The organism is Stenotrophomonas acidaminiphila, from assembly GCA_002951995.1.
GTDB lineage: Bacteria > Pseudomonadota > Gammaproteobacteria > Xanthomonadales > Xanthomonadaceae > Stenotrophomonas > Stenotrophomonas acidaminiphila_A.
Map to the genome: position 1 here is coordinate 2,493,986 of CP019797.1, position 56,770 is coordinate 2,550,755.

The following is a 56,770-nucleotide window of genomic DNA, read 5'->3' on the forward strand; positions in this document are numbered from 1 at the left end:
ATCCGCCGCGAGAAGGCCACCTCCAACATCTGCACCGCGCAGGTGCTGCTGGCGGTGATGGCCTCGATGTACGCCGTCTACCACGGCCCGGAAGGCCTGACCCGCATCGCCCGCCGCACCCACCGCCTGGCCACCCTCCTGGCCGCGGCGCTGCGCGGCAACGGCGTGGACGTGGGCGAACACTTCTTCGACACCCTGCACGTGCGCAACGTCGACGCCGCCGCGCTGCAGGCCAAGGCCGTGGCCGCCGGCTACAACCTGCGCGTGATCGACAGCGCGGCGGTGGGCATCAGCCTGGACGAAACCGCCACCCGCGAGGACATCGTCGCGCTGGGCGCGCTGTTCGGCGCCCGCGTCGACGTGGACGCGCTGGACGCGGCCACCGCCGACGCGCTGCCGGCCGGCATGGTGCGCCAGTCCGCGTTCCTGACCCACCCGGTGTTCAACACCCACCACAGCGAGCACGAACTGCTGCGCTACCTGCGTTCGCTGGCCGACAAGGACCTGGCGATGGACCGCACGATGATCCCGCTGGGCTCGTGCACCATGAAGCTCAACGCCACCGCCGAGATGATCCCGGTGACCTGGCCGGAGTTCGCCAACATCCACCCGCTGGCCCCGGCCGACCAGGCCCAGGGCTACAAGGAACTGATCGACGGGTTGGAAGCGATGCTGGTGGAATGCACCGGCTACGACGCGGTGAGCCTGCAGCCGAACTCCGGCGCGCAGGGCGAATACGCCGGCCTGCTGGCGATCCGCGCCTACCACGCCTCGCGCGGCGAGGGCCACCGCGACATCTGCCTGATCCCGGATTCGGCGCACGGCACCAACCCGGCCTCGGCGCAGATGTGCGGCATGAAGGTGGTGGTCACCAAGACCGACGCCAACGGCAACGTCGACGTCGAGGACATCCGCGCCAACGCCGAGAAGTACAGCGACCGCCTGGCCGCGATCATGATGACCTACCCGTCCACGCACGGCGTGTTCGAGGAAGAGGTGGTGGAGATCTGCCAGATCATCCACCAGCACGGCGGCCAGGTGTACACCGACGGCGCCAACATGAACGCCCTGGTCGGCGTGGCCAAGCCCGGCAAGTGGGGCTCGGACGTATCGCACCTGAACCTGCACAAGACCTTCTGCATCCCGCACGGCGGCGGCGGCCCGGGCGTGGGCCCGTGCGCGGTCAAGTCGCACCTGGCGCCGTTCCTGCCGGGCGCGCTGGTCGCCGACGGCCTGCGCACCCAGGGCGTGGGCAACGGCGCCATGGTCTCGGCCGCCACCTTCGGCAGCGCCTCGATCCTGCCGATCAGCTGGATGTACATCGCAATGATGGGCGCGGCCGGCCTGCGCAAGGCCACCCAGGTCGCGCTGCTCAACGCCAACTACATCGCCAGGCGCCTGGCCCCGCACTACAAGACCCTGTACACCGGCCGCAACGGGCTGGTGGCGCACGAGTGCATCCTCGACGTGCGGCCGCTGGAGAAGACCTCCGGCATCGGCGCCGAGGACGTGGCCAAGCGCCTGATCGACTTCGGCTTCCACGCCCCGACCCTGAGCTTCCCGGTGGCCGGCACGCTGATGGTCGAGCCGACCGAAAGCGAATCGCAGTACGAACTGGACCGCTTCATCGACGCGATGATCCAGATCCGCGAGGAAATCCGCGCGATCGAGGACGGCCGCCTGGACCGCGAGGACAACCCGCTCAAGCACGCCCCGCACACCGCCACCGCGGTGTCGGCCAGCCAGTGGACCCACGCCTACCCGCGCGAGCTGGCGGCGTTCCCGCTGCCGTCGCTCAAGCAGTCCAAGTACTGGCCGCCGGTGGCGCGCGTGGACAACGTCTACGGCGACAAGAACATCATGTGCGCCTGCATCCCGGTGGATGCTTACAAGGAAGACGTCGAGGCCTGACCGGGCCGCGACACCAGGTAAAGGCAACGGCCCGCGCAAGCGGGCCGTTCGCTTTGCGTGCGTACTTCCGACGGGCACATGCGGCGCGCGCCTACGGCCGGCGCACCCGGTAGTCCGCTTGTCCACCCCGCCACCAAGTGATAACGTTCGTTATAACAAGCGGCGGAGTCCCACCATGAAGCTCAAGATCACCAGCATCGGCAACTCGTCCGGCATCATCCTGCCCAAGGAACTGCTTGCACGCCTGCGCCTGGAAAAAGGCGACGAGCTGCATGCGCTGGAAACGCCCGACGGCATCCGCCTGACCGTATTCGACCCGGAGCTTGCCGCACAGATGGAGGTGGCCGAGGCGATCATGCGCGAAGACCGCCAGGTGCTGCACAAGCTGGCGCAGTGAGGCGGCCATGATCCGCTGGATCAGCAAGCCACTGGCACTGGCCATCCACGACCGCCAGCTCGCCGAACATGGCGGCGGCAGCGGCGTGCGCGACGACGCCCTGCTCGACTCCGCGCTCGCGCGCGCGCAGCAGCTGCACGCCTATGGCGAGCCACCGCCGGACCTGGCCGATCTTGCCGCCAGCCTGGCCTACGGCCTGGCGCGCAACCATCCGTTCGTCGATGGCAACAAGCGCACCGCGCATGTCTGCTACCGCGTGTTCATCGCCCTCAACGACGGCCAGCTGACCGCGACCGATGAAGAGAAGTACATCGCCATGCTGGGCCTGGCCGAAGGCGCCACCAGCGAAGCCGAGTTCGCCGCCTGGCTGCGCCCGCGCATCCGCATCGACGCCGGCGGCCACGTGCAGGAACCGCGCGCGGGCTGCGCCGGCTGAAGCGCGGCACCGCCGCCGCGCACCGGCCCATCACCGGCCCCAGCAACCGCTCTTCTTCAACCCGGCATCGGCTTGTGGCGTGCGCCCCACGCGCAGCCCGCCTCTTTGCCCGCATAGCCGCAGGCTGGATTCCCGCACCGCAGCGCCGCGCCGGACGTCACTCCGGCGCGGCGGTTTCCTGCTGCCGCGCCGCGATCATCGCCCGGTACTGGCGCGGGGCCATGCCCACCTCGGCCTTGAACTTGCGGGTGAACGCGCTCTGGTCGGTAAAGCCGCAGGCCTGGCCGATGCTGGCCACGCTGTCCTGCCCGTGCAGCAGGTGCAGGGCAATCTGGATGCGCAGGCGCGTGAGCACCTGCTGCGGCGTCATCTGGAACACCTTGCGGAAACTGCGCTCCAGCTTGCTCAGCGAGAACCCGGTGATGTCCAGCAGGGTCTGCATGCGCACGTTTTCGGCGTAGTGCGTGTTGAGGTAATCCAGCGCCAGCCGCAGCGGCTCGTACTGCGATTCCAGCCCGCCGCGCTGGCCCAGGTCGCGCGAAATGCCAATCAGCCCCACCACCCTGCCGTTCTCCACGATGGGCCGCTTGCAGGTCAGGCACCAGCCCGGCTGGCGGTTGGCGAACAGCTGCAGCTCCATCACGTTCTCGATCACCTCGCCGCCCAGCACGCGCGCGTCCTGGGCCACGTAGGCCTCGCTCATGCCCGCCGGGTACAGCTCGTCGGCGCGCTTGCCGATGACCTCGCCGCGCGACTTCACCCCCAGCCGCTGCATCATCGTCTTGTTGACGTGCGTATAGCGGCCCTGCACGTCCTTGGCGAAGAACAGCACGCTGGGAATGGCGTCGAACAGGGCTTCGATCTCGGCGGGGTCGATACGCATCAAGCATGGGTCCGGCAGCGGAGCAGTCCCCGCATTCTAGCCAAGCCCCCGCCAGCGCCGGGCACGGGCCGGCATAACACACCGGCAACGGCCGCTTCACCTTCTCCCCGCACCGCCCGGCCTATACCTGCAGGCCCACACCCACGGGAGTACCGCCATGACCCAGGGCGACAAATCCAGCTACACCGACAAGCAGAAGCGCCAGGCCGCGCACATCGAAAAGAGCGAAAAAGCCCGCGGCGCCAGCACCCGAACCGCCGAACGCATCGCCTGGGCCACGGTCAACAAGCACGATGGCGGTGGCAAGAAATCCGGCAGCGGGCGCAAGCACCACACCAGCCACTGAACGCGCCACTGCGGGCCGGCCCTGTGCAGCCATGCGGCAGCGGGCACGTAGTGGCCCTGCCCCGCGGGCCGTGGCCGGGCAGCCCGGCTCAGCGCGTCGCTGGCGTCGCCGCTGGTGCCGCAGGCGGTGCCGCCACCGCGGCGCCGCGCGCTCCCCTGGGCGCGGCCTGCACCTGCCGCACCGAGGTAATGGGCACCGCTTCGGCGCGGCGCTGCGCCGGCCACCACAAATAGACAAAGGCGCTGCTGGTACCCAGCAACCGCGCCTGGCCCGGCCGCGGCGCGGCGTCGCCGATCATATGCACCTGTACCGGCGTGCCGCGGCCCTTCTCGCGCACCAGTTCGCCCTTGGTCTGCATGTACACCGCCGAGCCCATCAGCATGAACGACGCCACCACCAGGCTCACCCCGGTGATGGGGTGGATGCCAATGCCGTCCCAGGTCATGATCCGCGCCTGCGGAAACGCCATGCGCGCCCACCAGCGCCGCCGGCGCAGGTCGGCCACGTAGTCCGGGTAACGGCGGCGCAGCGCCTCCGGCCAGCTCACCAATACCGCCAGCAGCACGCCGATGGCGAAGATCAGCACACTGCCCGGGTCGCGCAGGCCCGCCACCAGGTAATCGCTGGCCTGCAGGTAATCGGCAATGGTGATGCCGAAGCCGTGGTAGAACCACGCGCTCGACCACAGCCCCAGGAACCCCACCAGCACATACGCCGCTGAAAACATCAGCGCCGGCTCGCGGCACCCGCGCCGCCACAGGTTCAGCACCCACGATTCATCGCCCGTGCCCACATCGGGAATCGGCGACCAGTTCATCGGCGTGGCGGGCGGCGCGCCGCCTGGCGCCGCCTGTTTGTCGTCGTGCTCTGCGTGCGTCATGCGCTCCCCCTTGTGCTGCGGCAGCATCGCCTATTTGCCCCGCCCGAGGGAAGCGACGCCGGTCCCCGACACGCAGGCGCGCGCGACGCCCTGCTCGCCGGCATCCACGCCAGCGGCTGGTACACCTACTTCGACCACATCAACGCCGCCAGCGACGAAGGCGGCTTCGCAACGCACCTGCAGCAACTGGCCGCGGCCTGAGCCCACGCCGGCGCATGGCCGTTGGCCGTGCGCCCCGCGTGCTGCGCCCCCTCAGTGCAGGGAATCGCCGTATGCCAGCTCCGCCTCCGCCCGCACCGGGTCCCGCGACACCCTTGCCGGCAGCGCACGCGGCACCGCATACACCGCCCGCGCCTCCTCCACCCGCAAGCGCGCATCCGCGCCCGCCACCAGCCGCTGCGTTTCCACCGCATCCAGCACACCGCGCACGGCCGCCGCCGCATCGAACACCGCACGCCCCATCGACGGCAGCGTGCCGCGCGCCCACCCGGCGGCATCGCCGGTGGCCAGCACATCGCCCTGCGCGGCCAGCGTGCGTACCCAGCCATCCAGCGCATCCACCTGCGCCAGCGTGACGCCGAAGGCGTAGCCCTGCGCCTGATCCGCGGCATCGCGCGCGGGCGCGTCCACCTGCGTCGCCGGCCACGACACCTCATCCAGCACCAGGTCCACCTGGTCGCCCAGCAGCTCCAGGCAAAACGCCACCTCGGCCAGGCGCACCTCGCCCGCCGGCTCGCCCACCGCACCCGCCAGCGGCTGCATCAACCGCAGCAGGAACTTGATGTGGTCGCTCAGCCGCACCAGCCGCTGCTGGCTGTCTTCGGGCAGGTAGTAGCCCGGCCGCTCATCGTCCAACGTGTGCTTTGCCATCGTTGCCGCCTCCTTCCATGAAGTGGCCGCCCGCCACGAACGGCGGACGGGAAGTCGGGAGGCTCGAAACCGCAGACAGCCGGCGGGCTTATTTCCCCGAAGGGTGTTGTATTCACCGCCCTCCCGACGCAAGCATCGCGTCGGTTGCGCCTGCAAAGCATGCAGGCACAAAAAACCCACCGGTTTGTCGGAGGTGGGTACCGCTGTCTGCGGAGTTTCGAGGCTCCGTGCAGCAAGACTGCTACTGAAACTCCGGCGAGTCAAGGCGAAGCACGGACAGAATCGCTTAGCCGATAAACGGTCGCAAGCGTCGGAGTGCCGCGCCGTTCAGTACCAAATTGCCGCATCCAATCCAGTGGCGTCAGGTATCACCTCGGCCGGCAGTGAACAGGCCACGCCATCCCGAATCCGCTCCGCAGTCCACAACGCCGCCAGCGCATCGAGAACATCGTCTGCTTTGGCCTCACGCCGCGGAACAGCGCTCAGCAAATCCGCAATCGCCGCTTCACCAAATGCAGCAGCAAGCAGCGCGCTTCTGGCCGCGATGCCTGTAGACGTGCGCTTACTGGCAACAAGACCCTGCCCCGCACCACCAGCCAGCGCCGCGAACGAAACCTCTGGATGCACCTCGCGCACCATGCGGCGCACCTGTGGGTTGCTGTGCAGCAACTCGTCCCACTCGCGGATCTTGGACAGGATCGCAAAGGACTGCGCACCGAAACCTCGACCATCAATTTCCCGATGACGCTGAGAGGCCTCTGGTTGGTTCTTCGCATCCAAGATGCCCCGCACCGGCGTCGAAAAAATGCTACAGGCGCGTCGACCGCCGACGAAAGACCGGGCAAGAGCATCCGCCAAGCGCCCGCCGCTGTCAGACAGGCCTATGGGAATATCCACCGCGATTACTCCGGCCTGTTGATGCGCATGAACCAGCGCACGCGCATCACCATGGACTTGCCACGCCAACTCGCGCTGCATTCTCCAGACAGCGATCCAGCCAGAACTAGCGCCATCCACCCCGACGCATTCCCCCATTCGCTGTTCCATACCCCTCCCGATTCGCCCACATGCTCTTCTATACTGCGATGACGGTCACAGGCAAGGAGCCAAAGTGGATGGGGGAACTCCAACAACTGCAGGCCCACTTGCGTAGCTTTGCGAAGGAGAGGGACTGGACGCTCCGATATATGCAAAGCTACTCCTACGAACAACTACAACTAAGCTGACTTAGAATGTTTGAAACACGCACCTACGATGATCCACTCGTTCTCCCGCCTGCAATTCGGGCACGCTGGGAATTCCTTGAAACCAGCTCTGCTGCCGCGGTTTTGCGCTCCGTCTGCCCTGGCGAATGGACTGACATCCTCGATGTACTAGAGAACTTCCATCTTGATCCAGCGCAGTGGCTAAAAAGGGGTGGAAATCGAGGAGACATTGCAAAAATTATCGACGACATGTTCGCCCAGCGAGGCTGGCGCGAGATCAGAGTCGATTTGCACACTCAGGGCATCCTCTACACCAAAGACGGGAAAGAAGCAGGACGGCTACCTACCGTAGAGCAAGAAGGCTACCTAGTAGATAACTTCAAGGGACGCGTAGCCCTTGATGTAGAGTGGAATGCAAAAGACGGCAACCTAGACCGCGACTTATCCGCGTATAGGGCGTGGCATGAAGCCGGCGTTATCTCTGCAGCCGTTCTTATCACCCAAGATCGATTGAGCCTCAAAAACCTCGCAACCGCGTTGTGGAATGAGCATCAAGAAACTCTTCCTGAAGCAGAGCGCAACCCCAAATTGCCAATCGATCTGAACACCTCGACCACAACCAACTTAGAAAAAGCAGCACTGCGTGTCCGCCGCGGAGTGATGGGCACATGCCCTCTCTTAGTTGTCGCGGCCACCCAAGCTACTTGGAACGGACAACCTTACGCATAGGCGGGACATCTAATTGCCCTCCACGGTATGTCGTCCACGTGGACGCATTGGAGTCTCCACGGCAGCCAGAAGCGCACGGACGCGCTGAATGGAATAGCCCGTTGCCGCGGCCAACTCCCTCACACTTTCGCCTTTTAGATAGCGATCGCGGAGTTTACGACCTATCGCCTCTGCACGATCATGTTCGATATGTTCATTCGGCTTCAGCTGAGGAAGAATCGGACCTCCCGCATAACCCTTGTGCACTACGCCGCGCGGAGTGATGTCATCGGCGGCTTCGTTCCCCCAGAGAGTCCATCCTGGTCGGCCATGGCGAGCAAACATTTCTAAGCGAGGGCCTGGCGAGCACGATTCAATAAGCTCGTATTGTTCATCAGGCTTGCGGGAATGCTCTCTCTTACGAGTCTCAATCATATTGACCTGAGAGCGTCCAGGCGGAAGAGTTCGCATAGAACCACGCACGCCGAACAGCAACAACTCGGTCACATTTCGAAAATAGAAGCCTACGCCTCGGCCGTCCGGGCCGCCATCCATACGACGCTTCGCCCACACGATATTACTTACATATCGGAACCCCCATGCTTCCATGACTGCTAAGCCGTCGACCAGCAACGCATTGGGCACCCAAAGATACAGATGCGCGTCACGCGCCACCACGTCTCTTACTGGCAGTCCCTTGATTGCGTCCAGCGACATCGTTGAATAGCGGTCAAGCCGTCGATGCTCGGGCGCAACCTTCCCAGTGCGATTGGCAAATCGCCAAGGCGGATCGGCGAGAACAGTGGCAAAACCGCCAACCACTTTGGGCAGCGGCGCGGGAGCTTCTTCGGGGCGTAGAGGGGTACTAGACATTGGAACATCTTACACTGATATAGATCTTTTAAAAGATCTTTATTGATGAGAGACAGCCGATCAGGAGCCTTCAGGCCTGACCCCTAAACGGGCTTCAACGCTAAACGAAAAGAGTCGCATTGAATGAGATCGCGCGCGCTCCTTTTTAGGAGAGAACGAAAGTAAGCAGTTCATGAAGAAGCCCCGCTTTCGCGGGGCTTCTCATCGAGCGGGCCGCACCGACCTAAGTCAGCAAACCGCCTCAACCCCACGGATCCTGCAACACCATGGTGTGGTCGCGGTCCGGGCCGGTGGAGACGATGCTGATCGGGCAGCCGGCCAGTTCTTCCAGCGCGCGCAGGTAGGCGCGGGCGGCGGGCGGCAGCTGGTCCCACTCGGTGATGCCGTGGGTGTTCTCGCTCCAGCCCGGGAATTCCAAGTACACCGGGGTGCACTCTTCCCAGCCCTGCGCGTCCAGCGGGGCGTATTCGGTGCGCTTGCCGCGGTACTCGTACGCAATGCACACCTTGAGCTTTTCCATGCCGTCCAGCACGTCCAGCTTGGTGATGCACAGGCCGGTGATGCCGTTGATGGCCACGGCGCGCTTGAGCGCGACGATGTCCATCCAGCCGCAGCGGCGCGGGCGGCCGGTGGAGGCACCGTATTCGGCGCCGCGGTCGCGGATGCCCTGGCCGATTTCGTCGTCCAGTTCGGTCGGGAACGGGCCGCCGCCCACGCGGGTGGCGTAGGCCTTGGCGATGCCCAGCACGTAGTCGATGGCGTCGGCGCCCACGCCGGCGCCCGCCAGCGCGCCGCCCACGGTGGTGTTGGAGCTGGTGACGTACGGGTAGGTGCCGTGGTCGATGTCCAGCAGCGCGCCCTGCGCGCCTTCGAACAGCACGCGCTTGCCCTGCTTGCGCAGGTCATGGCAGATGCCGGCCACGTCAGACTTCATCGGCTCGACGTATTCGCCGAACGCCAGCGCTTCGGCGTAGACGCTGTCGAAGTCCACCGGCTCCACGCCCAGGTACTGGGTGAGCACGAAGTTGTGGTAATCCAGCGCGGTGCGCAGCTTTTCGGCCAGCTGTTCCGGGTAGTGCAGGTCGGCGATGCGGATGCCGCGGCGCGCCACCTTGTCTTCATAGGCCGGGCCAATGCCGCGGCCGGTGGTGCCGATGGCCTTGCCACCGGCGGCCTTTTCGCGCGCCTGGTCCAGGGCAATGTGATACGGCATGATCAGCGGCGCGGCCGGGGAAATCTTCAGGCGCGAGCGCACTTCCACGCCGGCCGTTTCCAGTTCTTCGATTTCCTTGCGCAGCGCGGCCGGGGAAATCACCACGCCATTGCCGATCAGGCACAGCGCGTCGTCGCGCAGGATGCCGGACGGAATCAGGTGCAGGACGGTCTTCTTGCCGTTGATGACCAGGGTGTGGCCGGCGTTGTGGCCGCCCTGGAAACGCACGACGGCACCGATTTCCTCGGTGAGCAGATCGACGATCTTGCCCTTGCCTTCATCGCCCCACTGGGCGCCGAGAACAACAACTGATTGACCCATGGCGGGTGAACTCCTGAGTTGGCTGCGGCCATCGGGGCCGCGGACGGGACCGCGCGGGGCCGGCGGGCCTGCCGGGGTGGCGCTCCATCGGGGAGTGCCGGGCAAACGCCAGGGCCTTACACGGAAAAAGCCGAACGGGAGTGCCCCGGCCGGCTTTTCTGGATTATCCGGGTTTTGCCTGACGGCTACCACCCCCGCCGGCCCCGGCCGGGGCGGGCGGCCGGCCGCGGTTCAGTGGCGCAGCCACCACAGCGCGGCCAGGCCGATGGCCAGCAGCACCGCGCCGGACTGGCGCAGGGCCGCGGCGGGCAGTTCCAGCAGGCGCGCGGCCATGCGCTTCCACGCCAGCGGCGCGGCGAACAGGAACAGGCCTTCGAGGACGGCGACCAGGCAGAGCGCGGAGAAGAGGTCTTGCATGGGGATGGCGAGGCGGGGGAACACCGCGGCCGGGGGCGCATTGCAGTGCAGCGCCGCGGCCGCGGCTTCCTGTTTCCTGTAAGGGCCCGGCCCCTGCCCTCCCCCGGCGGGAGAGGGGCGGGGCGGCGCGGGCCCGGGCTCAGCGGTCGTTCTTGAGGTACTGCAGGAACGGGTCGTTCTTGTCCAGCACGATCACGCCGTTGCCGTCGGTCATGGAGGCGCGGTAGGCCTCCAGGCTGCGGTAGAAGGCGTAGAACGCCGGGTCGGCCGAGCCGGCCTTGCCGTAGATGGCCGCGGCCTGGGCGTCACCCTCGCCGCGCAGCTGCTGGGCGTCGCGCTCGGCCTCGGCCACCAGCACGGTGCTTTCGCGGTCGGCCTGGGCGCGGATGGTGAGCGACTGCTCTTCGCCTTCGGCGCGCAGCTTGGCCGCTTCCTGCTTGCGCTGGGCGCGCATGCGCTCATAGACGTCGGTGATCACCTGGCTGTCGGTGGGCAGGTCGATCTGCTTGATGCGCAGGTCGATGATCTGCATGCCCAGCGTCTTGACCGCCTCGTTGATGCCCTGCAGCTGCCCGGCGATGAGTTCGCCGCGGTCGCCGGACACCAGCTGCTGCAGGGTGCGCGCGTTGATCTGGTTGCGCAGCGAGTCGGTGATGATCGGCGCCAGGCGGGCGTTGGCCACCTTGCCGTCGCCGCCGGTGGCGCGGTAGTAGGCGCGCACGTCGGAGATGTAGCCGATGGCGAAGAAGTCGACGCTCACGTCCTTCTGCTCGGCGGTGAAGTAGCGCGCCGGGGCGGTGTCCAGCACCTGGAAGCGGCGGTCGAACACGCGCACCGTTTCCACCAGCGGCACCTTGAAGTGCAGGCCGGGCTTGATGTCCGAGCGCACCACCTTGCCCAGGTTGAGCACCATGGCGGTCTGGTCTTCGCGCACCACGTACACCGAGCCCAGCAGGCCCAGCAGCACGGCGACCAGCAGGCCGATCACAAGGGAATTCTTCATCGGCCGGCCTCCTCACGGTTTGCCGAGCGCGAACCGGAACGGTCCGCGTTGCGAATGCTGTCGGTGGCGGCCGGCAGCGCCGGCACCGCCATTTCCGGGGTCAATTGCGGGGCGTTGGCGGTCTTGCCGGCGTCGGCCGGCATCGGCACGTAGATCAGCTGGCGGCCGTCGCCGCCGATGACCTTGCGGTTCTCGGCCAGCACGTCCTGCACGGTTTCCAGCCACAGGCGCTTGCGGGTGACTTCCGGGGCGTTCTTGTACTCAGCCTGCAGCAGGGTGAAGCGGCGCGCGTCGCCTTCGGCGCGGGCCACGATGGCCTGCTTGTAGCCTTCGGCGGTGGTGCGCGCGCGCGAGGCCTGGCCGCGCGCTTCGGGCACCACCTTGGCGGCGTAGGCCTGGGCTTCGTTGATCAGCCGTTCCTTGACCTGCTGGGCGCCGTTGACCTCGTCGAAGGCCGGCTTCACTTCTTCCGGCGGGCGCGCGTCGGGCAGGGTCAGGCCGGTGACCACCAGGCCGGTGCGGTAGGCCTTGAGCGAGGCTTCCAGGCGCTGTTCGGCGGCCACGGCCAGCGGGCCGCGGTTGTTGAGCACGGTGTTGAGGTCGGCACGGCCCACCTGCTCGCGCACCGCGCTCTGCGCCGACTGCTCCAGCACCTGGTCGGCGTCGATGGTGCCGAACTGGTACAGGCGCGGGTCGTCCACGCGGTACTGCACGTTCAGCGCCACGTTGACGATGTTCTCGTCGCGGGTGAGCACCGGCACGTTGCTGCTGAAGGTCTTGATCTGGGTGGCGTTGACCTTGACCACCGATTCGATCGGCCACGGCAGCTTGAAGTTCGGGCCCGGCTGCAGGATGCGCGAGAACTGGCCGAAGCGCAGCACCACGCCGCGCTGCTGTTCGCCGATCAGCTGGAAGCTGGACAGCAGCACCAGCAGCGCCACGCCCAGCAGTACCCAGCGCCAGATGCCGCCGTCGAACAGGTCGCGCAGCGGGCCGGGCAAGCCGCCCCATCCGCCGCCGCCATTGCCGCCGCGCGGCGAGCGCGATCCGCGCCGGTTGTCGGCGGGGCCGCCACTATCGTTGCCGCCAGGTGTGTTCCAGGCCATGCATGCTCCATCTGTCAGGGCCTGTCCGCGGGCGTTCCCGCAGTCCTGGCCGTGGTCAATCGAATCCGGATTCTACTAGATGGGGCAGACCTGACGTTTCGCAACCGCTATCTTGGTTGTCTCCCGTTCCGCCGCAGGCCATGCCATGTCCGCCCCCGCCCCGTTCACCGCCTTCCGCATCCACAACGACGACGCCGGCTACCGCGCCGGGCTGGAGCAGGTCGCCCTGGACCAGCTGAGCCCGGGCGAGGTGGTGGTGCGCGCCCGCTGGTCCTCGGTCAATTACAAGGACGCGCTGGCCGGCACCGGCCAGGGCAAGATCCTGCGCCGGTTCCCGCTGGTGGGCGGCATCGACGTGGCCGGCGAGGTGGTGGCCTCCCGCGACCCGGCCTTCCGCGAGGGCGATGCGGTGCTGGCCACCGGTTGCGGGCTGAGCGAAACCCGCGACGGCGGCTACAGCCAGTATGTGCGGCTGGAGTCGAAGTGGGCCATCCCGCTGCCGGCCGGACTGAGCCTGCGCGAGGCCATGGTGCTGGGCACGGCCGGGTTCACCGCCGCACTGGCCCTGCTGCGCATGACCGACAACCGGCAGACCCCGGCGCACGGCCCGCTGGCGGTGACCGGCGCCACCGGCGGGGTCGGCTCGCTGGCGGTGGATATCTTCAGCCGCGCCGGCTTCGAGGTGCACGCCATCAGCGGCAAGGCCGAAGCCAGGGACTACCTCACCACGCTCGGCGCCACCCAGGTGCTGGGCCGCGAGGCACTGGCCACCACCCGGCCGATGGAATCGGCGCGCTTCGGCGGCGGCCTGGACAATGTCGGCGGCGCCATGCTCACCAGCCTGCTGGCGCAGACCGCGCCCTACGGCAACGTCGCCTCGGCCGGGCTGGCCGCCAGCGCGGAACTGGACATGACGGTGATGCCGTTCATCATCCGCGGCGTGTCGCTGCTGGGGGTGGCCTCGGCCGGCACCGCGCGCGACATCCGCGAACAGGTGTGGCAGCACCTGGGCGACGACTGGAAGCCGCGCCACCTGGACACCATCTGCACCCGCGAGGTGGGCCTGGACGGGTTGCCGGAGGTGTTCGCCACCATGCTGGGCGGCGGCTCGTTCGGGCGCACCCTGGTGCGGATCGACTGAATGCGGCGCCGCGCGCGGCGTGGCGGGTTGCTTCGCATCGCAGCGGGCACGACACTATGGCCGCGACATCATCTTGGGGAAGAACGTGGCGCGTATTCTGATCGTGGACGATTCGCCGTCGCAGCTGCTCGGCATCCAGCGCATCGTCGAAAAACTGGGGCATGAAACCTTCACCGCCACCGACGGCGCCGCCGGCGTGGAAGCGGCCAAATCGGTGCTGCCCGACCTGGTGCTGATGGACGTGGTGATGCCCAACCTCAACGGTTTCCAGGCCACGCGCACGCTCAAGCGCGAGGCCAGTACCGCGCACATCCCGGTGGTGCTGGTGACCACCAAGGACCAGGACACCGACCGCCTTTGGGGCATGCGCCAGGGCGCCAAGGCCTACATCACCAAACCGTTTTCGGAAGACGAGCTGTCCGAGGTGATCGCGCGGGTGTTCGAAGGCGGCGGCGACGCGCCCGAAGCCTGATCTGTGGATGGGGCGGCTCGCCCCGCATGCTGTGGATGTGGGCTTGCATCGCACGCTGCCCCTGTAGATGCGGGGCTTGCCCCGCATGCGGCTTCCCCCGGCAAGGCCCCGTGTGGGGCAAGCCCCACACCTACGACGCCGTGGCCCCGACCTGATGCGGTCGGGCGGCGACGTTCCCGAAACCTGGCCTGTGGATGCGGGACTCGCTCCGCATGCTCGATACGAGGCTTGCTCCGCATGCTGTGGATGTGGGCCTCGCCCCGCATGCTCGATACGAGGCTTGCTCCGCATGCTGTTGATGTGGGCTTGCACCGCATGCCAGATACGGGGCTTGCTCCGCGTGCTGTGGATGCGGGACTTGCACCACGTGCTAGATGCGGGGCTTGCTCCGCGTGCTGTGGATGCGGGCATGCACCGCACGCTTACCCTGTAGATGCGGGGCTTGCCCCGCATGCGGCGTTCCCCGGCAAGGCCCCGTGTGGGGCAAGCCCCACACCTACAGGGCCGTGGCCCCGACCTGATACGGCCGCAGGGGCGCCCTCACGGGCCGCGCCTGCCGCTGGCGATACGTCAGATTTTCTCGCCGAAGGCCTTGGCCAGCGCGCGGTAGGCCTTCTGCTGGGCCTCGTTGGTCGCCACCGGGGCGATGACTTCCAGCTCCACGATCTGGTCGCCGTCGGGCTTGCCCGGCAGCCCGCGGCCGCGCAGGCGCAGCTTGCGGCCGCTGTCCGAGTCGGCCGGCACCTTCAGCTCCACCGCCCCGCCCAGGGTCGGCACGCTGATGCTGGTGCCCAGCGCCGCCTGCCAGGGGGTGACCTGCAGGGTGTAAAGGATGTTGCGGCCGTCCACCTCGAACTGCGGGTGCGCGGCGTATTCCACTTCCAGCATCAGGTTGCCGCCACCGCTGCCCTGCCCGGCCAGGCGGATCACCTGCCCGGGGCGGATGCCCTTGGGCACGCGCACGTCCAGCTGGCGGCCATCGACGTTGATGCGCAGCGTGTCGCCGTTGTAGGCCGCTTCCAGCGGCACCGACAGCTTGGCGCGGGTATCGCGCGTGGGCTGCGGCCCGGCGTTGCCGCCGAAACCGTCGAATCCGCCACGCGCACGGCCGCCCCCGCGCTGGCGCGCGAACAGGCTTTCGAAGAAATCGCTGAAGCCGCCGCCGGCACCGGCGCCGCCGAACACTTCCTCGAAGTCGAAGCCCTGGCCGCCGCCGAAGTTGGGCGGCGCGTGGAACTCCTCGCCGGGCCGGTAGCCCTGGGCGCGCAGCTGGTCGTAGGCCTGGCGCTTGGCCGGGTCGCGCAGCGCCTCGTAGGCTTCGTTGACGGCCTTGAACTTCTCCTCGGCGCCGGCTTCCTTGCTCACGTCCGGGTGGTACTTGCGCGCCAGCCGCCGGTAGGCGGTCTTGATTTCGGCATCGCCGGCCGTGGGCTCCACGCCCAATGTCGCGTAGTAATCCTTGAATTCCATCCAGACACCCTTTCGGAAAGAGTCGGGCCCGCCGCCTTGCGGCGAACGGGCCGATACGGGTTCGGCTGCCGCCGTGGCGCCATTCTAGCGGGCCACGGCGGTGCCGATGTGTGCGCGGCGCGTGCTTACGCGGTGCCGCCGGCGCTGGCCACCTGGATGCGGCGCGGCGCGGCCTCGGCGCGCTTGGGGATGCGGATTTCCAGCACGCCGTCACGGCTGCTGGCGACGATGCCTTCGGCGTCGGCGCTGTCGGGCAGCGCAAAGCGGCGTTCGAACGTGCCGTGGCGGCGTTCGATGCGCGAGAAGTGCGGGCCTTCCACCGGCGCCGGCGCGCGGCGCTCGCCCTTGATCGACAGCACGCCCTTGTCCATCTGCACCTCGATCGAGGCCGGGTCCACGCCCGGCAGGTCGGCGTGCAGCACGAACTGCGTGTCCTGTTCGCGGATGTCCACGGCCGGCACCCAGGTACCGGCCGGTGCGGCGTCGCCGGGCATGTCCAGCAACGGGGCGAGCAGATGGCGGATATCGGACTGGGTCGGCCACTGGCGGTAACGTACGATGCTCATCATCTCCTCCTGCAGGGATGCGGGCGGGCGGCCGGAATGGCGCCCTGCGCCCATGCACGGGAAATGCTGCGTGAAGGCCGCGCTTTCAAGCCGTTGACGCGGCCCTCAACCCCCACTCACTAAACTTCGATTCAGACTCTGGAGAAGCCCATGACCATCCACGTCGGCGACCGCATCCCGGAAGTGACCCTCAAGCGCATCCGCGAGGGCATGGAAACCATCGACACGCAGGCGCTGTTCGATGGCCGCAAGGCGGTGCTGTTCGCGGTGCCCGGTGCGTTCACCCCGACCTGCTCGGCGCGCCACCTGCCCGGCTACATCGAGCGCTTCGAGCAGTTCCGCAGCCGCGGCATCGACGTGTTCTGCATGGCGGTGAACGACCCGTTCGTGATGCAGGCCTGGGGCAAGGCGCAGTCGGTGCCGGACGGGCTGCTGATGCTGTCCGACGGCAATGGCGACCTCACCCGCGCCCTGGGCCTGGAAATGGACGCCAGCGGATCGGGCATGGGCATGCGTTCGCGCCGTTTCGCGCTGTACGTGGACAACGGCATCGTGCGCGCCGTGCACGTGGAGGAACCCGGCAATTTCGAGGTGTCCTCCGCCGAGTACGTACTGGCCCACCTTCCGGAGTAGCGATTCCCTTCCACCAAGGAGCACGCCCGCCATGAGCAAGCAGCCCGCCAGCAAGAAAGCCATGACCGTCCCGGCCAGCGGCATCAGCGACCGCAAGACCCTGCGCGCCAACGCACGCAGGAGCATCGAGGACGGCGCGATCACCCCGACCTATGCCGCCGACCGCAAGATGGTGATCAAGCTGCTCAACGACGCCCTGGCCACCGAATGGGTGTGCGTGCTGCGTTATTACCGCCACTACTACATGGCCAAGGGCATGCTCGCCGACGCGGTGAAGGCCGAATTCTTGGAGCACGCGCAGCAGGAGCAGGCGCACGCCGGCATGCTGGCCGAGCGCATCGTGCAGCTGGGCGGCGAGCCGGACTTCAACCCGGACACCCTCACCGCCCGCGCCCACGCCGAGTACAAGGAAGGCGGCAACCTGCGCGACATGGTGCGCGAGAACCTGATCGCCGAGCGCATCGCCATCGACAGTTACCGCGAGATGATCAACTTCGTCGGCGACAAGGACACCACCACCAAGCGCATCCTCGAGCAGATCCTGGCGCAGGAAGAAGAACACGCCGACGACTTCGCCGACCTGCTCGACGGCTGGATCGGCGAGTAACCGCGGCGAAACGCGCCTTGGCGCTTTGTGCGGAAGAGCGTGCGAGGCGAGCCTCGCACCTACGTGGGCACATCGCGCAACGTGCCGCACGCCGGGCGGAGGGGCCTGCAGGCGCCGGCGGCGGGCGCCGCGGCGGCCAACCATGAAGCATATGCCGTGGCTGGATCGTCCAATGGCACCGCAGGGCCTTCCCTGGATCGTCCAATGGCATCCAAGCGCCGGAGCGGCCGAGGACACCGTAGGTGCCGGGCTTGCCCGGCACAGGGGCCTTCCCGATATCGGGCACGAAGAGCGTGCGAGGCAAGCCTCGCACCTACGCGGGCACAGCGCGCACCGCTCAGTGCGCCACGCGGAAGCGGATGCGGGTCCAGGCACCGTCCGCGGCCAGTGCGGTGAGGCTGTGCTCGCCCGGTTCGTCGAAGTCGCGCACGAACGCGCGCGCGCCTTCTGTCTGCGCGATCCAGCGCCCGTCCAGCAGCCACTGCACCGTGGTTTCGCTGCCGATCGCCCGTATCTGCAGGCGCGGGCCGTGCACCGCGCCCGGCGCGCGCGCCACGGTGGCGCGGTCGGTGAGTCCGTCGATGTGTAGGGCGGCATCCTTGCCGCGGCCGTCGTCGGGGCAGTCCGGCGACAGCGGTGGCAGCTGCTGTGCCTGGCGCTGCGCCTGCGACAGCCATGGCGAGGCCAGCGCCGGCCAGCGCGCGACTTCGCGCGCCTGCCGCTGCGGGTGGCCCTCGCAGCCGGCCGACAGGCGCTGGCCGCTGCGCGCATCCACCTCGAAGCGCACCTGCCCGGACTGCCACAGCCGCGCATCGCGCTCGGCGAAGGTCGGCGGCACGGTGCCGTCCAGCGCCAGCGCGTCGAGCCGCCGCTGGCACAGCGCCGGCGGCGTGTCGGTGGCGGCCAGGCCCAGCGGCCAGCACACCGCCACCTCGCCAACGCTGGCCGGCATCGGCGGCGTGTCGCTGTCGCCGGGCTGGCGCGGCAGGCTGTCGATCACTTCGAACATCAGCGGCAGCGCGGTGACCGCGCCGTATTGGCCGGGCAACGGCGTGCCGTCCGGGCGCCCCACCCACACGCCGACGGTGTAGCGGCGGGTGCTGCCGATCGCCCAGGCGTCGCGGTAGCCATAGCTGGTGCCGGTTTTCCACGCCACCGGCGGGCGGCTGCCGGTGTCGAAGGTGCCCAGCCCGTAACCGGGGCGCGGGTTGGACTGCAGGATGTCGCGCACGATCCACGCCGCGCCCGGCGACACCAGCCGGCGTTCGATGCGCGGGTCGTCGGCGGTGTAGCGCACGCGCCCGGCGATGCCCTGGCGGTTGAGCGCGGCGAAGGCGCCGACCAGGTCCTCCAGGCGCGCGCCGGTGCCGCCCAGGATCAGCGCCAGGTTGGGCTGCACCCCGTGCGGGAAGCGCAGCTTGATGCCGGCGTTGCCCAGCCGCGCGGCGAAGCGCGACGGGCCGACGCGGTCGAGCAGGTCCACCGCCGGTACGTTCAGCGACAGCCGCAGCGCGGTGGCCGCGCCGACCGGGCCGTTGAACGCGGCGTCGAAGTTGCCGGGGCGGTAGCCGCCGAAGCTCTGCGGCGCATCGACCAGCAGGCTTTCGGAATGGATCAGCCCGTCGTCCAGCGCCATGCCGTACAGGAACGGCTTGAGCGTGGAGCCGGGCGAGCGCCAGGCCTGCACCATGTCCACGTGGCCCAGCCGCGCCTTGTCGGCGAACGCCACCGAACCGACGTAGGCGCGCGCCTCCAGCGTGGCGTTGTCCATTACCAGCAGCGCGGCGGAGGTGCGCTCGGGCAACTGCGAGAAATACGCGGCCACGCGCTCTTCCAGGGTGCGCTGCAGGCCGCTGTCCAGGGTGGTCTGGATCTGCGCCGCGCGCGGTTGCGCACTGTGCAGCCGCTGCGCCAGCAAGGCCGCGTGCAGCGGCTGCTGCAGCGAGCGTGCAACCACCGGCTCGATGCGCGCATCGGCCACCGCTTCGTCCGACCAGGCGCCCAGCTCGGCCATGCGCGCCAGCACCTTGTCGCGGGCGCGGCGCGCGGCCTCGGGGTGGCGGTCCGGGCGCAGCCGGCTCGGCGACTGCGGCAGCACCGCCAACAGCGCGGCTTCGGCATGCGACAGCCGCGCCGCCGGCTTGCCCAGGTAGGCCCAGCTGGCCGCTTCCACGCCTTCGATGGTGCCGCCGTAAGGCGCGCGCTCCAGGTACAGGTCCAGGATCTGCGCCTTGTCCAGGTGCGCCTCCAGCTGCAGCGCGCGCAGCAACTGCTTGGCCTTGCCCCACGGCGTGCGCGTGTGCGGGTCGAGGATGCGCGCCACCTGCATGGTCAGGGTGGAGCCGCCGGAGACGATGCGGCGCTCGGCCAGCATCTGCCCGCCGGCGCGCAGCAGCGCCCACGGATTGATGCCGGGGTGCCGCCGGAACCAGCGGTCCTCGTAGGTCAGCAGTGCCTGCAGGTACAGCGACGAGACGGTCTTCGCATCGGCCGGGTAGCGCCACACGCCCTGCGCATCGGCGAAGGCGCGCAGCGGCGTGCCGTCGCGGGCGACGACCAGGGTGCCGGTGTCGCGTGCGGCCGGCAGCGGCAGCGGGAAGGCGATATCCAGCACCAGCAGCAGCGACAACAGCGCCACCGTGCCCCAGCGCAGCCATGGCAGCAGGCGCCGCAAGCGCCCGCGCGGCGGCCGCATCGCCGGATCAGTGCCGCGTTCGCCTCCCGCGCCCGCGGCGGGCGCGGGAGCGGGAGGTACCGGAGTGCGGGGTGCGGCGCTCGCCATCCATCATCCATTCATTGCCGCGCGGGCGCGCGCGGTGGCATGCGCCCGCGGTGATCGTCATGGCTGCACGACGGTGATCGTGGTCGGGTTGGACCGGCCCACGCCGCGCAGCTCGGGACGGTACATGTCCTCGGCCAGCGGCGGCGGCACGGTGTAGGTGCCCGGGGTGACCGCGCGCACCAGGTAGAACACCCGCGCGGTGCTGCCGCGCGACAGGTTCAGCGCGGCCACGTAGCGGTCGTCGCGGAACTCTTCGTGCTTGGCATCGGCCGCGCCGCCACGGTCGTTGATCTGGATGCCGTCCACCACCACGTCGGCCCATTGTTTGGCGTCGCCGAGGTTGAAGTTCTCGATCTCCAGGCCGGCCGGCAGCAGGTCGGTCAGCAGTGCGTCGGGCATGGCGGTGTTGGCAGTGACGCTCAGGCGCACGATCAGCGCCTCGCCTTCCTTCAGCGGCCGCGGGGTCCACGGCTTGCCGTCGGTGGTGAACCAGGCGCGCTCGATGCCGATCACGCTGTTGTCCGGCGCCGGCGCCTGCCGCGGAATGCCGGCCACTTCCAGGCTGGCGAACATCGGCGCCTGGCCCTGCGGGGTGAAGCGCACGCCCTGCGCCAGCTGCGTGGCGTCGAACACCCGCGCGAACAGCTTGCGCGCGTCGATGGCTTCGCGCGCCGGGCCCACCGCCAGTTCACCGGAGACCAGCTTCTTCTGGTCGGCCATCAGCGCCTTGCCCAGCCGCGCCAGCGCCACCTGCTCCTGGGTGCTCAGCCACAGCCAGCCGGCGTTGCGGCGCGCGTCCAGTTCGCGGCCCAGGCTGACCGCGCGTGCGTCGTACCCGGGCTTGGCCAGGCCGTGCTCGTGCAGCAGCGCGATCATCAGCGCGTCGTCGCGCAGCGGGCTGCCGTAGTCGCCGAAATACGCCGGGCGGTCCTTGCCGGCCATGCCGAAGCCGGCGGCGATGGCGGCCTGGCCGCGCTTGCTATCGCCCTGCAGCGACAGTGCCACGCCCAGGTGCACCAGCGACAACCCGGTCACCGCCTTGCCGCGCTCGTTGTCATACAGCGCGCGCAGCGTGCCCAGCGGGGCGCGGTTGACCCGGGCCAGCACGTAGCCCGAATACGCCTGGTTGGCGAACTTCAGCGCCTCGCGGCGGTCCTGGCCGTAGAACTGGTTGCCGCCGCTGAGCAGGTCCTCGCTGATCCGGTTCAACGCCTTCTGCAGCACGTTGTCCGGCACCGCGAAGCCGGCATCCTTGGCGTCGAGCAGGAACTCGGCGATGTACGGGGTCAGCGCCGGGTTGACGTAGTCGTCGCTGCCCCACATCGAGAAGTTGCCGTTGGCCACCTGCATCGAGGCCAGCCGCCCGAACGCGCCTTCCATGCGCTCGCGGCGGGCCTTGGCGTCCAGCCCGTCGGCGCCGAGCATGGCCGAGGTGGCCTGGTCCAGCAGCAGTGCCGCATAGCCCTTGCTGGTGGTCTGTTCGGCGCAGCCGTAGGGGTAGTTCAGCGCGCCCTGCAGGGCCGAGGCGAACGGGATCGGCGGCAGCGGGCTGACCAGCATGCGTGCGTGGACCGAACCGGCCATCAGCCCGCCGGCGAAGGCGCTGTCCAGGGTGACCGGCGCCAGCGGGTCGAGCGTGCGGGTCTGCGCGCGCAGCACCTGCGGCCAGGCCGCGCGCACCGGCAGGTCGTAGCGGCGGTCGACCTTGAAGCCGTTGCCGTCCACCCGCACCCGCACCTTGGCCACGGTGTAGCCCTCCTGCGCGCTGAGCGGGAAGCTCAGGGTCTGCTTGGCGTCGGCGGCCAGCTGCAGCCGGCGCGCGGCCTCGCCGATCGCCAGCGGGCCCTCGCCGTCCACCCGCACCGTGAACTCGCCGGGCTTGCCGGTGAAGTTTTGCACGTCCAGGGTCACCGTGCTGCGGTCGCCAGGGGCCATGACCCGCGGCATGCTGGCCTCGGCCAGGATCGGCGCGCGCACCACCGTTTCCACGTCGCGGTTGCCGTAGCGCGTGTCCGAATACACCAGCGCCGACACCCGCAGCGTGCCGTTGAAATCCGGTACCGGCAGGGTGATGCGGGCGTTGCCCTTCGCGTCGAGCGCGACCGGGCCGGAGAACAGGTCCACGGTCTGCACCCGCGCGGTCGGGCGCCGCGCCTGCGGCAGCGCCTGCAGCGCCATGTCGCCGCCGAACTTGAGCTTGCCGCTGTTGCCCTCGAAGCTCTCGATCACCCGCCCGTAGATGTCGTAGGCGTCCACCCCCAGGCGGCGCTGCGCGAAGAAATGCGCGTTGGCGTCGGGCACCGCGAAGCGGGTGATGTTGAGGATGCCCACGTCCACCGCCGAGACGGTGACGTGCGCCGGCTTGCCGGCCAGCTCCGGCGCGCTGACGGTGACCGTCATCGGCTGTTCGGGGCGCATCTGCTTCGGCGCCACCAGGCCCACCGCGATGCGGCGGTCACGGCGGTCCATCGGCACGTGCGCCACGCCCACGGCGCGCGCCGGGGTGATCTTGCTGGACGCGCTGCCGCCGCGGAACACCAGCGCGGTGACGTAGACGTCGTGCCGCTCCCAGTCCTGGGTGACCGGGATCTCGAAGGTGCTGCCCGGCTTGGCCTCGATGTCCTGCACGTACAGCATGCGGTCGCTTTCGACCATCAGCACGCCACGCCCGGCATGCGGCGGGGTCAGGGTCACCTTCAGCGTGTCGCCGGCCTTGTAGCCGGTCTTGTCCAGGGCCAGCTTGACCTTGTCCGGGCGCGCGTCGAGCCCGCGGTTGTCGTCGTTCCAGCTCCAGCCGGCGCGGAACGGGTAGCGCATGGTCAGCCCGGTGGCCGGGTCGAACACGTCCACCCGGTATTCGCCCCACTCCACCGGGAAGTCGAACCGGGCGGCGGTGGCACCGACATCGAGGGTGCGGGTTTCCTTGTTCTCGAAGCGGCGGGTGAAATCGTAGTCCCAGCGGTTGTCGGTGAAGGTCCAGTGGTAGTCGCGCAGTTCGCGCACCAGGGTGACCTTGAGCCCCTTGGCCGGCTGCGGCTTGCCGTCGGCATCCACGCGCAGCAGCTCGAAACGCGCGTTGGCGTTGGCGTCGGCGCCATCGGTGTCGCTGAACAGCGGGCGCACCGCGACCAGCGCCGGTGCCGGCCACAGCACGCGCTTGAGGGTGCGGGTGACGGTGCGGCCGCCGGTCTCGTAGACGCTGGCCGAGACCAGCGCCGCCACCGGCGTACCCTTGCCGACCTCGTCCGGCAGGGCGATGTCCTGGCGCAGCCGGCCGTCGCTGGGCAGGGTGGTGTCGATCACGTCGCTGGCGTCGCGCGGCAGGCTCACGGTCGGGTCGCCGAAGAACCAGCCCGGCATCGATTCCAGCGGGTGCTGCTCCACCGCCACCGCCAGCCGGGCGGTGAAACGGTTGCCGTCGGCCGGCGCGCCGTACAGGTACGCGGCGTCGGCCTGCAGCTTCAGCGGTTCGCCCGGCTTGAGCGTCTTCTGCGTGCTGTCCAGGTCCAGCTTCATGCGCTCGGGCAGGAATTCCTCGATGCGCAGGGTCAGGCCCTGCACCGCCTCCTTGCTGGCCGGGTCGGTACGGAACTCGACCTGCCAGCGGCCGGTGGGCGCCTCGGCCGGGATCGCCTGTTCGAAGCTGAAATAACCCTGCGCGCCCGGCTGCAGGCGGGTTTCGCGGAACACCTTGCCGTCGGGCTGCTTGAGCCGCAGGAACACCGGCTGCGCGCCCTTGTCCGGCGCGGTCACCGGCTTGCCGTCGTTGTCGCGCAGCAGCGCCGACACGCGCACCGTCTCGCCGGGGCGGTACAGGTCGCGGCCGGACCAGGCGAACACGTCGAACCATGCGTTCTGGCGCCCGGCCACGGCGAACTCGCTCAGGTCCAGCGCCGGCTGGTTGAACGGCAGCATCGTGGTGTCGGCACCGCTGCTGGCCACCAGCACGTGCGCGGCGTCCAGGGTGTAGTTGAGCAGCGCGTTGCCGTTGGCGTCGGTCTGGCCCTTGAGGATGGTCTCGCCCTTGCCGTCGAGCACCCGCAGCTCGACCTTCTTCAGCGGCGCGCCGGAGGCCAGCGAGGCGGTGTGCACGAACAGCTGCTCCTTGTAGGCGCGGGTGTGCAGGCCGATGTCGCTGACGGTGAAGAACGCGGTGTCGTACTCGCCCTCGAAACTGCCGGCGCGCTTCATCACCGCGAAGTACAGGCCCGGCTGCTGCAGCTCGCGGATCTCCTGGATCGGCAGGTAGGTCAGCACCCGTTCGTTGGGCTTGCCGCCGAGCACGAAGCGGTTCAGGTAGACCGGCTCGGCCAGCTGCGAGATCGGCGTGTGCTCGCCGTAGTCGCTGTCCAGCTCCCAGCTGCCGCGACGGCCGCCGCGCTGGTACTGGCTGAAGAAGCTGGGCAGGTTCTTCTCGCCCACGCGCAGGAATTCGACGTCCACTTCCGGCACGTTGACCGACACCACCGGCAGGCCGCGGCTCTCGCGCGCCGGCAGCACGCTGCCCTGCGAGGCGAAGCCGGCGGCCGGCTTCAGTTCGCCGGTGAACACCTGCTGGCGCACTTCGCGGCCCAGGCGGCTGCCGTCGGCGGCGAGCAGGTCGGCCGAGACGACCAGGGTGTAATCCCTGGCAGCCTCGACATAGGGATAGCGCAGGGTCTTGCCGTCATCGGACAGCGACCAGCTGCTGTCCTCGGTGCCGACCTTTTCCTCGAAGCGCAGCAGCTTGTCGAAGTCCTGGGTGCCGACCAGCGGCTGCGAGAACTCCACCGCAAGCGACAGCCCGTCGCCGCCCTTCTGGTCGGGCCAAACGCGCACCAGCGCGAAACCCTTGACCTCGTCGCGCTTGGCCTGGATCGCCTCGCCGCTGGCGCCGGGCAGCTGCCCGGTCTCGTTGCGCTTGCAGCCGGCCAGCATCGCCAGCGCCACCAGCGCGGCGGCGCCCCAGCGCATGTGCTTCCACTTCCTGTTGCCCATGGCGTTCTCCTGCAGACGCGGCGAGTATAGCCGCCGCCCGGGAACCCCTCGTGTGCGCGACGGCACGCCTGCGGTGGCGAGCCGGCTGCGCCCGGGCCTTTCAGAACGTGTCGCCGGGCACGCGTACCGCGCCCTCCATCAGCACCCGCGCCGAGCGCGACATCACCGCCTTGGTCACCGTCCACTGGCCGTCGACCCGGGCCACCGCGGCGCCCACCCGCAGGGTGCCGGAGGGGTGGCCGAAGCGCACCGCCTCGCGCTGCCCGCCGCCGGCGGCCAGGTTCACCAGCGTGCCCGGCACCGCCGCGGCGGTGGCGATGGCGACCGAGGCGGTGCCCATCATCGCGTGGTGCAGCTTGCCCATCGACAGGGCGCGCACGTTGAGGTCGATGTCGGCGGCGGCGATGTGCTTGCCGCTGGAGGCGACGTAGTCCCTGGCCGGCGCGACGAAGGCGACCTTGGGCGTGTGCTGGCGGGTGGCCGCTTCTTCCGGCGCCCGGATCAGGCCCATGCGCAGCGCGGCGGCCACGCGGATGGCCTCCAGCCGGGCCAGCGCCGCCTTGTCCTCGTTGATCGCCGGCTGCAGTTCGGTGCCGTCGTAGCCGATGGCGGCCGCGTCGACGAACACGGTGGGAATGCCGGCGGTGATCATCGTCACCTTGAGCGCGCCGACGCCGGGCACGTCGAGCTCATCGACGAGGTTGCCGGTCGGGAACATCGAACCGCCCTCGCCTTCGTCGTCGGACGGATCGATGAACTCCAGCACGATCTCCGCCGCCGGGAAGGTGACGCCATCCAGTTCGAAATCGCCGGTTTCCTGCACCTGTCCGTCGCGCACCGGCACGTGCACGATGATGGTCTTGCCGATGTTGGCCTGCCACACCCGCACCGCCACGGTGCCATCGCGCGGGATGCGCGCGGCCGGGACGAAACCGTTGGCGATGGCGAACGGCCCCACCGCGGTGCTGAGGTTGCCGCAGTTGCCCGACCAGTCGACGAACGCGCTGTCGATGGAGACCTGACCGTACAGGTAGTCGACATCGTGGTCCGGCACCGAGGCCGGGGCGATGATCACGCACTTGCTGGTGCTCGACGTCGCCCCGCCCATGCCGTCGGTGTGCTTGCCGTACGGGTCGGGCGAACCGATCACGCGCATCAGCAGCGCGTCGCGCGCCGGGCCGGGCACCTGCGCCGCTTCCGGCAGGTCCTGCAGGCGGAAGAACACGCCCTTGCTGGTGCCGCCGCGCATGTAGGTGGCGGGAATGCGGAGTTGCGGGAGAAATGCCATGGAACGGTTCCTTGCGATGAAAGACGGCCCGTTGCCGGGCCGTCGGGGTATCAGGCCACCCGGGCGCCTTCCAGGAAATCCTGGGCGAAGCGCTGCAGCACGCCGCCGGCCTCGTAGATGGCCACTTCCTCGTCGCTGTCCAGGCGGCAGGTCACCGGCACCTCGACGCTGCTGCCGTCGCGGCGGTGGATCAGCAGGGTCAGGTCGGCGCGCGGGGTGCGCTGCCCGACCACATCGAAGGTCTCGGTGCCGTCGATGCCCAGGGTGTTGCGGTCGGTGCCCGGCTTGAACTCCAGCGGCAGCACGCCCATGCCGATCAGGTTGGTGCGGTGGATGCGCTCGAAGCCCTCGGCGACGATCGCTTCCACGCCAGCCAGGCGCACGCCCTTGGCCGCCCAGTCGCGCGAGCTGCCCTGGCCGTAGTCGGCACCGGCGATGATGATCAGCGGCTGCTTGCGCGCCATGTAGGTCTCGATCGCTTCCCACATGCGCATGACCTTGCCTTCCGGCTCCACCCGCGCCAGCGAGCCCTGCTGCACGCTGCCGTCGGCGTTGCGCACCATCTCGTTGTAGAGCTTGGGGTTGGCGAAGGTGGCGCGCTGCGCGGTGAGGTGGTCGCCGCGGTGGGTGGCGTAGGAATTGAAGTCCTCTTCCGGCAGGCCCATCTTCGCCAGGTACTCGCCGGCGGCGCTGGACGGCAGGATCGCGTTGGACGGCGACAGGTGGTCGGTGGTGATGTTGTCCGGCAGCACCGCCAGCGGGCGCATGCCGCGCAGCGTGCGCTCGCCGGCCAGCGCGCCCTCCCAGTACGGCGGGCGGCGGATGTAGGTGCTGCGCGGGCGCCAGTCATACAGCGGGCTGACCGGCGCGCCATGCTCGACGCGCACGTTGAACATCGGGTTGTAGACGCTGCGGAACTGTTCCGGCTTGACCGCGGCCTTGACCACCGCGTCGATCTCGGCGTCCGACGGCCAGATGTCCTTCAGCCGCACGGCGTTGCCGTCGGCGTCCACGCCCAGCACGTCCTTCTCGATGTCGAAGCGCACGGTACCGGCGATGGCGTAGGCGATCACCAGCGGCGGCGAGGCCAGGAACGCCTGCTTGGCGTAGGGATGGATGCGGCCGTCGAAATTGCGGTTGCCCGACAGCACGGCGGTGGCGTACAGGTCACGGTCGATGATTTCCTGCTGGATCGCCGGATCCAGCGCACCGCTCATGCCGTTGCAGGTGGTGCAGGCGAAGGCGACGATGCCGAAGCCCAGCTTTTCCAGCTCGGGCAGCAGGCCGGCCTCTTCCAGGTACAGCTGCACCGCCTTGGAACCGGGCGCCAGCGACGACTTCACCCACGGCTTGCGCACCAGCCCGCGCGCGTTGGCGTTGCGCGCCAGCAGGCCGGCGGCGATCACATTGCGCGGGTTGGAGGTATTGGTGCAGCTGGTGATGGCGGCGATGATCACCGCGCCGTCGGGCATCAGCCCCTGGGCTTCCTCGCCCCTGCCGCTTTCCAGCTTGGCTTCGTCGGCGATGCCGCGCTCGGCCAGCTCGGACACCGGCAGGCGCCGGTGCGGGTTGCTCGGGCCGGCCATGTTGCGCACCACCGTGGACAGGTCGAAACGCAGCACGCGCTCGTACTGCGCGGTGGCCAGCGCGTCGGCCCACAGGCCGGTGGTGCGCGCGTAGTTTTCCACCAGCGCCACCTGCGATTCCTCGCGGCCGGTCAGGCGCAGGTAATCGATGGTCTGCTGGTCGATGTAGAACATTGCCGCGGTGGCGCCGTACTCCGGGCACATGTTGGAGATGGTGGCGCGGTCACCGATGGTCAGCGCCGCGGCACCCTCGCCGAAGAACTCAAGCCAGGCGCCGACCACGCGCTCCCTGCGCAGGAACTCGGTCAGCGCCAGCACCACGTCGGTGGCGGTGATGCCCGGCTGCGGCCTGCCACTCAGTTCGACACCGACGATGTCCGGCAGGCGCATCCACGAGGCACGGCCGAGCATCACGTTCTCCGCCTCCAGCCCGCCGACGCCGATGGCGATCACGCCCAGTGCGTCCACGTGCGGGGTGTGCGAATCGGTGCCGACGCAGGTGTCCGGGAACGCTACCCCATCCTGCACGTAGACCACCGGCGACATCTTCTCCAGGTTGATCTGGTGCATGATGCCGTTGCCCGGCGGGATCACGTCCACGTTCTGGAACGCCTGCTTGGTCCAGTCGATGAAGTGGAAGCGGTCTTCGTTGCGGCGGTCCTCGATGGCGCGGTTCTTGGCGAACGCGTCCGGGTCGAAGCCGCCGCACTCCACCGCCAGCGAGTGGTCGACGATCAGCTGCACCGGCACCACCGGGTTGACCTTGGCCGGGTCGCCGCCCTTTTCGGCGATGGCGTCACGCAGGCCGGCCAGGTCCACCAGCGCGGTCTGGCCGAGGATGTCGTGGCACACCACGCGCGCCGGGAACCACGGGAAATCCAGGTCGCGGCGGCGCTCGATCAGCTGCCTGAGCGAATCGCCGAGCGCGGCCGGATCGCAGCGGCGCACCAGGTTCTCGGCCAGCACGCGCGAGGTGTACGGCAGGGTGGCGTAGGCGCCGGGGGCGATGGCATCGACCGCCTCGCGGGCGTCGAAGTAGTCCAGCGCGGTGCCGGGGAGTTGCTTGCGGTGATCGGTGTTCATGGCGGGCCTGTGAGGGTCTGGGCTTGCTGTCGTGGCGGGTGGGCTGGCGGCTGCGCCGAGCCGCCGCACCCCGGAGAATCCGAAGGCTGCCCTCCCCGCCTGCGGGGGAAGGTGCCCGAAGGGCGGAGGGGGAACCCTGGCGTTGCCTGTCGACCTTCGTCCACCCGCACGAAGCCGGGCGTACGCGCCAGCCGCTTCCCCTCGCCCGGCCCTTCCCCGCGTACGGGAGAAGGGCCTGGTCTTCCGCACGCGGAAGACGCGATGCACGGCTTACGCGCGCTGGTCCAGCGGCACGAAGGCCTGGTCTTCCGGACCGGTGTAGTTGGCGCTGGGACGGATGATCTTGCCGTCGATGCGCTGCTCGATGATGTGCGCGCTCCAGCCGGCGGTGCGCGCGATCACGAACAGCGGGGTGAACATGGCGGTCGGCACGCCCATCATGTGGTAGCTGACGGCGCTGAACCAGTCCAGGTTCGGGAACATCTTCTTGATGTCCCACATCACCGTTTCCAGGCGCTCGGCGATGTCGTACATCTTCATGTTCTGCTGTTCGGCCGACAGCTCGCGCGCGACCTCCTTGATCACCTTGTTGCGCGGATCGGACACGGTGTAGACCGGGTGGCCGAAACCGATCACCACTTCCTTGCGCTCCACCCGCGCCTTGATGTCGGCCTCGGCCTCGTCCGGCGTCTCGTAGCGCTTCTGCACCTCGAACGCGACTTCGTTGGCGCCACCGTGCTTGGGCCCGCGCAGCGCGCCGATGCCGCCGGTGATGGCGCTGTACATGTCGCTGCCGGTGCCGGCGATGACGCGGCAGGCGAAGGTGGACGCGTTGAATTCATGCTCGGCGTACAGGATCAGCGAGGTGTGCATCGCCTTGACCCACGAGTCGCGCGGCTGCTCGCCGTGCAGTAGGTGCAGGAAGTGGCCGCCGATGGAGTCGTCGTCGGTCTCCACGTCGATGGCGCGGCCGTTGTGGCTCCAGTGGTACCAGTACAGCAGCATCGAACCGAGGCAGGCCATCAGCTTGTCGGCGATGTCGCGCGCGCCCGGGTGGTTGTGGTCGTCCTTCTCCGGCGACACGCAGCCCAGCACCGACACGCCGGTGCGCATCACGTCCATCGGGTGCGCCGACGGCGGCAGTTCCTCGAGCGCGGCCTTGACCGCGGCCGGGATGCCGCGCAGCGCCTTGAGCTTGGCCTTGTAGGCGCGCAGCTCGGCCTGGTTCGGCAGCTTGCCGTGCACCAGCAGGTGGGCGATTTCCTCGAACTCGCTGGTGTTGGCCAGGTCCAGGATGTCGTAGCCGCGGTAATGCAGGTCGTTGCCGCTGCGGCCGACGGTGCACAGCGCGGTGTTGCCGGCGGCGGTGCCGGACAGGGCGACGGACTTCTTGGGCTTGAAGGCGGGCGTGGCGGTGGTCTGTTCTGACATGGTCTTCTGCCTTTCGAGGGAAGGTTTACGGTTGTTTCTGCGGCTCGTCGCCGGGCGCCGTGGTGGCGCGTTCCAGCAACCGCTGCAGCATTTCGATCTGGCGGTTCTGCTGTTCCACCAGCAGCGCCCATTCGCGGGTGCGCAGCAGGTCCAGCTTCTCGTGGATCTGCAGCACTTCCAGCTCCGCTTTCACGTTGACCTGGTAGTCGTTCTCGGCACGCATGCGGTCCACCGCCGCCTGCCGGTTCTGGCTCATCATGATGATCGGTGCCTGCACCGCGGCCAGGCACGACAGCACCAGGTTGAGCAGGATGTAGGGGTACGGGTCGAACGCCCGGGCCAACAGGAAACTGTTGACCACCATCCACACCACCAGCACCACGCCGAAGCACAGGATGAAGGTCCAGCTGCCGCCGACTTCGGCGACGCGGTCGGCGACCCGCTCGCCCAGCGTGCGCGACTCGTGCAGCTCGCGGCGCACGTTGCGCGAGACCCGCCCGCCGGAGATGAAGCGTTCGACCACCACCCGTTCCTCGGGCGTGAGCTGCTCCAGGTCGCGCTGCAGCAGGCGCCGCGCGGTGTCGCGGCGGTCGACGCGGGTGCGGTGGGAGGACGGGGTCGCCATGGCGGGTATCAGGTGGCCGCAGGGACGGCCATCATGCGCCCTTCTGCGCGAATACCTTGTCCAGCTGCGCCTCGAAGGCGTGGTAGCCGATGCGGTCGTACAGCTCCTCGCGGGTCTGCATGGCATCGACCACGCCACGCTGGTGGCCGTCGCGGCGGATCGCCTCGTACACGTTCTCGGCGGCCTTGTTGGCGGCGCGGAACGCCGACAGCGGGAACAGCTGGATGGCGACGCCGGCCGTGGCCAGCTCGTCGCGGCTGAACAGCGGGGTCTTGCCGAACTCGGTGATGTTGGCCAGCACCGGCACCTTCACCGCGTCGACGAAGCGGCGGTAGGTGTCCAGGTCGTAGGCGGCCTCGGCGAAGATGCCATCGGCACCGGCCTCGACGCAGGCGATGGCGCGTTCGATGGCCGCGTCCACGCCTTCCATCTGGATGGCGTCGGTGCGGGCGATCAGGAAGAAGTCCGGGTCGGTCCTGGCGTCGGCGGCGGCCTTGACCCGGTCCACCATCTCGCCCTGCGACACGATTTCCTTGCCCGGGCGGTGGCCGCAGCGCTTGGCGCCGACCTGGTCTTCGATGTGGCAGGCGGCGGCGCCGGCCTTGATCAGCGACTTCACCGTGCGCGCGATGTTGAACGCGCTCGGGCCGAAGCCGGTGTCGATGTCCACCAGCAACGGCAGGTCGCACACGTCGGTGATGCGGCGCACGTCGATCAACACGTCTTCCAGGGTGTTGATGCCCAGGTCCGGCAGCCCCAGCGAGCCGGCCGCGACGCCGCCGCCGGACAGGTAGATGGCCTTGTAGCCGGCGCGCTTGGCGAGCAGCGCGTGGTTGGCGTTGATCGCACCGATCACCTGCAGGGGCTTTTCGGCGGCCAGGGCGGCGCGGAACGCGGCGCCGGCGGAGGAAACGGACATGACGGGACTCCTGGTATGGCGGCGGCGAGAGCGCCGTTCCGCGATGGCGCACAATCTGGCACCATCCAAACCATTGATCAATCTTGATTCAAATAATCAACATATCGACCCCATGACCGAACCCGCCGACCCCGAACTGATCCCCGCCAGCGACGCCTGCGCCCTGCTCGGGATCAGCCCGGCCACGCTGTACGCCTATGTCAGCCGCGGCCAGCTCAGTTCGCGGCCCGGGCCGGACCCGCGCAGCCGGGTCTACCTGCGCGCCGAGGTGGAGCGGCTGGCGCAGCGCAAGCGCGCCGGCCGCGGCGCGGCGCGTGGCGCGGCGCAGAGCCTGGACCGCGGCCTGCCGGTGCTGGAAACGCGGATCTCGCTGATCCGCCCGGACGCGCCGTACTACCGCGGCCGCTCGGCGGTGGCGGCGGCGCGCGGCGGCGCCACCCTGGAAGACATCGCGCGGCTGCTGTGGGACTGCGAGGAACAGGATCCGTTCGCCGCGGCGCCACCGCCGGCGTGGCCGCCGCGGGTGGCGGCGCTGGCGCTGGACGCAGCGCTGCCGCCGCTGGAACGGACCATGGCCTGCATCCCGCTGCTGGCGCTGGAACAGCGGCAATCGCTCAACGCCGCCGCGCCGGTGCGGCGCGAGGTGGCGGCGATGCTGCTGCGGCAGAACGCCGCGCTGCTGGTGGGGGTGCAGCCCGACGCGCGCCCGGTGCACCGCCTGCTGGCCGATGCGTGGCAACCCGGCGATGCCGGCTTCGCCGAACTGGTGCGCTCGGCGCTGGTGCTGTGCGCCGACCACGAGCTGAACGTGTCGGCGTTCGCCGCGCGCGTGGTCGCCTCCACCGGCGCGCACCTGCACGCCACCGTCAGCGCCGGCCTGGCCGCGCTGTCGGGGCCGCGCCATGGCGGCGCCACCGCGCGCGCGCATGCGCTGCTGCTCGATGCCAAGGCCAGCGGCGCGCCGGCGGCGTTCATCGCCGAACGCTGGCGCCGCGGCGACGAACTGCCCGGCTTCAACCACCTGCTCTATCCCGATGGCGACCCGCGCGGCGGCGAGATGCTGCGCCAGCTGCGCGCGCTGTGCGGCGGGCAGCCACGCATGCGCCACGTCGAGGCGGTGCTGGCGGCCACCGCCGAACACAGCGGCCAGCACCCGAACATCGACGGCCTGCTGGCGGCGATCTGCTACGTGCACGGCCTGCCCGGCGCGCATGCGCTGGTGATGTTCGCCGCCGCGCGCCTGACCGGCTGGCTGGCGCACGCATTGGAACAGCAGGCACTGGGCACGCTGATCCGCCCGCGCGCACGCTACACCGGGCTGGCGCCCGGGCGCTGACCGCGGCGACGGCACCCAGGCATGCAGGCAGCTAATGCCTGCCGCAGCTTATTCGCGTTGGTCGCGCGCGCGCGGCCTGCCTATCCTGCGGCAGCGCTTTCCAACCTGCAGATGACCGTGATGCCCCCAGTCCTGCGGCGGCCCTGCCGCCTTGCCGTACCCGCGCTTGGCCTGGCGCTGCTGGCCGGCTGCCCTGCAACGCCGCAGCGCATGCCGGCGCATGCGGCGGCCGACCTTCCGGCCACCCATGCCGCGCCGGCGACGTCCACCGCCCCCGGCGCGCGCGACTGCCCGCCCAGCGACAGCGCCATGGACGGCTGGAACGAACCCGCGCCGCCGCGCCGCATCTTCGGCAACACCTGGTACGTGGGCACCTGCGGCCTCACCGTGCTGCTGGTCACCTCCGACCAGGGCCACGTCCTCATCGACGGCGCCACCGCGCCGGCCGGGCCGTTGATCGAAGCCAACATCCGCGCCCTGGGCTTCGACCCCGGCGACGTCAAGTACCTGCTCAACTCGCATGAACACTACGACCACGCGGCCGGCCTGGCCTACCTGCAGCAGGTGACGGGCGCGCCGCTGCTGGCGCGCGCGCCGGCGGTCAACACGCTGCATACCGGGGTGAGCGACCGCAGCGACCCGCAGCAACTGGAATTCGACACCGGCTTTCCGGCGGTGCCGGTGGTGCGCCCGCTGGCAGACGGCGACAGCGTACGGGTCGGCGCGTTGGCGCTCGTCGCACACGCCACCCCCGGCCACACCCCGGGCGGCACCAGTTGGACCTGGCGCAGCTGCGAAGGCACGCGCTGCCTGGACCTGGCCTACACCGACAGCGTCAGCGCGCTGTCCGACCACCAGTACCGCTACAGCGACCATCCGGCGATGGTCGCCGCCTTCCGCCGCGGCCTGGACACCCTCGCCGCGCTGCCCTGCGACATCCAGATCACGCCGCACCCGCTGGCCAGCGACCTGTTCGCGCGCCTGCGCGGCACGGGCGGCAGCCCCCTGGTCGACACCGGGGCATGCAAGCGCTACGCCCAGAGCGGGCGCGCCAATCTGGAGAACAGGCTGGGCGATGAAGCCAGCGGCCTGAAACCGTGAGGCCGGACCCGCAGCTTGATGCCGGCAGGAAGACGGGCCGCGGTGGGGGCTTGCCCCACCTGGTGCTCCATCGGTAAAGCCCGTGCGGGGCAAGCCCCGCACCTACGCGTGTCGCTGCGCCCAGCGCTGGATGATGGCGGCGATCGCCTGCACGCCGTCGCTCAGCGCCACGCCCCCTGCTTGATGCCGGCAGGAAGACGGGCCACGACAGGGGCTTGCCCCGCCTGGTGCTCCATCGGTAAAGCCCGTGCGGGGCAAGCCCCGCACCTACGCGTGATGCTGCGCCCAGCGCTGGATGATGGCGGCGATGGCCTGCACGCCGTCGGTCAGCGCCGCCGGCCCGGGCTGCAGGATCAGCGGCGACTTGATCTCGTGCAGCTCGCCGTCGCGCACCGCCTGGATCGCCGCCCAGCCCGGGCGCGCGGCCACCCGCTCGGGCGGAATTTCTTGCCGCACCACGAGCCGATGATGATCTCCGGGTCGCGCGCGATCACCGGCGCGCCATCGGCCAGGATCCGCGCCCTGGCCAGGGGCTCGCGCGACAGTTCGGGAAACACGTCGATGCCGCCGGCGATCTCCACCAGCTCCGCGCCCCACTGGATGCCGGTGATGATCGGTTCGTCCCACTCTTCGACATAGACCCGCGGCCGCCGCGGCAGCCGCGCCGCCTGCGCGGCGATGGCGTCCAGCCCGCGCTGCAGCTCGCCGGCATAGGCGTCGGCGCGCGCGGCCACGCCGACCAGCGCACCGAGCCGGCGGATGTAATCGAGGATGCCGGCGACGCTGCGGTGGTTGGCGATCCACACCTCCACCCCGCGGCGGATCAGTTCGGCGGCGATATCGGCCTGAATGTCGGAAAAGCCGATCGCCAGGTCGGGCTGCAGCGCCAGGATCTCCTCCACCTTGGCGCTGGTGAAGGCACTGACCTTGGGCTTGTCGCGGCGCGCCTGTGGCGGGCGCACGGTGAAGCCGCTGATGCCGACGATGCGGTCCTGCTGGCCCAGCGCGTACAGGGTCTCGGTCGGCTCCTCGGTCAGGCAGACGATGCGGCGTGGCCCGGTCATGGCGCGGCGAACTCCAGCGCCTCGACGAACACCGCCGGGCTGGTCCACGGGTGGTGCGCGGCGATGCCCTGGTCGAGTACCCGCTGCAACCGTTCGCGGTCGCCCGGCACGCCGCGCGGCAGGCAGAATTCCAGCCGCACGGTGGGTTCGCTCACCAGCTCGCCGACCTCGCCCACCACGCTGGCGGTACCGGGCAGCACGCGGAACTGTTCCCGCCCCGGTGCCGACTCCCACATGCCGTGGGCATAACCGCCGGCGGCCAGGTCGTCGACCGCGAGGATGCCGCGCTTGAGCGCCTGCAGGTGCGCCGGCGGCACGAACACGGTGATGCGATGGACCGGGTGCAGGCGCAGCCGGCTCACGGGTACAGCAGCCGCTTGCTCCAGGCACCGGCGGCGTCGGCCTCGTAGCACCAGCGCTCGTGCAGGCGGAAGGTGGCGCCGTACCAGAACTCGATGCGCTGCGGGACCACGCGGATGCCGCTCCAGCCGTCCGGGCGCGGTACGTCGCGGCCCTCGAAACGCGCCTCGAAGTTGCGCAGGCGCTCGTCGAACTCCTCGCGCGAGCCCAGCGTCTGCGACTGCATCGATGCCCAGGCGCCGATCTGGCTCATGCGCGGGCGCGAAGCGAAGTAGGCGTCGGCCTCGGCCGCGGACACCAGCTGCGCGTCGCCGTCGATCCGCACCTGGATGCCGGCCTCGCGCAGGCTGCGCCACAGGAACAGCAGCGCCGCCTGGCGGTTGGCGTGCAGCTCGCGGCCCTTGCGGCTGTCCAGGTGGGTGTAGAACACGAAACCGCGCTCGTCGAAGGCCTTGAGCAGCACGGTGCGCGCCGATGGCCGGCCATCGACGTCGGCCGTGGCCACGGTCATCGCGCCGGGCTCGATTTCATTGCTGGCCTTGGCCTCCTCGAACAACTCGGCGAAGGTCGAAAGCGCTTCTGCGTACAGATCGGTCATGGCTCCACTTCGGACGGCATGGGTTTGGGCTATTGTGGCGCCATGTCGTCCGTTCCGCACCGCTTCTCCGCACGCCGCTTCCCGCAGGCCCTGGCCGCACAGGCGCTGGACGAGGCGCTGGCCAGCGGCCGCGACACGCCGGTGCTGGCGATCAGCGGGGTGCAGGGCAGCGGCAAGTCCACGCTGGCGGCGCAGGTGGTGGAGCTGGCGCAGGCGCGCGGGTTGCGCGCGGCGGCACTGTCCATCGACGACGTCTACCTGACCCGCGCCCAGCGCCAGCGCCTGGCCGGGCGCGTGCATCCGCTACTGGCCACGCGCGGGCCCCCGGGCACCCACGACCTGCCGCTGGCGCTGGCAACCCTGGACGCGGCCCGCGGCGGCCAGCCGTTCGCGCTGCCGCGCTTCGACAAGCTCGCCGATGAGCGCGTGCCGCAGGCGCAGTGGCAACCGGTCCAGCACCTGGACCTGCTGGTATTCGAGGGCTGGTTCCTGGGCACCCCGCCGGAAGCCGAGGACGCCCTGCGCACGCCGCTCAACGCGCTCGAGCGCGACGCCGATGCGGACGGCACCTGGCGGCGCTGGTGCAACCAGGCGCTGGCCCGCGACTACCCGGCGCTGTGGCAGCGTTGCGACCGGCTGTGGTTCCTGCAGCCGCCGGGCTTTTCGGTGGTGCCCAACTGGCGCTGGCAACAGGAGCAGGCGCTGCAGCAGGCCGCGCCCGGGCGCACCGGCATGAACCGGGCGCAGGTCGAGCGCTTCGTGCAGTTCTACGAGCGCGTCAGCCGGCAGGCGCTGCGCTGCCTGCCGGACATCGCCGACCGCACCGTGGCGCTGGATGCGCAGCGCCGGGTGCTGCCGTAGGCGCGGTGCTTGCCCCACGCGCCGTAGGTGCGGGGCTTGCCCCGCACATGTCGTAGACGCGATGCTTGCCCCGCCCACGCCGTGGGTGCGGCGCTTGCCCCGCACATGCCATATGCGAAAGCCGTGCGGGGCGAGCCCCGCACCTACTGGACCAGGAACGTCACCCGCAGGTTGACCCGCCATTCGGTGATGTTGCCGTCGCCATCGGTGACCACCTTGGTCTCGTTGATCCACGCGCCCTGGATGCCCTTGACCGTCTCGGCCACCTTCTTCAGGCCGCTGCGCACCGCGTCCTCGACGCTGGCGCTGGACGACGCGCTGACTTCGATGATTTTCGCCACTGCCATGTCCGCCTCCGTTGGTTGCACCACGAACCACTCGTGGCGTCGACGAGCTTGGCTGCTACCGTGTTAACGCACCGACACGGTGCTAGCATCGAACGGCAATGAATCCCGCCCCCAACGTCATCCTGGTCGGCCCCATGGGCGCCGGCAAAACCTGCATCGGCCGCCGCCTGGCCGAGCGTTTCGGGCTGGCGTTCGTCGATGCCGACCAGGCCATCGTCGACGAGGTGGGTTCGTCGATCCCGGCCATCTTCGAGAACGTCGGCGAGGCCGGCTTCCGCGCGCACGAAAAACGCGTGCTGGCCAGGCTGCTGGAACGCGGCGGGCAGCTGGTCTCGACCGGCGGCGGCGCAGTGCTCGATGCCGACAACCGCCAGCGGATCCGCCAGCGCGGTTTCGTGGTGTGGCTGCGCGTGGGCGTGGCCGCGCAGCTGCAGCGGCTGCAGCGCGACAAGACCCGCCCGCTGCTGCAGCGCGAGGACCGCGAACAGGTGCTCGAGGCCATGGCCACGCTGCGCGATCCGCTGTACCGCGAGGTCGCCGACCTGGTCGTCGACACCGATCCCTATTCCCCCGCCGAGGCCACCGCGCACCTGGTCGTGCGCCTGGCCGCGCAGTGGCAGAACCCGGAACTCCCCGCATGAGCCATGCCCCCCGCACCGTCGCCGTCGGCGGCGACTGCCCGTACCTGATCCACATCGGCCCCGGCCTGCTCGGTGCGGGCGACCTGCTGGCCGGCGCCGTCCGCGGCCGCCACGTGCTGCTGGTCAGCGACGACACCGTGGCGCCGCTTTACCTGGCGCGGGTGCGCGCCGCGCTGCACCAGGCGCGCCCGGACCTGGCGGTCGGCGAGTACCTGATTCCCGCCGGCGAGGCGTCCAAGACCCTGCACCATTTCGGCGGCGCGATCGACGCGCTGGCCACGCTTGGCGCCACCCGCGACGCCTGCGTGCTGGCGCTCGGCGGTGGCGTGGTCGGCGACCTGGCCGGCTTTGCCGCCGCCTGCTGGATGCGCGGCGTGGACTGCGTGCAGCTGCCCACCACCCTGTTGTCGATGGTCGATTCGTCGGTCGGCGGCAAGACCGCGGTGGACATCGCCCAGGGCAAGAACCTGGTGGGCGCGTTCCACCCGCCGCGCGCGGTGATCGCCGACACCGCCGCGCTGCGCACCCTGCCCGTGCGCGAACTGCGCGCCGGGCTGGCCGAGGTGATCAAGTACGGCTGCATCCGCGACCCGCTGTTCTTCCAATGGCTGCAGGCCGAGCGCGACGCACTGCTGGCCGGCGACGATGCGGCCCTGGCGCAGGCCATCGCCCGCAGCTGCGAGCACAAGGCCGAGATCGTCGCGCGCGACCCGCTGGAGAAGGGCGAGCGCGCCCTGCTCAACTTCGGCCACACCTTCGGCCATGCCATCGAGACGGCGCAGGGCTATGGCGCGCCGGGCAGCGACAATCTCAACCACGGCGAGGCGGTGGCGGTGGGCATGGTGCTGGCGGCACGGCTGTCGGCCGCGCTGGGCATGGCCGGCGACGACGCCGCGGACGCGCTGCGCGACCTGCTGCGGGCCTATGGCCTGCCGGTGGCGATCCCGGCCGGGCTCGACCCCGCGGCCCTGCTCGCGCACATGCGCCTGGACAAGAAGAACCTCGCCGGGCGCCTGCGCCTGGTGCTGTGGCGCGGCGTCGGCCGGGCCGAAGTGGTGGCGGACGTGGACGAGGCCGCGGTGCTGGCGGTACTGCGCACCGGCTGAGGCCACGGCCGGCGGCGGGGCAATGCCACCCGGCCCCGACGCGGCCGGCTACAATCATCGCCATGCGCGTCTACCTGCAGCAGCCGCCCAGCGGCAACGAATCCCCCCGCTATGTGCAGCTTTCGCTGCTGCCGGACCTGCTCGGCGGCTGGGAGCTGCTGCGCGAGAGCGGCCAGACCGGCGGCCGCGCGCAGCTGCGCCGCGAGCTGTTCCTGCAGCAAGACGAGGCCCGCCACGCCTTCGAGAAGGCACGCGACGCGCAGATCAAGCGCGGTTTCCAGGTGGTGTTCGCCAGCGGCGAGCCGCACCCCTGACCGGCCCCGGCGCCGTGCGCGCCGCCCCGGCCCAACGGCCACGTTCCAAGGAGTTTTCCGTGACCAGCCCCTTCGCAACGACCGCTTCCTGCGCGCCCTGCGCCGCGAGCCGGTGGACTGCACGCCCGTCTGGCTGATGCGCCAGGCCGGCCGCTACCTGCCGGAATACCGCGCCACCCGTGCCCGCGCCGGCAGCTTCCTGGCGATGGCCAAGAACCCGGAGGTCGCCTGCGAGGTCACGCTGCAGCCGCTGCAGCGGTTCGACCTGGACGCGGCCATCCTGTTCTCCGACATCCTCACCGTGCCCGATGCGATGGGCCTGGGCCTGTATTTCGCCGAGGGCGAGGGCCCGAAGTTCCACCACCCGGTGCGCGACGCGGCGGCCATCGCCCGGCTGGCGGTGCCGGACATGGAGACCGAGCTGGGCTACGTGATGGACGCGGTGCGGCTGATCCGCCGCGAGCTGGACGGCAAGGTGCCGCTGATCGGCTTCTCCGGCAGTCCGTGGACGCTGGCCTGCTACATGGTCGAGGGCGGCGGCAGCAAGGATTACGCGCGGATCAAGGCGATGGCACTGAACGCGCCGGCGGCGCTGCACCAGCTGCTGCGGGTGGTGACCGACGCGGTCGTCGCCTACCTGGCGGCGCAGCGCGCGGCCGGGGCGCAGGCGCTGCAGGTGTTCGACACCTGGGGCGGGGTGCTGTCGCCGGCGATGTACCGCGAGTTCTCGCTGCCCTATCTGGCGCGCATCGCCCGTGAGCTGGAACGCGGCCAGGGCGCGCAGCGCACGCCGCTGATCCTGTTCGGCAAGGGCACCGGCCAGTATGTGGCCGAGCTGGCCGCCACCGGCGCCGAAGGCGTGGGCGTGGACTGGACCATTTCGCTGGAGGACGCCGCGCGCGCCACCGCCGGCAAGGTGGCGCTGCAGGGCAACCTGGACCCGACCACGCTGTACGGCTCGCCGGAGGCCATCGCCCGCGAGGCCGGCAAGGTGCTGGACAGCTATGCCGCCGGCAACGGCGGCTCGCGCGAGGGCCACGTGTTCAACCTCGGCCACGGCATGTCGCCGGACATGAATCCCGAGCACGTGGCGGTGCTGGTGGACGCGGTGCACCGCCTCAGCCGCCGCTGAGTACTTCGCCCCGGGCGCGGCTAGGTGTGTAAACCCAGCAGGTTGTTCAGTGGTATGCGGGAGATGGGTGGTTTGTAGCCAAGACTGGCGTGAGGGCGGTGCCAGTTGTAGTGGTGCAACCAGCCATGGAGGGCATCGGCGCGCTGCCCGGAGTTGTCATAGGCGCGGGCATAGGCCCATTCGCGCAGGCTGGTCTGCACCAGACGTTCGGCCTTGCCGTTGGTGCGGGGCGTATAGGGACGCGTGCGCAGGTGGCGCAGGCCGAGCCGACGGACCAGGCGCTGGAAGCGGCGCGACCTGTAGCAGGTGCCATTGTCGGTCAACACCCGCTCGAAGCACACGCCCAGGCTGCGGTAGTAGCGCACCGTACGGATCAGGGCCTTGCAGGCACTGGTCCCGCGCTCGTCCGGCTCGATGGAGGCGAAGGCCACGCGCGAGTGATCGTCGATGGCCAGGTGGACGTATTCCCAGCCGATGCCCCGGTGCCGGCGCGACCGGTCGCCGGTGACACGGTGGCCGGGGAGCCGATCCGCCCCAGCTTCTTGATATCCAGATGCAGCAGTTGGCCCGGTAGGGCGTATTCGTAGCGGTTGTGCGGCAGCGCCGGTTCCAGTTCGGCCAGCCGATGCAGGCCGGCGCGGCGCAGCACCCGGGCGATGGTGCTTGGCGCCACGGACAGGCGCTGGGCGATCTGGCGATAGGTCTGGCGTGAGCGGCGCTGCTCCAGCACCTGCGCCACGATCACCGGGGATAGGGCGTGGGGACTGGAATGCGGTCGGGAGCTGCGGTCCGTCAAACCACCCGGACCCTCCTCCCGGTAGCGCTTGAGCCACTTATAGGCCGTGCGTACGCTCACGCCGGCCGCGTGGGCGGCCTCTTCGATGCGCAGGCCCTGTACCAGGATGCGGTCCACAAGCAGGGCTCGACCGCGTGGGCTCAAACGGGCATGTTTATGCAGGTTCATCCGGGGCTCCTGGGGGCTGGTTGGCTTCGTAACCCCCATCTTCCAGCGATGCCCCGGATGAACAACCTACTGAGAGATCACAGCTAGGCCGGCCCGGGGGCACGCCCGCTCAGCGCGCGGCGCCGGCCCACGGCGGCGCGCGTGCGCGATGCCTGCACGCGCGAACCGGGACAATGCCGGCACCGCCCTGGCAACGAGTGCGCCTGATGTCCCTGCCCCCTTCCAGCCCACTGCCCGCCGCCGATCCGCACAAGCCGCTGCTGTGGCTGGTGTCGCTGGCGATCTTCATGCAGATGCTGGATTCGACCATCGTCAATACGGCGCTGCCGGCGATGGCGCGCAGCCTGGGCGAGAGCCCGCTGCAGATGCAGTCGGTGGTGTTCAGCTACGCGCTGGCGGTGGCCAGCTTCATCCCGGCCTCGGGCTGGATCGCCGACCGCGTCGGCACCCGCCGCACCTTCGTGGCGGCGATCGTGCTGTTCACCCTGGGCTCGCTGGCCTGCGCGCTGTCGCCGACACTGCACTGGCTGGTCGCCGCACGTGTACTGCAGGGCATCGGCGGCGCGCTGCTGCTGCCGGTGGGGCGGCTGGCGGTGATGCGCTCGGTGCCGCGCGAGCAGTTCCTGTCGGCGATGAGTTTCATCGCGATCCCGGCGCTGGTCGGCCCGTTGCTGGGGCCGACCCTGGGCGGCTGGCTGGTGCAGGCCGCGTCCTGGCACTGGATCTTCCTGATCAACCTGCCGATCGGCGTGGCCGGGCTGTTCGCCGCGCTGCGGATCATGCCCGACCATTACGGCCAGGAACGGCATCACTTCGACCTGGCCGGCTACCTGATGCTGGCGTTCGGCATGATCGCGCTGTCGCTGGCACTGGATGGCGCCTCCGGCTTCGGCTCGGCGCATGCGCTGGTGCTGCTGCTGGCGGTGATCGGCATCGCCGCGCTGGCCGGCTACTGGCTGCACGCGGCCGGGCGCAGCGACGCGCTGTTCCCGCTGACGTTGTTCCGGGTCACCAGCTTCCGCATCGGCATCCTCGGCAACCTGTTCTCGCGCATCGGCAGCGGCGCCATGCCACTGCTGATCCCGCTGCTGCTGCAGGTGGGCCTGGGCATGAGCCCGATGGCGGCGGGCATGATGATGATCCCGGTGGCGCTGGCCGGCATGGCCGCCAAACGCCTGGCGGTGACCTTGGTGGAGCGTTTCGGCTACCGCCGCATCCTGATGATCAACACCGTCTGCGTGGGTCTGGCGATGGCCAGTTTCATGTTCGTCAGCGGCCGCCAGCCGCTGGCGCTGCAACTGCTGCAGCTGGCCCTGTTCGGCGCCTTCAACTCGATGCAGTTCACGGTAATGAACACGGTGACCCTGCGCGACCTGGACGCCGGCCAGGCCAGCAGCGGCAACAGCCTGCTGTCGATGGTGATGATGCTGGCCACCGGCTTCGGCGCGGCCACCGCCGGCAGCCTGCTGTCCACCTTCGGCGCCCACCTCACCGGGCATGGTGCCAGCGCCGCGCTGCACGCCACGTTCGTGTGCGTCGGCGTGATCACGCTCAGCTCGACCCTGGTGTTCTGGCAACTGCCGGAAAACCGGCCGCACCCGCGCGCGGTCGAGGAAGTGGTCGAGTAGTCAGTCCGGCGGCGGCGCCGCCGGCGCGTCCTGCGCCGGGGCCGCGTCGCGCGAGCGCCACGCCGCGGCGATGGCGGCCACCAGCATCTCGCCGGTCACCGGCTTGCGCAGGAACCCGTCGAAGCCGGCCGCGCGCGCCTGCTGCTCGGCGCCACCATCGGCACGCGCGGTCACCGCCACCAGCGGGAAGCGGTGGCCCTGGCCGCGCAGCTGCGCCGCCAATGCGAGGCCGTCGAGCGCCGGCAGGTCCAGGTCGAGCAGGCCGATGTCGAACGGCCACGCCGCCACTTCGGCCAGCGCCGCCAGCCCGTGCAGCGCATGCACCACCTGGTGGCCGCGCGCGCGCAGCAACCCGGCGATGACATCGGCCACGGTGGGGTCGTCCTCGACCAGCAGGATGCACAGGCTGCCTTCCGGGCCCTGCCCCGACGCGCGCGCCGCCGCAGCGTCGCCGCCGGCCAGCGGCGTCCACGCCAGGGGCAGCTCGACGATGAAGCGCGCGCCGGCGCCCAGCCGGCTGTCGATGCGGATACTGCCGCCCATGGCCGCGGCCAGTTCCTGGCAGATCGCCAGGCCCAGCCCGCTGCCGCCGTAGCGCGAGGCGGTCTGCGGTCCTTCGGCCTGTTCGAAGCGGCGGAACAGCCGCGCCTGCTGCTCGGCGGTGATGCCGGGGCCGGTATCGCTGACCACCAGGCGGATGCCGGCGCCGGCGGGCAGCAGTTCCACGCCCAGCCCGACCTGGCCGTGCCCGGTGAACTTGGCGGCGTTGCCGAGCAGGTTCATCAGGATCTGGCGCAGGCGCATCGGATCGCCGGTCACGCGCACCGGCATCGGCAGCCGCGGCTCCTGCACGAACTCCAGCCCACGCTTGCGCACCACCGGCGCGATCAGCGCGGCGACCTCGTCCAGCAGCGGCGCCAGCTCGAACGGGCGGCTGTCCAGCTCCAGCCGGCCAGCCTCGATGCGCGCCAGGTCGAGCGAATCGTTCACCAGCTGCAGCAGATGGACGCCGGCCTGCTGGATCGAACCGGCATAGCGGCGCTGGGTATCGTCCAGCGGGGTGTCCAGCAACAGCTCGGTCATGCCCAGCACGCCGGTCATCGGCGTGCGCACTTCGTGCCCGAAGGTGGCCAGGAAGCGGGTCTTGGCCGAGGAGGCCTGCTCGGCCAGTTCGCGCCGCTGTTCGGCCAGCTGCCATTCACTGCGCCGCTGCAGGCGCGCGCGGTAGGCCAGCACCGCGATCCCCAGCGCCAGCGCCGCGGCCAGCGCATAGACGGCCATCGCCCAGCCGCTGCGCCACCACGGCGGGGCGACCTCGATCCGCACGTCGGGCGCGGCGATCCAGCCGCCGCCGGGCACCGCGCCCTGGATCTGCAGGGTGTAGCTGCCCGGCGCCAGGCGCGGGAACACGCGCTCGCCGCTGGCGCCGGCATTGACCCAGTCCGGGTCGTAGCCGCTCAGGCGGAAGCGGTACTGGTTGTTGGTGGAGTCGGCGAACGCCAACAGGCGTGCGACCACGTGCAGGTCGCGGTCGCCGTCCTTGATCCGCAGCAGCGGCTGCTCGGACAGGTCGTACAGCTGGTCGCCGCGATGCACGCTGATCCGCTCGATCACCAGCGGCGGCCGCCGCGCCGGCGGGCCGACCTGCGCCGGATCGAACAGCACCACGCCGTCGGGGGTGCCGCCGGCCACCTGGCCGCTGCGCGCCTGCACCAGCCCGCGGCGCCGGAACTCCTGCCCGGGCAGCCCGTCGTGCACGCCGTAAAGGCGCACCGAGCGCCGTTGCGGATCCACCCGGATCAGGCCACGCGCACTGCTCGCCCAGGCAATGCCGCGGCCGTCGATGACCAGCCCGCCGGCGGCCAGCATCGGGAACCCCTGCTCGACGCCGATGCCGTCCTCCCAGCGCAGTTGCCCGCCGTCCCAGCGGTAACGCTCCAGCCGCCCGAGCAGCGCCACCCACACCGTGCCGTCGGCACCGACGTCGAAGGCATGCGCCGGCACCTGCGGCCCACCCGCCACCGGCGCGAAGGCGCCGGCCTGCGGCTGCCAGGCCGACAGGCCGGTGGCGCCGGACAGCCACAGGCGCTCGCCGGGGCCGCATTGCATGTCCTGCAGCGCCCCCGGGGGCAGGCCGTGCTGGCCCGGCGCCAGGTGCAGGGTGACGTGGCCCTCGGCATCGCGCCGCTGGATGCCGCCGTCCTCGGAATAGATCCACACGTGGCCATCGCACAGGCGCACGATGTCGCCGTCGCCGACCATCGCCGCGTCCACCGCATCGTCATGCCGCCAGCGGCGTACCGCGCCGTCACGCGGGTCGTAGCGCACCAGCGTGTCCAGGCTGCCGATCCAGACCCGCCCCTGCGGATCCTCGGCCACCGACTGCGGCCAGTGGATGCCGTCGACCGGCTGCAGGTGGTGCTCGACCGCGCCGCTGGCCGGATCCAGCCGGTCCAGCGCACCGCGGGTGCCCACCACCCAGATGCCGCCGGAGGCCGAGGCGGCCATCGCCAGCGCATACGGATTGCGCAGCGAGGACGGATCGTCCAGGTGCCGCGCCAGCACCGAGAACTGGCGCCAGTTCGGCGACAGATGCCACAGGCCGGAATTGGTGCTGGCGAACCACAGGCCGCCGTCGCGGTCCTCGTAGGCGGTGCTCCAGTTGGGCTTGACCATGCCGCGTTCCTGGGCGCTGTACAGCGGCACGTTGCTCACCGCCTCGCCGGCCCTGCTGCGGCCTAGGCCCTGCAGCGTGTCCAGCCAGTAATTGCCGTCGCTGTCGTACTGCAGCACGTTGAGCACGTGGCCGTAGTCCGAACCGGGCCACTGCATGCGCTCAAAACGCCCGTCGCGATGGCGCACCACCACCCCGCCGTTGGTGGCGATCCACAGCCGCTGGCCGCCATCGACCTTGAGGCCGTTGATCCGCGGCGAGGGCAGTACCGACTCGCCTTCGCGCTGGAAGCCACTACCGGTCCAGCGCGCCAGCCCGCCCTTGCTGCCCACCCACAGCACGCCGTCGGCGGTGACCGCCAGGTAGGCGATGGACGCCGACGGCAGGCTGTCGGGCTGGCCGGGGACCGGCATGAAACGCTGGATGGTGCCGTCCACCGCAAGCCGGTGGAGGCCGGCGCTCGGGGTGCCGAACCAGACGCTGCCATCGGGCGTGGAGGCGATGCTCCACACGCTGTTGCTGCCGATCTGCGGATAGGTCTCGCGATCGAAGAAGCGGAAGCTGCGGCGGTCGGCCGACAACATCCCCAGGCCCGCGTTCTGGGTGCCGAACCAGAGCCGGTTGCCGGCGTCCACGTGCAGGCTCCAGATCAGGTTGTCGCGCAGGCCGTCCTCGGCGCGCCAGATGCGGAAGTTGCGGCCATCGAAGCGCGCCAGTCCGTCGTGGCTGGCCAGCCACATGTAGCCGCGGCGGTCCTCGGCGAACGCATTGATGTTGGCCGACGGCAGCCCATCGGCCACCCGGAGCCGGCGCGGCTGCGGGGTGACCGGCACCTCGGCCGTGGCCGGCACCACCACCCCGGCGCACAGCAGCAGGCACAACAGCCCACGCCACCACGCCCTCATCGCCCGGCCCCGTGTGCGCGGCGGGGCCGCCGCAAATGGCCGCTGCGGCCGCGCACGCCGCTGCCGGTCCGCTGGTGTCGATGCTGCCCCTGGTTGCCATCCGCCGCCCGTTCGCGCTTCCTGTCAGCGGGGAAAATAGCATCCGCGCGGCACGACGGCCGGCACGTGCCGGCAGCCCCGGCCACGACCGCCCCCGGCACCCTCCCCGGCCCGCGGCGGAACGGCGCGGCCCGGCGGCGCCGCGCAACAATCCATTGCGCCGCCAGGCAACAAACCATGACGGGCATATGCCTAGAATCCACCACCCCCCGCCGGAGCCGCCTCTTGTCACCTCGCCTCGCCCTGCTGCTGGCCTGCCTGCTGCCACTGTCGGCGCCGGCCGCCGACCGTTACCGGCTGGACCCGGTGCACACGCGGGTGCTGTTCGCGGTCGAACACGCCGGGTTCTCGCAGGCGCTGGGCACCGTGTCCGGCAGCGAGGGCGTGCTCGACTTCGACCCGGACGACTGGTCCGGTGCCCACCTCGACGTGGTGGTCCCGGTCGCGCGGCTGGACCTGGGCAACGACAAGTGGAACCAGGCCACGCTGGCGCGCAACCTGCTGGACGGCCAGCGCCACCCGCAGGCGCGGTTCGTCTCCACCCGCATCGAACCGGTGGATGCACGCAGCGCGCGCGTACATGGGCTGCTGACCCTGCGCGGCGTGACCCGCGAGGTGGTGCTCGACGTCCGCCTCAACGCACTCAAGCGGCACCCGCTGCCGCCGTTCCGCCGCACCGCCGGCTTTTCCGCCACCGCCACCCTGCAGCGTTCGGACTTCGGCATCGACGCCTGGCCGACGGTGATCGGCAACCGCGTTGAACTGCGCATCGAGGCCGAGGCGGTGCGCGACGACAACGCCACGGCGCCCGCGGCCGGCGAAGCCGCGCCGGCGGACGCCGACGACGCACAGGCCGCGGCCGACGCCGCCACCCGATCCTCCCCGCAACCGGAATCGCGCCCATGACCCTGAAGAACACGCCCGACCGCTGGGGCAGCGTCAGCAAGAGCCTGCACTGGCTGATCGCCCTGTTGATCCTCGCCCTGGGCATCGTCGGCCTGCTCATGGGCGAACTGCCGAAGACGCCGAAGTACTTCTGGGTCTACACCGCGCACAAGTCGATCGGCATCACCGTGCTGGTGCTGGTGGTGTTGCGGCTGCTGTGGCGCCTGTACGCCGGCGCCCCGCGGCCGGTGCCGGGCACCCCGGGCTGGCAGGAGCGCATCGCCGGCGCCACCCACTGGCTGCTGTACGTGATGATGTTCGCCATCCCGCTGTCGGGCTGGCTGTACGACTCGGCCAGCGGCCTGCGCCCGTTCAAGCTGTTCGGGCTGCTGGAAATGCCCAAGCTGGTGGCCCCCGACGAACGCGCCGCGCAGCTTTCGCACTCGTTGCACGAATGGGGCTTCTGGGCGCTGATCCTGGTGGTGCTGGCGCATGCCGGCGCCGCCCTCTACCACCACCTCCAGCAGCGCGACGCCACGCTGGTGCGCATGCTGCCGCAGGGCTGGCTCGACACCCCACAGAAGGAATCCGCATGAACATCAAGCTCACCACCCCGGCCGCCGTGGCGGCTGCCCTGGCCGGCATGCTGGCCACCACCCCGGCGATGGCCGCGGACTACGAACAGGCGCCCGGCTCGATCCTGGTGTTCGCCACCAAATACGACGGCGAGGTATTCACCGGCACCTTCCCCGGCTTCCAGACCCAGCTCAGCTTCGACCCGGCCAACCCCGCCGCCGGCAAGCTCGACGTCACCATCCCGCTGGCCGGCGCGCGCAGCGGCAACAGCGACCGCGACTCGACGCTGCAGGGCAAGGACTTCTTCAACGTCGCCCAGTTCGCGCAGGCGCGCTACACCGCCAGCGGCTTCCGCGCCGTGGGCGGCAACCAGTTCGCCGCCGACGGCACGCTGCAGCTGCGCGGGGTCAGCAAGCCGGTCACCCTGACCTTTACCTGGACGCCCGGCGCGCAGCCGGTGCTGACCGGCAAGGCCACGGTCAAGCGCCTGGACTTCGGCGTCGGCGGTGGCGACTGGGCCGACACCAAGACCATCCCGGACGAAACCGCGATCAGCACCAAGGTCGTGCTGCGCGCGAAGTAAGCCCGCGCACGCCCGGCAGCGGACTCAGCCGGCGGCGACGCCGGCGATATCGAAACAGCCACGCCGGCCGGCGGCGTCGGTGAGGCAGGCGCGGTGCCGCTGCGCCTGCCCGCCCTGGCCGGGCCGCACCACCAGGCCGAATACGCCGCCGTCGCGGGTCAGCAGCACCGCCTCCCACACCGTGTCCGCGCCCCCGGCCTGCAATGGCTGCCGCTCGCCCGGCGCCGGTGCCTGCAGCGGTGTGGCCGCGGCGTCGCGCAGCATGCGCCGCAGGTTGCGCATGTCCAGCGCGGCCGGCGCGCTGGTGACCGCCTTCAACAGCACCAGCCGCTCGATGGCGTCCACCGGCAGCACCTGCGCCAGCGTGCGCCCCTGCCACGCAAAACCCTGCGGGTCCGCCGGCAGCGCCTTGGCCAGGTCCACGTCGGCCGCACCGGCAGTGGCCGCCGCCATGCCCAGCACGGCAAGCAGTGGCGACCACGCGCGGGCGTTCATCGCAGCCACCGGCGCACGCCCTGCGCATCGAAGGGCCATTCCAGCTCGGCACCGCCAGCGGTATCGCGCAGCACCGGCACGCGCGTGCCGTAGCGCAGTTCCAGCGCGTCGTCACCGTCGATGAACACGCTGTCGAACGCCGGCGTGCGCGCCTGCGCCAGCACCTCCAGCGCCTGGTCGCACAGGTGGCAATCGTCGCGCTGATACAGGATCAAGCCCATTTCCTACACCCCATCCAGGTCAGATGCTGCGCTGCGGGCGGGGCCGTCAGCGGCGAACCCGTAGAATAGCGATTCCTCCAGGCAGCACGCACAACGCAATGTCCGTCAGCACGTTCGACCTGTTCAAGATCGGCATCGGCCCGAGTTCCTCGCACACCGTGGGCCCGATGCGCGCGGCCGAACGCTTCGTCCACCGCTGGCTGCTCGACCCGGGCCAGCTGGCCGACGTCGCCCGCATCCGCGCCGAGGTGTTCGGCTCGCTGGCGCTGACCGGGCGCGGCCACGGCACCGACACCGCGGTGCTGCTCGGGCTGGAAGGCCACCGGCCCAACCTGATCGACCCGGACATCATCCCGGCCACGCTGGCGCGCATCCGCTCGTCCAGGCGCATCAACCTGATGGGCCAGCACGAGATCGCCTTCGACGAGAAGCGCGACCTGGCCCTGAACAAGCGCCAGAAGCTGCCGTACCACACCAACGGCATGCGCTTCACCGCGTTCGACGCCAACGACACGGTCATCGCCACCCGCGACTACTACTCCGTCGGCGGCGGCTTCGTGGTCAATGCCGACGACGCCGCCGACGACCGCATCGTGCCCGACCAGACGCCGCTGCCGTATCCGTTCAGGAGCGGCGACGAGCTGCTGGCCCAGGCCGCGCGCAGCGGCCTGAGCATCGCCGCGCTGATGTTCGAGAACGAGAAGTGCTGGCGCAGCGAGGACGAGATCCGCGCCGGCCTGCGCGAAATCTGGGACGCCATGCAGGCCTGCGTGGCGCGCGGCATCCGTTCCGAAGGCACGCTGCCGGGCGGGCTGCACGTGGGCCGCCGCGCCCCGGCCCTGTACCGCGAACTGTCCGCGCGGCCGGAGGCGGCCATGCGCGACCCGCTGACCACGCTGGACTGGGTCAACCTGTACGCGCTGGCGGTCAACGAGGAGAACGCCGCCGGCGGCCGCGTGGTCACCGCCCCGACCAACGGCGCGGCCGGGATCATCCCGGCGGTACTGCACTACTACGACCGCTTCTGCCCGGGCAGCAACGAGCAGGGGGTGTTCGACTTCCTGCTGACCGCCGCGGCGATCGGCATCCTGTACAAGGAGAACGCTTCGATCTCCGGCGCCGAGGTCGGCTGCCAGGGCGAAGTCGGGGTGGCCTGTTCGATGGCCGCCGGCGGGCTGATGGCCGCCCTGGGCGGCAAGCCGGGGCAGATCGAGAATGCCGCCGAGATCGGCATGGAACACAACCTGGGGCTGACCTGCGACCCGATCGGCGGGCTGGTGCAGATCCCCTGCATCGAGCGCAACGCCATGGGCGCGGTCAAGGCGATCAACGCCGCACGCATGGCCATGCGCGGCGACGGCAAGCACAAGGTCAGCCTGGACAAGGTCATCAAGACCATGCGCGACACCGGCCGCGACATGCAGGACAAATACAAGGAAACCAGCCGCGGCGGACTGGCGGTCAACGTCATCGAATGCTGAATGCGGCGGCGGGCATTCAAGTGGATGCGCGCCGGGCCGCTATGGTTTTCAATGTAGGCTGACGTCAGTACGGGATTCAGGGGGAATCTCGATCGACCATCCATTCATCATCCGCCATCCGCGCCGGTCGCTGGCAACCGGCACCGGACTGTTGGCATGCCTGTGGCTGCTGCTCCTGCTGGCGGTTTCCCTGCCTGCTGCCGCCCTGGACACGGGAAAACCGTTCCGCGATTACGTCACCGACACCTGGGGGGTGGACCAGGGGCTGCCGCAGATCAGCGTGCTGGCCATCACCCAGGACCCGGCCGGCTACCTGTGGTTCGGCACCCAGACCGGGCTGGCGCGGTTCGACGGCGTGCGCTTCGTGCGCTACACCCAGCGCGACGCGCCGGAGCTGGGCAACAACATCCTGGCACTGCTGGCCGAGGCCGACGACCGCCTGTGGATCGGCACCACCCAGGGCCTGCTGCTGCTCGAGGACCAGCGCTTCCAAGCCATCGCGCCCACCGTCGCCGACCATCCGGCGCCGGTCAGTGCGCTGCTCAAGGTCGACGGCCGCCTCCTGGCCGGTTGCGCGGAAGGCATCTGCACCCCGCGCGAAGGCAGGTTGCGGCGCGTGCAGGCACTGCCCGATCCGGCGCTGAGCCTGCTGGCGGACGAAGACGCGATCTGGGCGGGCGGCCAGGGCCGGGTGTTCCAGGTCTCCGGCGGCAGCGTGCGCACGCTGCCGCTGCCGCCGGCGGCCGGCAACGCCGGAGTGACCGCGCTGGCGCGTGCCGGCGGCGAACTGTGGGCCGGCACCCGCAACGGCCTCTTCCGCCTGCGCAACGGCAGCTGGCAGGCGGCGGACCCGCGTCCGCATGAAGTCCTGACCGTGGAAGCGATGCATGCCGACCGCGACGGCAACCTGTGGGTGGCCACGCCGCAGTACCTGGAACGGCTGCGTGCCGGCCAGCCGCCCGAGCGCATCCACAACACCCCCGGCGCCATCGCCGTGCGCGCGATCTACGAGGATCGCGACGGCAACCTGTGGCTGGGCAGCATGGTCGAGGGCGCGACCCGGGTCTGGAACGGCTGGACCCGGCGCCTGAGCCAGGCGGACGGGCTGCAGGACCCGCTGCTGTGGTCGGTGGCCGCGGCGCCGGACGGCAGCATCTGGGTCGGCAGCAGCAACGGCGTGGCAGTGTGGCAGAACGGACGCTTCTCCAGCCGCGTCGCCGGCAGCCAGTTGCCGCACCCGGAGGCCTACAGCCTGTTGCCCGAGCGCGACCAGACCTGGATCGGCACCCGCGCCGGCGTGGCGGTGCTGCGCGGCGGCCGGCTCGAACAACCGCCCGCGCTGGCCCCGCTGCGCGATGCGCAGATCAACGGCATCGTCCGCGACCATGCCGGCCGGCTCTGGTTCGCCACCACCCAGGGACTGTTCCTGCTGCAGGACGGGAAGCGGCTGACCCGCTATGGCGAGCATGAAGGACTGGCCGATCCCCGCATCCGGCTGGTCTACGAGACCCGCGACGGCCGCATCCTGCTGGGCACCTACAAGGGCCTGTACGAATGGCGCGACGGCCGCATCCTGGCGACCGGCCGGCTCGGCGGGCTGTCCGACGACACCCCGGTCACCGCCTTCGTCGAACTCCGCGACGGGCGCTGGGTGCTGGGTACCAGCAATGGCGAAAGCCTGCGCGTGCATGACGGCCAGCGCTGGCACTGGCTGGACCGCGAACGCGAGCTGCCGGCCAATGTCGCCTTCCACCTGGCGCAGAACGGCGGCGATCTGTGGGTCGCCGGCATGCGCGGCGTCTACCGCCTGCCACTGGCGGTGCTGGACAAGGCGCTGGCCAATCCCCGGCAGGCACTGGCGGCGCAGATCGTCATCAACTCCGGCACCGACCGTACCGGCGGGCAGCAGGACAAATGCTGCAACGGCGCCGGCAACAGCCGCGGGGTGCTGCGCGATGGCCAGTTGTGGCTGCCCACCCGCGACGGCGCGCTGCTGGTGGATGTGGACACCGACACCGACAGCGCGCCGCGCAACATCCGCATCGACCACGTGCAGGTCCAGGGCCGGCGCCTGGCCACTGGCCAGGGCACGCTCAAGCTGCCGCTCGACGCCCGCGACCTGCGCTTCGAGTTCAGCCTGCCCGACTTCCAGCCGATGCACGCCCCGCAGCTGCGCTACCGGCTGGCCGGCTACGAGAAGGAATGGCACGAGCTGGAAAGCCCGACCACGCGCAGCGCCAGCTACGCCAGCCTGCCCCCGGCTACTACACCTTCGAGGTCGCCGACTTCAGCCAGGCCGAACCGCTGCGGCACGCCGCGCATGTCGCCGTGGAGATCCCGCGGCGCCTGTACGAAACCCTCGTCTTCCGCCTGCTGGCGATGCTCGGGCTGGCGGGGCTGATCTGGCTCGGCTACCTGGGGCTGCAGCATCGCTATGCGCGCCAGCGCGCGCAGCTGGAGCGCCTGGTGCAGGAACGTACCCGCGACCTGCAGGCAGCCAACGCGCAACTGAAGGCGATCAGCTTCACCGACCCGCTCACCGGCCTGCACAACCGGCGCTACCTGTCCCAGCAGATACCCACCGACCTGTCGTTCTACGAGCGTGACGAGGGCTATGCCAACGGCAGCGAGGCGGTGGTGTTCGCGCTGCTCGACGTCGACCATTTCAAGTCGATCAACGATACCCATGGCCACGCCGCCGGCGATCGCGTGCTGGAGCAGATGGGCCAGCTGCTCGGCGAACTCAAGCGCAGCGGCGACTACGTGGCGCGCTGGGGCGGCGAGGAATTCCTGCTGGTGTTCCGCCCGCTGCCGCGTGGCAGCCTGGGGCGACTGGGCCAGCGCCTGTGCACGCGCATCGCCGCACACAGCTTCGAGCTGGGCAACGGCCAGCAGCACCGCCTCACCGCCTCGGTCGGCCTGATCGAGTGCCCGCTGTTCCCGAGCCACCCGCGGCTGCTCGGCTGGGAGCAACTGGTCACCCTCGCCGACCGCGCGCTGTACCGGGCCAAGATGGCCGGGCGCAACGGCTGGATCGCCTACCAGCCGGTGCCGGGCGCGCAGCCACCCGACGATCTGTCGGCCTTCGCCGGCGATCCCTGGTGGCTGATGGAGAACGGCCTGCTGGAGATGTTCGGCAGCGACGGCAGGATCGACATCGCTCGCGGTGCGTGACCCGCGCCGCGGGCCCGGACGCACGCCGCGACCGGCCCGATGGCGGGTTGCGCCGGCGCCCGGACGCGCACCAGAATCGCGCAACGACAGCCAGCAGCGGAGCAAGGATGCAGGGCGCACAGCAACCGGATGGGGCAACGCCACCGCGGCGCCCGCGTACGGCAACGCCGTCGGCGCCGCGCAACGGCGGTGGCCTGACCCTGACCCGGCTGGCGCTGGCGGCGGTCGCGCTGCTGGTGCTTGCCTGGTTCATCGGCAAGCGTCCGGCGGCGGGGGATGCGCCGGTCACCCGCGCGGACCCGCCGGCCCCCGCCGCGGCGCCCACCCCGCAGGCGCGGCTCATCCGCGGCGAGAAATCGACCACCCTGGCGGATATCGGCGAAGCGCGCATGACCCTGCAGGACCAAGGCACCGCGCTGCGCGTGGAGGGCGGCGTCGGCCGCAATTTCGCGAGCGACCTGGGCGCATTGCTGGACGCGGCGCCCTCGGTGCGGCGGATCGACATCACCAGCGGCGGCGGCTATGCCGTCACCGGCCTGGAAGCGGCGCGCATCGTGCGCCGGAACAACCTCACCGTGCGCGTGCGTGGCTACTGCGCCAGCATCTGCGTGGCGCTGTGGGCCGCCGCCGCGCAGCGGCAGATGGAACCGGACGCGGTGATCGGCCTGCACCAGCGCAACGCCCAGTGCGACGCCCTGCCCTCGCCGGACCGCGAGGAATGCCATTACCAGGACCAGTTCGCCACCGAACACGACTCCAGCTACCGCGCCTGGCTGCAGGCCGCCGGCTTCAACCAGCGCCTGCTCGACCTGCAGGCGCGGACCGCGTCGGAGGACATCGCGGTGCTCACCGCGCCGCTGCTGTGGGACAACGGCGTGGACTTCAGCGTGGTCGACCGCGATGGCACGCGCCTCGGCCGCGCCGAGGTCGAGCGGCTTTTCCACGCGGCAGCCGCGCGGCATTGAGGCCCTGCCGGTTCGCGCCACCTCTCGGCGGGTCGCGCCCGGCGGTAGCCAAGATGGCGAGGCGGACAAGCGTCCAGGCCACGGCCGAGCATGCGGTCCGGCAGTGCGCGGGCCCGGTACCGGCAGCACCGCAGCGCACGCATGCGCCACGCCGCCCCACCACCGCGGGGCACCGCGGCAGCCACGGCGGTGGCCCGCGACGGACCGGCCGTCAACGGGCGTGCGCGCTCATCGGTTGACGATGCCCAGCACGTCGTCCAGCAACGCGGCGGCGGTGACCTCGGCGCCGGCGCCCGGGCCCTGGATCAGCAGCGGCTGCGCGCGGTAGCGGTCGCTGTGGATCGCCACCCGGTTGTCGGTGCCGCGGCCGCCGGCCAGCGGGTGCTCGGCCGGCAACGCGCGCAGGCCGACGCTGGCGCCGTGCCCGTCCAGGCGCGCCACGAAACACAGCGACAGCCCCTGCCCGCGCGCCTCCTGCAGGCGCGCCGCCAGCGGCGCGTCCAGCTGCGCCAGCGCGGCGTCGACCTGCGCGGCCGGCAATGCCGCCAGCGCCGGCGGCAGCAGCGATTCGACCGCCACCTGTTCCGGTTCCAGCGCCACCCCGGCCGCGCGCGCCAGGATCAGCAGCTTGCGGCGCACGTCCTCGCCGGACAGGTCGATGCGCGGATCGGGCTCGGTGTAACCGGCCGCGGCCGCCTCGCGCACGCACGCGGAGAACGACTGGCTGCCGTCGAAACGCTGCAACAACCAGGCCAGCGAACCGGACAGCACGCCTTCAATGGAATGGATGCGGTCGCCGCCGGCCACCAGCGCGCGCAGGCTGGACAGCAGCGGCAGGCCCGCGCCGACAGTGGCCGCGTCGCCATAGCGTGCGTTGCCCGCGGCCGCGGTGCCACCGATCTGGCGCGCGCGCGCCAGGGTGGTGCCATTGCCCAGCTTGTTGGCGGTGACCACGTGGATGCCCCGCGCCAGCCAGTGCGCGTGCTCGGCGGCGACGTCCTCGCTGGCGGTAGCGTCGACCACGATGTCGCCGGCCTGCAGGCGCCCGGTTTGCTCGGCATGGGCGAGCGCGCCGGCCTGCCGGATGGCCTCGCGCGCGCGCGACAACGCC

At 70.4% G+C, this 56,770-nt stretch carries 50 protein-coding genes and 2 pseudogenes (2 of these 52 cut by a window edge); 25 read left to right on the plus strand and 27 right to left on the minus strand.

Annotated elements, in window-relative coordinates; genetic code table 11:
• From B1L07_11195 to B1L07_11205, 3 genes are all read left to right on the plus strand, one after another.
• On the plus strand, positions 1-1,911 hold the 3' portion of the coding sequence (locus B1L07_11195; GenBank protein ID AUZ55553.1) for a glycine dehydrogenase (aminomethyl-transferring). The gene continues 975 nt to the left of window position 1, outside the view; 1,911 of the gene's 2,886 nt are visible here — the last part of the coding sequence; the start codon falls outside the window, past its left edge; it ends in the stop codon at positions 1,909-1,911.
• Positions 1,912-2,086: 175 nt separating this feature from the next.
• The gene (locus B1L07_11200) at positions 2,087-2,308 is read left to right on the plus strand and encodes a transcriptional regulator (protein ID AUZ55554.1); all 222 of its coding nucleotides are present in this window, start codon (positions 2,087-2,089) and stop codon (positions 2,306-2,308) included.
• A 7-nt stretch (positions 2,309-2,315) separates the two neighbouring features.
• Positions 2,316-2,744, plus strand: a complete 429-nt coding sequence (locus B1L07_11205; protein ID AUZ55555.1) for a death-on-curing protein — start codon at positions 2,316-2,318, stop codon at positions 2,742-2,744.
• A gap of 157 nt (positions 2,745-2,901) precedes the next feature.
• Here B1L07_11205 and B1L07_11210 read toward each other — a convergent pair whose 3' ends face one another.
• Complete coding sequence (locus B1L07_11210; protein ID AUZ55556.1) at positions 2,902-3,627, minus strand: AraC family transcriptional regulator; 726 nt, start codon at positions 3,625-3,627, stop codon at positions 2,902-2,904.
• A gap of 157 nt (positions 3,628-3,784) precedes the next feature.
• Between B1L07_11210 and B1L07_11215 the strand changes: the two genes are divergently transcribed.
• Positions 3,785-3,973, plus strand: coding sequence for a hypothetical protein (locus B1L07_11215; protein AUZ55557.1), 189 nt, complete (start codon positions 3,785-3,787; stop codon positions 3,971-3,973).
• Positions 3,974-4,061: 88 nt separating this feature from the next.
• Here B1L07_11215 and B1L07_11220 read toward each other — a convergent pair whose 3' ends face one another.
• The gene (locus tag B1L07_11220) at positions 4,062-4,880 is read right to left on the minus strand and encodes a hypothetical protein (GenBank protein AUZ55558.1); all 819 of its coding nucleotides are present in this window, start codon (positions 4,878-4,880) and stop codon (positions 4,062-4,064) included.
• Here B1L07_11220 and B1L07_11225 point away from each other — a divergent pair.
• Positions 4,866-5,054, plus strand: coding sequence for a hypothetical protein (locus B1L07_11225; protein AUZ55559.1), 189 nt, complete (start codon positions 4,866-4,868; stop codon positions 5,052-5,054). The two genes, B1L07_11220 and B1L07_11225, sit on opposite strands and share 15 nt — an antisense overlap.
• Before the next feature lie 51 nt (positions 5,055-5,105).
• Here B1L07_11225 and B1L07_11230 read toward each other — a convergent pair whose 3' ends face one another.
• Positions 5,106-5,708 carry a hypothetical protein gene (locus tag B1L07_11230; protein ID AUZ55560.1) on the minus strand — a complete coding sequence of 201 codons (603 nt, stop codon included), beginning with the start codon at positions 5,706-5,708 and terminating at the stop codon, positions 5,106-5,108.
• A gap of 342 nt (positions 5,709-6,050) precedes the next feature.
• On the minus strand, positions 6,051-6,770 hold the full coding sequence (locus tag B1L07_11235; protein AUZ55561.1) for a hypothetical protein: 720 nt from the start codon (positions 6,768-6,770) through the stop codon (positions 6,051-6,053).
• A gap of 185 nt (positions 6,771-6,955) precedes the next feature.
• Here B1L07_11235 and B1L07_11240 point away from each other — a divergent pair, with 185 nt between their 5' ends.
• Positions 6,956-7,657, plus strand: a complete 702-nt coding sequence (locus tag B1L07_11240) for a restriction endonuclease (GenBank protein AUZ55562.1) — start codon at positions 6,956-6,958, stop codon at positions 7,655-7,657.
• A gap of 9 nt (positions 7,658-7,666) precedes the next feature.
• On the opposite strand, the gene B1L07_11245 is transcribed toward B1L07_11240, so the two are convergent.
• From B1L07_11245 to B1L07_11265, 5 genes are all read right to left on the minus strand, one after another.
• Positions 7,667-8,509: a DNA methyltransferase gene (locus tag B1L07_11245; protein ID AUZ55563.1), complete on the minus strand. Its 843-nt coding sequence runs from the start codon at positions 8,507-8,509 to the stop codon at positions 7,667-7,669.
• Between the two features lie 241 nt (positions 8,510-8,750).
• Positions 8,751-10,043 (minus strand): adenylosuccinate synthase, encoded by a 1,293-nt coding sequence (locus B1L07_11250; protein AUZ55564.1) that lies wholly within the window; start codon positions 10,041-10,043, stop codon positions 8,751-8,753.
• Positions 10,044-10,274: 231 nt separating this feature from the next.
• On the minus strand, positions 10,275-10,460 hold the full coding sequence (locus B1L07_11255) for a hypothetical protein (GenBank protein AUZ55565.1): 186 nt from the start codon (positions 10,458-10,460) through the stop codon (positions 10,275-10,277).
• 139 nt (positions 10,461-10,599) lie between these two features.
• Positions 10,600-11,463 carry a protease modulator HflC gene (locus B1L07_11260; GenBank protein AUZ55566.1) on the minus strand — a complete coding sequence of 288 codons (864 nt, stop codon included), beginning with the start codon at positions 11,461-11,463 and terminating at the stop codon, positions 10,600-10,602.
• Positions 11,460-12,569 carry an HflK protein gene (locus tag B1L07_11265; protein AUZ55567.1) on the minus strand — a complete coding sequence of 370 codons (1,110 nt, stop codon included), beginning with the start codon at positions 12,567-12,569 and terminating at the stop codon, positions 11,460-11,462. Before B1L07_11265 ends, B1L07_11260 begins: the two co-directional genes overlap by 4 nt.
• A 145-nt stretch (positions 12,570-12,714) precedes the next feature.
• Between B1L07_11265 and B1L07_11270 the strand changes: the two genes are divergently transcribed.
• Positions 12,715-13,710, plus strand: a complete 996-nt coding sequence (locus tag B1L07_11270; protein ID AUZ55568.1) for an oxidoreductase — start codon at positions 12,715-12,717, stop codon at positions 13,708-13,710.
• 85 nt (positions 13,711-13,795) lie between these two features.
• Positions 13,796-14,182, plus strand: coding sequence for a response regulator (locus tag B1L07_11275; protein ID AUZ56563.1), 387 nt, complete (start codon positions 13,796-13,798; stop codon positions 14,180-14,182).
• 570 nt (positions 14,183-14,752) lie between these two features.
• Here B1L07_11275 and B1L07_11280 read toward each other — a convergent pair.
• Positions 14,753-15,652 (minus strand): cytochrome C biogenesis protein, encoded by a 900-nt coding sequence (locus B1L07_11280; GenBank protein ID AUZ55569.1) that lies wholly within the window; start codon positions 15,650-15,652, stop codon positions 14,753-14,755.
• Between the two features lie 125 nt (positions 15,653-15,777).
• The gene (locus tag B1L07_11285; protein AUZ56564.1) at positions 15,778-16,218 is read right to left on the minus strand and encodes a heat-shock protein; all 441 of its coding nucleotides are present in this window, start codon (positions 16,216-16,218) and stop codon (positions 15,778-15,780) included.
• A gap of 150 nt (positions 16,219-16,368) precedes the next feature.
• Here B1L07_11285 and B1L07_11290 point away from each other — a divergent pair, with 150 nt between their 5' ends.
• On the plus strand, positions 16,369-16,851 hold the full coding sequence (locus B1L07_11290) for a peroxiredoxin (protein ID AUZ55570.1): 483 nt from the start codon (positions 16,369-16,371) through the stop codon (positions 16,849-16,851).
• Positions 16,852-16,882: 31 nt separating this feature from the next.
• Entirely contained in the window at positions 16,883-17,458 is a 576-nt protein-coding gene (locus tag B1L07_11295) for a bacterioferritin (GenBank protein AUZ55571.1), read from the plus strand.
• Positions 17,459-17,795: 337 nt separating this feature from the next.
• On the opposite strand, the gene B1L07_11300 is transcribed toward B1L07_11295, so the two are convergent.
• The 7 genes from B1L07_11300 to B1L07_11330 all read right to left on the minus strand — a co-directional run bounded on the left by B1L07_11300 (position 17,796) and on the right by B1L07_11330 (position 32,149).
• Positions 17,796-20,153, minus strand: a complete 2,358-nt coding sequence (locus B1L07_11300) for a penicillin-binding protein 1C (protein ID AUZ55572.1) — start codon at positions 20,151-20,153, stop codon at positions 17,796-17,798.
• Between the two features lie 144 nt (positions 20,154-20,297).
• On the minus strand, positions 20,298-25,193 hold the full coding sequence (locus B1L07_11305; GenBank protein ID AUZ56565.1) for a hypothetical protein: 4,896 nt from the start codon (positions 25,191-25,193) through the stop codon (positions 20,298-20,300).
• A 124-nt stretch (positions 25,194-25,317) separates the two neighbouring features.
• Entirely contained in the window at positions 25,318-26,505 is a 1,188-nt protein-coding gene (locus B1L07_11310) for a putative methylaconitate Delta-isomerase PrpF (protein ID AUZ55573.1), read from the minus strand.
• Between the two features lie 50 nt (positions 26,506-26,555).
• Entirely contained in the window at positions 26,556-29,174 is a 2,619-nt protein-coding gene (locus B1L07_11315; protein ID AUZ55574.1) for a Fe/S-dependent 2-methylisocitrate dehydratase AcnD, read from the minus strand.
• A gap of 270 nt (positions 29,175-29,444) precedes the next feature.
• Positions 29,445-30,605: a 2-methylcitrate synthase gene (locus B1L07_11320; GenBank protein AUZ55575.1), complete on the minus strand. Its 1,161-nt coding sequence runs from the start codon at positions 30,603-30,605 to the stop codon at positions 29,445-29,447.
• A 25-nt stretch (positions 30,606-30,630) separates the two neighbouring features.
• The gene (locus B1L07_11325; GenBank protein ID AUZ55576.1) at positions 30,631-31,230 is read right to left on the minus strand and encodes a cyclic nucleotide-binding protein; all 600 of its coding nucleotides are present in this window, start codon (positions 31,228-31,230) and stop codon (positions 30,631-30,633) included.
• A 31-nt stretch (positions 31,231-31,261) separates the two neighbouring features.
• Positions 31,262-32,149, minus strand: a complete 888-nt coding sequence (locus tag B1L07_11330; protein ID AUZ55577.1) for a methylisocitrate lyase — start codon at positions 32,147-32,149, stop codon at positions 31,262-31,264.
• A gap of 112 nt (positions 32,150-32,261) precedes the next feature.
• Here B1L07_11330 and B1L07_11335 point away from each other — a divergent pair, with 112 nt between their 5' ends.
• Together B1L07_11335 and B1L07_11340 are read left to right on the plus strand one after the other, a co-directional pair.
• Complete coding sequence (locus tag B1L07_11335; protein ID AUZ55578.1) at positions 32,262-33,485, plus strand: citrate synthase; 1,224 nt, start codon at positions 32,262-32,264, stop codon at positions 33,483-33,485.
• A 210-nt stretch (positions 33,486-33,695) separates the two neighbouring features.
• On the plus strand, positions 33,696-34,586 hold the full coding sequence (locus B1L07_11340) for a hypothetical protein (GenBank protein AUZ55579.1): 891 nt from the start codon (positions 33,696-33,698) through the stop codon (positions 34,584-34,586).
• A gap of 267 nt (positions 34,587-34,853) precedes the next feature.
• Here B1L07_11340 and B1L07_11345 read toward each other — a convergent pair.
• The 3 genes and pseudogenes from B1L07_11345 to B1L07_11355 form a co-directional block, all read right to left on the minus strand.
• Positions 34,854-35,650, minus strand: a pseudogene (locus tag B1L07_11345) (cobalamin-binding protein).
• A complete protein-coding gene (locus B1L07_11350) occupies positions 35,647-36,012 on the minus strand; it encodes a hypothetical protein (GenBank protein ID AUZ55580.1) in 366 nt (121 codons plus the stop codon). Before B1L07_11350 ends, B1L07_11345 begins: the two are co-directional and overlap by 4 nt.
• On the minus strand, positions 36,009-36,608 hold the full coding sequence (locus B1L07_11355) for a pyridoxamine 5'-phosphate oxidase (protein ID AUZ55581.1): 600 nt from the start codon (positions 36,606-36,608) through the stop codon (positions 36,009-36,011). The genes B1L07_11350 and B1L07_11355 overlap by 4 nt, the downstream gene beginning before the upstream one ends.
• A gap of 42 nt (positions 36,609-36,650) precedes the next feature.
• Here B1L07_11355 and B1L07_11360 point away from each other — a divergent pair, with 42 nt between their 5' ends.
• A complete protein-coding gene (locus B1L07_11360) occupies positions 36,651-37,469 on the plus strand; it encodes a kinase (protein AUZ55582.1) in 819 nt (272 codons plus the stop codon).
• Between the two features lie 143 nt (positions 37,470-37,612).
• Here the strand turns inward: B1L07_11360 and B1L07_11365 are convergent, their stop codons facing one another.
• Complete coding sequence (locus B1L07_11365; GenBank protein AUZ55583.1) at positions 37,613-37,816, minus strand: hypothetical protein; 204 nt, start codon at positions 37,814-37,816, stop codon at positions 37,613-37,615.
• A 98-nt stretch (positions 37,817-37,914) separates the two neighbouring features.
• On the opposite strand from B1L07_11365, the gene aroK reads away from it, so the two are divergent.
• From aroK to B1L07_11385, 4 genes are all read left to right on the plus strand, one after another.
• Positions 37,915-38,457 (plus strand): shikimate kinase, encoded by a 543-nt coding sequence (aroK, locus tag B1L07_11370; protein AUZ55584.1) that lies wholly within the window; start codon positions 37,915-37,917, stop codon positions 38,455-38,457.
• A complete protein-coding gene (locus B1L07_11375) occupies positions 38,454-39,563 on the plus strand; it encodes a 3-dehydroquinate synthase (GenBank protein ID AUZ55585.1) in 1,110 nt (369 codons plus the stop codon). Before aroK ends, B1L07_11375 begins: the two co-directional genes overlap by 4 nt.
• Before the next feature lie 62 nt (positions 39,564-39,625).
• On the plus strand, positions 39,626-39,877 hold the full coding sequence (locus tag B1L07_11380) for a hypothetical protein (GenBank protein ID AUZ55586.1): 252 nt from the start codon (positions 39,626-39,628) through the stop codon (positions 39,875-39,877).
• A gap of 88 nt (positions 39,878-39,965) precedes the next feature.
• Complete coding sequence (locus B1L07_11385) at positions 39,966-41,009, plus strand: uroporphyrinogen decarboxylase (protein AUZ56566.1); 1,044 nt, start codon at positions 39,966-39,968, stop codon at positions 41,007-41,009.
• 20 nt (positions 41,010-41,029) lie between these two features.
• Here the strand turns inward: B1L07_11385 and B1L07_11390 are convergent.
• Positions 41,030-41,973 (minus strand): annotated as a pseudogene (locus B1L07_11390) (IS481 family transposase).
• A 206-nt stretch (positions 41,974-42,179) separates the two neighbouring features.
• Here B1L07_11390 and B1L07_11395 point away from each other — a divergent pair.
• Positions 42,180-43,601: an MFS transporter gene (locus tag B1L07_11395; protein AUZ56567.1), complete on the plus strand. Its 1,422-nt coding sequence runs from the start codon at positions 42,180-42,182 to the stop codon at positions 43,599-43,601.
• Here B1L07_11395 and B1L07_11400 read toward each other — a convergent pair whose 3' ends face one another.
• Positions 43,602-47,180 carry a histidine kinase gene (locus tag B1L07_11400; protein ID AUZ55587.1) on the minus strand — a complete coding sequence of 1,193 codons (3,579 nt, stop codon included), beginning with the start codon at positions 47,178-47,180 and terminating at the stop codon, positions 43,602-43,604.
• Positions 47,181-47,504: 324 nt separating this feature from the next.
• On the opposite strand from B1L07_11400, the gene B1L07_11405 reads away from it, so the two are divergent.
• Genes B1L07_11405 through B1L07_11415 form a run of 3 tightly spaced genes read left to right on the plus strand, consistent with a single transcriptional unit; the run spans position 47,505 to position 49,323 of the window.
• Positions 47,505-48,185 carry a hypothetical protein gene (locus tag B1L07_11405; protein AUZ55588.1) on the plus strand — a complete coding sequence of 227 codons (681 nt, stop codon included), beginning with the start codon at positions 47,505-47,507 and terminating at the stop codon, positions 48,183-48,185.
• Positions 48,182-48,760 (plus strand): cytochrome b, encoded by a 579-nt coding sequence (locus tag B1L07_11410; GenBank protein ID AUZ55589.1) that lies wholly within the window; start codon positions 48,182-48,184, stop codon positions 48,758-48,760. The genes B1L07_11405 and B1L07_11410 overlap by 4 nt, the downstream gene beginning before the upstream one ends.
• Positions 48,757-49,323 (plus strand): hypothetical protein, encoded by a 567-nt coding sequence (locus B1L07_11415; protein AUZ55590.1) that lies wholly within the window; start codon positions 48,757-48,759, stop codon positions 49,321-49,323. The genes B1L07_11410 and B1L07_11415 overlap by 4 nt, the downstream gene beginning before the upstream one ends.
• 24 nt (positions 49,324-49,347) lie before the next feature.
• On the opposite strand, the gene B1L07_11420 is transcribed toward B1L07_11415, so the two are convergent.
• Positions 49,348-49,818 carry a hypothetical protein gene (locus B1L07_11420; GenBank protein ID AUZ55591.1) on the minus strand — a complete coding sequence of 157 codons (471 nt, stop codon included), beginning with the start codon at positions 49,816-49,818 and terminating at the stop codon, positions 49,348-49,350.
• Positions 49,815-50,039 carry an NrdH-redoxin gene (locus tag B1L07_11425; GenBank protein ID AUZ55592.1) on the minus strand — a complete coding sequence of 75 codons (225 nt, stop codon included), beginning with the start codon at positions 50,037-50,039 and terminating at the stop codon, positions 49,815-49,817. The genes B1L07_11420 and B1L07_11425 overlap by 4 nt, the downstream gene beginning before the upstream one ends.
• 98 nt (positions 50,040-50,137) lie before the next feature.
• Between B1L07_11425 and B1L07_11430 the strand changes: the two genes are divergently transcribed.
• The 4 genes from B1L07_11430 (at position 50,138) to B1L07_11445 (ending at position 55,659) form a co-directional block, all read left to right on the plus strand.
• Entirely contained in the window at positions 50,138-51,520 is a 1,383-nt protein-coding gene (locus tag B1L07_11430) for an L-serine ammonia-lyase (protein ID AUZ55593.1), read from the plus strand.
• Positions 51,521-51,671: 151 nt separating this feature from the next.
• Positions 51,672-53,921 carry a hypothetical protein gene (locus B1L07_11435; GenBank protein AUZ55594.1) on the plus strand — a complete coding sequence of 750 codons (2,250 nt, stop codon included), beginning with the start codon at positions 51,672-51,674 and terminating at the stop codon, positions 53,919-53,921.
• Positions 53,849-54,694, plus strand: a complete 846-nt coding sequence (locus tag B1L07_11440; GenBank protein ID AUZ55595.1) for a hypothetical protein — start codon at positions 53,849-53,851, stop codon at positions 54,692-54,694. The genes B1L07_11435 and B1L07_11440 overlap by 73 nt, the downstream gene beginning before the upstream one ends.
• 107 nt (positions 54,695-54,801) lie before the next feature.
• On the plus strand, positions 54,802-55,659 hold the full coding sequence (locus B1L07_11445; protein ID AUZ55596.1) for a hypothetical protein: 858 nt from the start codon (positions 54,802-54,804) through the stop codon (positions 55,657-55,659).
• A 228-nt stretch (positions 55,660-55,887) separates the two neighbouring features.
• Here B1L07_11445 and B1L07_11450 read toward each other — a convergent pair whose 3' ends face one another.
• Positions 55,888-56,770, minus strand: partial view of a homoserine dehydrogenase gene (locus B1L07_11450; GenBank protein AUZ55597.1) — the 3' portion only. It continues 182 nt past the right edge of the window; only the last 883 of its 1,065 coding nucleotides appear in the window; the start codon falls outside the window, past its right edge — the gene reads right to left on this strand; its stop codon occupies positions 55,888-55,890.

Excerpts from the sequence above, each read along its gene's own strand:
- B1L07_11375 (AUZ55585.1), top strand. The coding sequence starts at position 38,454 with ATGAGCCATGCCCCCCGCACCGTCGCCGTCGGCGGCGACTGCCCGTAC.
- B1L07_11400 (AUZ55587.1), bottom strand. The coding sequence starts at position 47,180 with ATGAGGGCGTGGTGGCGTGGGCTGTTGTGCCTGCTGCTGTGCGCCGGG.
- B1L07_11330 (AUZ55577.1), bottom strand. The coding sequence starts at position 32,149 with ATGTCCGTTTCCTCCGCCGGCGCCGCGTTCCGCGCCGCCCTGGCCGCC.
- B1L07_11325 (AUZ55576.1), bottom strand. The coding sequence starts at position 31,230 with ATGGCGACCCCGTCCTCCCACCGCACCCGCGTCGACCGCCGCGACACC.
- B1L07_11235 (AUZ55561.1), bottom strand. The coding sequence starts at position 6,770 with ATGGAACAGCGAATGGGGGAATGCGTCGGGGTGGATGGCGCTAGTTCT.
- B1L07_11340 (AUZ55579.1), top strand. The coding sequence starts at position 33,696 with ATGCCGGCGCATGCGGCGGCCGACCTTCCGGCCACCCATGCCGCGCCG.
- B1L07_11425 (AUZ55592.1), bottom strand. The coding sequence starts at position 50,039 with ATGGGCTTGATCCTGTATCAGCGCGACGATTGCCACCTGTGCGACCAG.
- B1L07_11250 (AUZ55564.1), bottom strand. The coding sequence starts at position 10,043 with ATGGGTCAATCAGTTGTTGTTCTCGGCGCCCAGTGGGGCGATGAAGGC.
- B1L07_11320 (AUZ55575.1), bottom strand. The coding sequence starts at position 30,605 with ATGTCAGAACAGACCACCGCCACGCCCGCCTTCAAGCCCAAGAAGTCC.
- aroK (AUZ55584.1), top strand. The coding sequence starts at position 37,915 with ATGAATCCCGCCCCCAACGTCATCCTGGTCGGCCCCATGGGCGCCGGC.
- B1L07_11355 (AUZ55581.1), bottom strand. The coding sequence starts at position 36,608 with ATGACCGATCTGTACGCAGAAGCGCTTTCGACCTTCGCCGAGTTGTTC.
- B1L07_11410 (AUZ55589.1), top strand. The coding sequence starts at position 48,182 with ATGACCCTGAAGAACACGCCCGACCGCTGGGGCAGCGTCAGCAAGAGC.
- B1L07_11305 (AUZ56565.1), bottom strand. The coding sequence starts at position 25,193 with ATGCGCTGGGGCGCCGCCGCGCTGGTGGCGCTGGCGATGCTGGCCGGC.
- B1L07_11310 (AUZ55573.1), bottom strand. The coding sequence starts at position 26,505 with ATGGCATTTCTCCCGCAACTCCGCATTCCCGCCACCTACATGCGCGGC.
- B1L07_11300 (AUZ55572.1), bottom strand. The coding sequence starts at position 20,153 with ATGCGGCCGCCGCGCGGGCGCTTGCGGCGCCTGCTGCCATGGCTGCGC.
- B1L07_11430 (AUZ55593.1), top strand. The coding sequence starts at position 50,138 with ATGTCCGTCAGCACGTTCGACCTGTTCAAGATCGGCATCGGCCCGAGT.
- B1L07_11295 (AUZ55571.1), top strand. The coding sequence starts at position 16,883 with ATGAGCAAGCAGCCCGCCAGCAAGAAAGCCATGACCGTCCCGGCCAGC.
- B1L07_11255 (AUZ55565.1), bottom strand. The coding sequence starts at position 10,460 with ATGCAAGACCTCTTCTCCGCGCTCTGCCTGGTCGCCGTCCTCGAAGGC.
- B1L07_11365 (AUZ55583.1), bottom strand. The coding sequence starts at position 37,816 with ATGGCAGTGGCGAAAATCATCGAAGTCAGCGCGTCGTCCAGCGCCAGC.
- B1L07_11415 (AUZ55590.1), top strand. The coding sequence starts at position 48,757 with ATGAACATCAAGCTCACCACCCCGGCCGCCGTGGCGGCTGCCCTGGCC.
- B1L07_11270 (AUZ55568.1), top strand. The coding sequence starts at position 12,715 with ATGTCCGCCCCCGCCCCGTTCACCGCCTTCCGCATCCACAACGACGAC.
- B1L07_11290 (AUZ55570.1), top strand. The coding sequence starts at position 16,369 with ATGACCATCCACGTCGGCGACCGCATCCCGGAAGTGACCCTCAAGCGC.
- B1L07_11205 (AUZ55555.1), top strand. The coding sequence starts at position 2,316 with ATGATCCGCTGGATCAGCAAGCCACTGGCACTGGCCATCCACGACCGC.
- B1L07_11210 (AUZ55556.1), bottom strand. The coding sequence starts at position 3,627 with ATGCGTATCGACCCCGCCGAGATCGAAGCCCTGTTCGACGCCATTCCC.
- B1L07_11215 (AUZ55557.1), top strand. The coding sequence starts at position 3,785 with ATGACCCAGGGCGACAAATCCAGCTACACCGACAAGCAGAAGCGCCAG.
- B1L07_11360 (AUZ55582.1), top strand. The coding sequence starts at position 36,651 with ATGTCGTCCGTTCCGCACCGCTTCTCCGCACGCCGCTTCCCGCAGGCC.
- B1L07_11315 (AUZ55574.1), bottom strand. The coding sequence starts at position 29,174 with ATGAACACCGATCACCGCAAGCAACTCCCCGGCACCGCGCTGGACTAC.
- B1L07_11445 (AUZ55596.1), top strand. The coding sequence starts at position 54,802 with ATGCAGGGCGCACAGCAACCGGATGGGGCAACGCCACCGCGGCGCCCG.
- B1L07_11240 (AUZ55562.1), top strand. The coding sequence starts at position 6,956 with ATGTTTGAAACACGCACCTACGATGATCCACTCGTTCTCCCGCCTGCA.
- B1L07_11395 (AUZ56567.1), top strand. The coding sequence starts at position 42,180 with ATGTCCCTGCCCCCTTCCAGCCCACTGCCCGCCGCCGATCCGCACAAG.
- B1L07_11335 (AUZ55578.1), top strand. The coding sequence starts at position 32,262 with ATGACCGAACCCGCCGACCCCGAACTGATCCCCGCCAGCGACGCCTGC.
- B1L07_11420 (AUZ55591.1), bottom strand. The coding sequence starts at position 49,818 with ATGAACGCCCGCGCGTGGTCGCCACTGCTTGCCGTGCTGGGCATGGCG.
- B1L07_11245 (AUZ55563.1), bottom strand. The coding sequence starts at position 8,509 with ATGTCTAGTACCCCTCTACGCCCCGAAGAAGCTCCCGCGCCGCTGCCC.
- B1L07_11380 (AUZ55586.1), top strand. The coding sequence starts at position 39,626 with ATGCGCGTCTACCTGCAGCAGCCGCCCAGCGGCAACGAATCCCCCCGC.
- B1L07_11220 (AUZ55558.1), bottom strand. The coding sequence starts at position 4,880 with ATGCTGCCGCAGCACAAGGGGGAGCGCATGACGCACGCAGAGCACGAC.
- B1L07_11265 (AUZ55567.1), bottom strand. The coding sequence starts at position 12,569 with ATGGCCTGGAACACACCTGGCGGCAACGATAGTGGCGGCCCCGCCGAC.
- B1L07_11260 (AUZ55566.1), bottom strand. The coding sequence starts at position 11,463 with ATGAAGAATTCCCTTGTGATCGGCCTGCTGGTCGCCGTGCTGCTGGGC.
- B1L07_11280 (AUZ55569.1), bottom strand. The coding sequence starts at position 15,652 with ATGGAATTCAAGGATTACTACGCGACATTGGGCGTGGAGCCCACGGCC.
- B1L07_11285 (AUZ56564.1), bottom strand. The coding sequence starts at position 16,218 with ATGAGCATCGTACGTTACCGCCAGTGGCCGACCCAGTCCGATATCCGC.
- B1L07_11200 (AUZ55554.1), top strand. The coding sequence starts at position 2,087 with ATGAAGCTCAAGATCACCAGCATCGGCAACTCGTCCGGCATCATCCTG.